Below are 57671 nucleotides of genomic sequence, written 5' to 3'. Positions count from 1 at the left end.
GGGGTGACGGCGGTGGAACCGGCGTCCGGGTCGCAGCCGGTCAGGGCGAAGGCGGCGGCCAGGACGAGGCCGGAGAGGGCGGCGAGGCGCCGGTGGCCCGCGCGGATGTCTGAGGGCATGGGTGTGGAAGGCTCCGTTCCGGCAGGGGTGGGCAGGCCGGTGAGTCAACCAGAGCCGCGCCGTCGTGTTCACGCTTCCGGCACGGAACTCCCATACGTTGGCAAACCGATACCGTTCCGTCACGGTCGGTAGGGGAGCTGCGGGACGTCGTAGCAGGCGCTCGCCAGGTCGGCGACCTGGGTGACCCAGCCGCCGCGGCCGTCGAAGGCGTCGTCCTGCCAGCGGGCGGCGTTCAGACAGGCGAGGGTCGGGCCGGTGGGCCGGGGCTGCGGGGTGAAGTCGGTGGGCACCAGCAGCCCGTGCGCGTCGTACGGTTCGGTGCGGTTCATGAACCGTCCGACGCAGGCCCGGGTCAGCGCGGTGCCGCAGGAGTCCATCGCGTCGGTCAGCCAGCGGGCGGCCGCCCAGCCCTCCAGCTCCCACGCGGAGAGCTGGTCCTCGCGCTCCGGGTAGTAGCGGGCCATCGCCGCGCGGAACTCGGCGACCGAGGGGTGCCCGGTGTCCTCGTAGTTGCGGGACTCCGAGGTGGCCCACAGGTTGTTGCGGCAGTTCGGGGAGTCCTTGTAGTCGGTGCGCACCGCCTCGGACCAGTTCTGCACGTTGGTGACCTTGGCCGTCAGCCGTACCCCGGCCGCGTCCAGGGCCTGGCAGAGCGCGGCGTTGCCCCGGCTGTCCATGGCATCGAAGACCAGCTGGGTGCCGTCGGCCTTCAGCGCCGCGGCGACCGTCTGGAAGCCCGGCAGCGCGAGGTCCACGCTCTGGCTCAGCACCCGGTACCCCTCGGCCCGCAGCCCCTCCTCCAACTGCCGGGCGTAGCGGGCGGAGTCGGCCTGGTTGTAGGAGACCACCGCGGCGCTGCGGGCGCCCAGCCGCTCCTTGAAGAAGCGGTAGATCTCGGTGGACTGGTACAGCACGCCGTCCCAGCCGACCGAGCGGCCGTCCCGCGGCGCCGCGGAGCCGTAGATGCTGTACAGGTGCGGCCAGCGGTCGTACGCCGTGCCGATGGGCTGGCCGCCCACGTCGGGCACCTGCCGCGCGTCGACGTAGGGGGCGCCCGCGTAGTCCAGCACGCTCCCGGCGACCAGGGCGAACACCTTCTCCTGGTCGACCAGCCGGTGGACGCAGTCCCGGTTGCCGAGGCCGCTCCCACCGTCGTCGCAGGTCAGCACCCGCACCGTGCGCCCGTGCAGGCCGCCCCGGTCGGCGAGGGCGCGGAAGAAGGCGAGGGCGCCGAAGCGCGGGCCGGCGAACGCCTCGCCGCCGACCGGACTGGTCAACGAGGTGATGATGCCGACCCGGACCTCCTGCGCCGTCACCCCGGTGTCGGTGGCGAGGTCCGGCCCGCGCCCCCCGGTGCCGAACGCGCTCTCCGGCAGCCGGCTGCCGCAGGCCGTCGCCAGGAGGAGCAGCAGCGCGAGGGCGGCGGCCGCCGGGCGCCGCCGCCCGACCGCCGCCGCCCGACCGGTACGGCTCAGCTGCACCCGGGCACCGGCGAGGTGTTCCCGGAGAGGGCGACCAGGCCGCACAGGGTGGAGGTGGAGACCTTCCAGGTGCCGTTCTCCAGGACGGCCTGGCCGGTGGCCTCGGGCTGGACGACCGCGCCGTCCAGGGACAGCGAGTACGTCACCGTGGCGTTGGTCGACGAGGTGAAGTCCACCTTGCTCACCTGGGCCTTCACCTGGCCGACCCGCGGGTCGGCGGCGAAGCCCTGGAGCACCGGGACGAGCTGTTCGCCGTTCTGCAGCAGCGCCGCCTTGTCGGCGAGCGCCGTTCCCGGGTCGAAGAACTTCTCCCAGGTGGCGGTCACCTGGGTGGTGGCCCCGGCCACGTCGGCGGGCAGGCTGCCGGAGGGGGACGGCGACACCTCGATGGACACCGAGGCGGAGGCGGGCGCCGAGATCGACACGGACACCTCGGGGCTGCCGCTGGAGCCGCCGCTCGAACTGCTGCTGCTGCAGCCCGCCGCCAGCAGGACGGCGAGTGCGGCGCCGGTCAGCCGGACGGCCGCACCCGTCCGTGGCGTCCGGGCGTTCGGCCCGCCGCCGTCCGGGTGGGGCCGCGGGCCGGGGGCGACTGCGGGCCGGTGGTCCGTGTGCCTGGTGCGCATTGCTCTCTCACCGCGTTCTTCCCGACCTGAGGGCCCGTCCACCCCGCAGGCCCCGGTCGCTCGGTTGGCTGTCCGGCCGATCGGTCCGGACTGCGGCGTGATGTGCCGCACGGGACACTATGAGGGACGATCTCCGGACAAAACGCAATATGACGGTCGTACGACGCACATCGGATGCTCCAGTACCGCCCCGGGAAAGGTCCCATGACGCACTCGTACCTGCGGACCGCCGCCCGAACGCTGCGCGACCGCCCCGGCTGGCCGGTCCTCGTCGCCGGACTCCTGCTCTGCCTGCTCGGCTGGTACGGCGTGTCCGGCGAGAACCTCGCCGCCCGCCAACTGCCCTACCTCGCCTCCGGCACCGCACCCGGCGCCGCCCTCCTCACGGCCGGCGCCGTCCTGCTCGGCCGCCGCCGCTCCGGACAGCCGTCCGACGGCCCCACCGACCGCCGGGTGGACCAGCTCTACGCCCTGCTCACCGCCGAGGCCGCCGAGGCCGCGGCACCGGCCGACGGACCCCCGCTCGCCGTCCCGCAGGGCACGCTGTACCACCGCCCCGGCTGCCCGCTGGTGGCCGGCAAACCGCAGGCCGCCCGGGTCGGGCCGGCGGTCGTCCGCGAGCGCGGCCTCACCCCCTGCCCGGTCTGCGACCCCGAGCCGCCCGCCACGGACGGCTGACCGGTGGCCGACACCCTCGGACTCACCCTCGACCTCCTGCTCGCCGGGCTCGCCGTCGGCAGCGCCGCCGCGCTCAGCGGCGTCGGACTGATCGTCACCTACCGGGCCACCGGCGTCCTCAACCTCGCCCAGGGCGCCCAGGCCATGCTCATCGCCTACCTGCTGCGCGAACTCGTCGTGGTCCGGCACTGGCCGCTCGGCCTCGCCGCCGTCTGCTGCCTGCTGGTGGTCGCGCCCGCCCTCGGCGTCCTGCTGGAACTGGCGGTCTTCCGCCCCCTGCAACGGCGCGGCGCCGGCCCCGCCGAGACCCTGGTCGCCGCCGTCGGCGTGTTCGTCCTGCTGATCGGCGCCGCCGTCCTGATCTGGGGCACCACCCCGTTCGGCGACGCGCCCGCCCTCGCCCCCGCCACCGTGCTCGCCCGCCCCGGCGGGCATCCGCTGCGCCTGGACACCCTCGCCCAGCTCGCCGGCGTCCTGCTGCTCACCGGCACCGTCGCCCTGGTCACCCGGCACACCGGCCTCGGCGTCCGGCTGCGCGCCGTCGTCGACAACCGGCGGCTGGCCGCTCTCGCCGGCATCGACGCCGACCGGGTGTCGGCCGGCGGCTGGGCCTTCGGCTCCTTCACCGCCGGGCTGGTCGGCGTGCTGCTCGCCCCGTACCTGCTGCTCGACCCGTACGGGCTGCCGCTGCTCGTCCTGGAGACCATGGCGGTGGCCGTCGCCGCCCGGCTGCGCAGCCTGCCCGTCGCGGTCGCCACCGGTCTCGTCCTCGGCGTCCTGCAGAGCGAGTTCACCCGCTGGCGCCCGCCCGGCCAACTCCTCCCGCTGGCCCAGGCGATGCAGGCCAACCTGTTCGTGGTGGCGCTGCTGGCCGCCGCCCTGCTGCCGTGGCGCGGCGCGCTCGGCGCCGACCGCGGCATCCCCGTCCCGCGCCGCGGCAGCGCGCCCGCGGGCGCCAAGGCCGCCTGCCTGCTCCTGCTGCTGCTGCCCCTCTGGTTCCGCGCCGACGACCTGCGGCACGCCCTCGCCGTGCCCGCGCTCGCCCTGGTGCTGCTCTCCACCGTCGTGGTCACCGGCTACGGCGGGCAGGTCTCGCTCGGCCAGGCCGGGTACGCGGGCATCGGCGGCCTCGGCACCGCCCTGCTGCTCTCCGGCCGGGTGCCCGGCCTGCCGGCCCTGCCCGCGGTGCCCGCGCTGCTGCTCGCGGTCGCCGCCGCCGTCCCGTTCGGCCTGCTCACCGGCTGGCCCGCGATCCGCCGCCGCGGCCTCGCGCTCGCCCTGACCACCCTCGCCGTCGGCACCGCGCTCAGCCGCCTGGTCTTCGAGCAGCCGTACGCCACCAGCGGCCTGGACCTCGCGGGCGGGGCCGTGCTGCCCGGCGGCGACCGGGCCCTGTACGTGCTGGAACTGGTCCTGCTCGGCGCCGCCCTGCTGCTCGTGCGCAACCTGCACCGGGGCCGCCTCGGCCGCGCCCTGACCGCGCTCGCCGACCACCAGGCCGCCGCCTCCGCCGCCGGGGTCGACGTGCCCCGGCTCAAGCTGCTGCTCTTCATGGCCGGCGCCGGTGTCGCCGCCCTCGGCGGCGCCCTGACCACCCTGGCCGGCCAGTCCTTCGACCCGAACGCCTACGACCCCGTCCGCGGGCTGCTCTGGTTCGCCGCCGCCGTGGTCGCCGGGGTGGACAGCGCGGCCGGCGCGGTCGCCGCGGCCGCCGCGCTCACCGCCCTCGACACGCTGGCCGGCGTCGGCGTCTCCGCCGTCGTGGTCGGCGCCGGGGCGGTCGCGATCGGCCGCCTGCCCGGCGGCCTGGCCGGGCTCGCCCGCGCCCGCCGCGCCGCACCCGCGCGCACGCTCACCCCGCTCGGCCGGCGGATCCGGGCCCGGCTGCCGGACGGCGGCCCCCGGTGACCGCCGGACTGACCGCCGCCGGCCTGGTGCGGCGGTTCGGCGGGGCGACCGCCGTCGACGGCGTCGGCCTCGCCGTGCCGCCCGGCCGGATCACCGCCGTCGTCGGCCCCAACGGCGCCGGCAAGAGCACCCTGTTCGACTGCCTCGGCGGCGCCGCCCGGGCCGACGAGGGCCGGGTCCTGCTGGACGGCCGCGACATCACCCGCCTGCCCGACCACGCCCGGGCCCGGCTCGGCCTCGCCCGCACCTTCCAGCAGCCCGCCGTCTTCCCCGGCCTGACCGTCGCCGAGAACGTCCGGGTCGGCGCCGAACAGCGCACCGGAGGCGGCGTCCGCGGTCTCCTCGGCCTCCCCGCGCCCGGCCGGAACGCCGCCCGCGGCGCCACCCGCGGAGCCCTGCGCCTCCTGGGCCTGGACGCCGTCGCCGACCGGCCCGCCGCCGACCTCCCCGCCGGCGCGCTGCGCCTGCTCGAACTCGCCCGGGCCCTGGCCGCCGACCCCCGGGTCCTGCTCCTCGACGAACCCACCGCCGGCCTCGACACCGACCAGACCGGCCACCTCGCCACCGTCCTGCGCGCCCTCGCGGCCGACGGCCTGGCCGTCCTGCTGGTCGAGCACGACGCCGAACTCGTCGCCGAACTCGCCGACACCGTCTACGTCCTGGCCGCCGGACGGATCGTGACCTCCGGCCCCGCCCGGGCCGTGCTCGCCGACCCCCGGGTCACCTGCCTGTGGGGCACCGCGTGAACGCCGGGGCCGAACTGCGCGGCGTCCGGGTCCGCTACGGCCTGCTGGAGGCCCTGCACGGCATCGACCTGGCCTGCCCGGCCGGCCGGGTCACCGTGCTGCTCGGCCGCAACGGTTCGGGCCGCAGCACCGTGCTGCACACCCTGGCCGGCTCGGTCCGCCCGGCGGCCGGCCGGGTGTACTGCCAGGGCCGGGACGTCACCGGCCTGGACCCGCACCGCAGGGCGCGGCTGGGCACCGCCCTGGTCCCGTCCGACCAGGCCGTTTTCGAGTCCCTCACGGTCGCCGAACAGCTCGCCCTCGGCGGACCCGGTCCCGCCGACGCGGGCTTCCCCGAACTGGCCCCGCTGCTCCACCGGCGCGCCGGCACCCTCTCCGGCGGCCAGCAGCAACTGGTCGCCCTCGGCCGCGCCCTGCTCGCCCGCCCCCGCCTCCTGCTGCTGGACGAACCCGGCCGCGGCCTGGCCCCCGCCGTCCTGCTGCGCCTGCACCACACCGTCCTCGACCTCGCCGCCGAGGGCCGCACCGTCGTCCTCGCCGAACAGACCCTCCCCCGGGTGCTCGACCACCCGGGCGTCGTGGTGCACCTCCTGCGCCGCGGCCGCGTCGCCTTCACCGGCGAGCCCGCCGAACTCCCACGGTGACGGTCCGGCCCGAGAGCCACCGGAGGCACCGGAGAGCCTCAACCGCCGTGCCGCTACCGCGCGGAGCCGAGCCGGCGGTGACGGCGGGCGCGGGCCGCGAGGAGCTCGGCGGCCGGGACGGCGGTCAGGTCGGTGAGGGCGGCGGCCACGGCGTGGCCGACGCGGGCGCAGAAGGCGGCGGGTTCCTCGGCGGCGTCCGGGAGTTCGGCGACCACCTCGTCGACCAGGCCGACGGCGGCCAGGTCGGTGGCGCCGATGCCCTGGGAGCGGGCCAGGTCGGCGGCGTGGTCCCCGTCGCGGTGGACGATCGCCGAGGCGCCCTCCGGCGGCAGCGGGGCGAGCCACGCGTGCTCGGCCGCCAGCACCCGGTCGGCGGGCAGCAGCGCGAGCGCGCCGCCGCCGGAGCCCTGACCCAGCAGGACGGCGAGGACGGGCGTGCGCAGCGCCACCAGGGTGGTCAGGCAGCGGGCGATCTCGATCGCGATGCCGTCCAGCTCGGCGGCGGCGGAGAGTTCGGCGCCCGCGGTGTCCACCAGCGTCACCAGCGGCAGCCCGAGTTGCTCCGCCGTCCGCGCGGAGCGCCGTACCAGCCGGAGGTCGGCCGCCGTGAACGGCCTTGCGGCGGCGCCGTCCTGGCGCTGCTGACCGACCACCACGGCGGGCCGGCCGTCGAACCTGACCAGGGCCCGGACCAGCGCGCCCGCGCCGTCCGGCGACAGCAGGCCCTCGGCGGCGCCGTCCAGGAGCTGCCGGGCGCCGGGGCGGTCCGGGCGGCGGGTGCGGCGGACGGCGTCCCACGGGTCCGGGGCCTCGGCCCGGGGCGTGGGCACCGGCGGTACGGGCCCGGTGCCCGGCGGCCGGGCCAGGACGTCCAGGGCCTGCCGGAGCACGTCCCGCAGCCGCTCCAGCGGCACCACGGCGTCCAGCAGCCCGCGGGCGGCCAGCGTCTCGGCGAGCTGGACGTCCGCCGGGAGCGGTTCGCCGCGCAACTGTTCGTAGACCCGGGGGCCGAGGAAGCCGAGCCGGGCGCCCGGTTCGGCGAGCACCAGGTGACCGAGCGTGCCCCAGGAGGCGAAGACCCCGCCCATCGTGGGGTTGCGCAGGTAGGTGAGGTACGGCAGGCCGGCGGCCTGGTGGGCCTGGACGGCGGCGGTGACCCGCACCATGCACAGGAACGCCGCGGCGCCCTCCTGCATCCGCGTGCCGCCGGAGACCGGCAGGGCGATCAGCGGCAGGCGTTCGGCGGTGGCCCGTTCGACGGCCCGGGTGATCCGTTCCGCCGTGGCGACGCCGATCGAGCCGCCGAGGAACGCGAACTCCGAGGCCACCAGGGCCACCGGACGTCCCGCCAGCAGGGCCCGGCCGGTGGTGACGGCCTCGTCCAGGCCGCCGGCCCGTTCGCGGGCCCGGGCGAGCGCGGCCCGGTAGGCGGGGTCGTCCGGGGGTGCGTCGAGCGGCTCGTCCCAGCAGACGAAGCTGCCCGCGTCCACGATCAGCCCGATCAGCTCTCGCGCTCCCACCGTGCCTCCTTCACCGAACCCGAACCCGCAACCCGCGCCTGAACCCGCGCCTGAACCCGCGCCCGTACCCGCAACCCGAACCCGGGCTCGTACCCGCACCCGCACCCGCACCTCGGGCTCCCGCCCGGGCCCGGAGGCCGTCCGCCGCGCCAACCCTAGGGGCGCGGCGGCCCCCCGGGCTGTGACGCCGGTCGCAGCGCGCTGGGGCCGGGGTGGACCTGCCGCCGCGCACCCACCGTCCCGTGGCGCACCGTCATGCGGCTTGGGTGGCACAAAGGTTGGGCACGGGGCGGGAGTTCGGTGGTACGCGGGGCGCGCTGCGCGGCGCCCGCCGGGCCGTGCCGCACCGGGCCACGAATTGGTAAAAACCCCGGCCGATGGCCGGGGGCGGTGTGGACGGCGCGTTGAGCTGCTTCTAAGGTATGCCTCAGCTAACTGGACGACCGGGGGGTCGAGCACCGGGCCCGGTCGTCCTTTTTGCTGCCCTGTGCATGTCAAGCCTGTCGACCCTCGCCAGTGGAGTTCTCATGTCAGCCCGTCGTTCCGCCGCCGTCACGCTGCTCTCGATCGCCGTGGTCGGCGCAGCCCTGGCCGGCTGCTCGAAGAAGGATGACGCGGCCTCCTCGGACGCGATCCAGGTGAACGCCTCCGACACGGCCTGCGAGCTGTCGAAGACCACCTTCCCGAGCGGTCAGGTCAAGCTGTCCGTGCACAACAAGGGTTCCAAGTCGACCGAGGTCTACGTCTACGCCGCCGGCGACAAGATCGTGACCGAGCGCGAGAACATCGGCCCGGGCACCCACGTCGACATCTCGGCGGAGATCAAGGCGGGCAGCTACGAGGTGGCCTGCAAGCCGGGCATGACCGGCGACGGCATCCGCCAGAAGATCACCGTGACCGGTGACGGCGGCGCCACGGCCAAGGCCGACAGCCGTCTCCAGGACGCCGTCGCGGCGTACCACAAGTACGCGCAGGAGCAGGCCGACGCGACGATCCCGGTGGTGGAGCAGTTCGCCGCCGCGGTCAACGCCGGTGACATCGAGAAGGCCAAGGGCCTGTTCGCCGCCTCGCGCGTCGGCTGGGAGCGCACCGAGCCGGTCGCCGAGAGCTTCGGCGACGTCGACCCGAAGACCGACACCCGCGAGGACGGCCTGGAGCCCGGCCAGGAGTGGACCGGCTGGCACAAGCTGGAGAAGTCCCTCTGGGCGGACAACACCATCACCGACGCCGACAAGAAGCTCGCCGACCAGCTGGTCGCCGACCTGAAGGACTGGCAGAAGAAGATCCCGGAGGCGGAGATCACCGCCACCAGCATGGCGAACGGCGCCAAGGAGCTGCTGGACGAGGTCGCCACCGGCAAGGTCACCGGCGAGGAGGACCGCTACAGCCACACCGACCTCTCCGACTTCGCCGCCAACGTCGAGGGCGCGAAGAAGGCGTACGACCTGCTGAAGCCGGTCGCGGCCGAGAAGGACGCCGAGCTGGCGAAGACCCTGGACGGCGAGTTCGCCGCGATCCAGACCCTGCTGGCCAAGTACAAGCAGGGCGAGACCTACACCTCGTACGACAAGGTCACCGCGGCCGAGCGCAAGACCTTCGCGGACGCGGTGAACGCGCTGGCCGAGCCGCTGTCCAAGCTCGCCGCGTCGGTCGTCGTCAACTGATCCCTCCCCGCCAGCTACCCTGCCGTGGCGGCCTCCGGGCCGTCACGGCAGCCGTGCCCCCACCCCCTCTGCGCGAAGGACCCCGTCATGAACACCGAAGCCACCGGAGACCGTGAGCCCGGGCAGGCCGCCGCGCCGAGCGGTGAGCCGCAGGGATCGGTGAGCCGGCGTGCCGTCATCGGCTGGGCCGGCGCCGGGGTGGCGCTGGGCGCCGTCGCCGCCGGTTCGGTGGCCGTCGCCGCGAACACGGGCGGTGACCCGGCCCCGGCCCCGGCGCAGGCCGCCGACATCCCGTTCTACGGCGAGCACCAGGCCGGCATCGCGACGGCGGTCCAGGACCGCCTGCACTTCGCGGCGTTCGACGTGGTCACGACCAACCGTGACGCGCTGGTGAAGATGCTCAAGGAGTGGACCAAGGCCGCCGCGGCGATGACCGGCGGCCGCGAGGTCGGCACCGGGGCGACCGGGCTGGCCGAGGCGCCGCCGGACGACACCGGCGAGGCGCTCGGCCTGCCGTCCTCGCGGCTGACGCTGACCGTCGGGTTCGGCCCGGGCCTGTTCCAGAAGGACGGCGTGGACCGCTTCGGCCTGGGGGCCCGGCGCCCCGAGGCCCTGATCGACCTGCCCAAGTTCCCGCACGACAACCTGGACCCGAACCGCAGCGGCGGCGACATCTGCGTGCAGGCGTGCGCCGACGACCCGCAGGTGGCGGTGCACGCGATCCGCAACCTGGCCCGGATCGGCATGGGCGTGGTCAACGTCCGCTGGTCCCAGCTCGGCTTCGGCAAGACCTCCTCGACCACCCCGGACGCGCAGACCCCGCGCAACCTGATGGGGTTCAAGGACGGCACCCACAACATCTCCGGCACGGACGCCGACGCGCTCGGCCAGCACGTCTGGGTGGCCGGCGGCGAGGGCCCGGAGTGGATGACCGGCGGCTCGTACCTGGTGGCGCGCCGGATCCGGATGCACATCGAGACCTGGGACCGCACCCCGCTCAAGGAGCAGGAGGACATCTTCGGGCGCACCAAGCGCGAGGGTGCCCCGTTCGGCAGGCAGAAGGAGCGGGACACCCCGGACCTGAAGGCGATGCCCGCCGACTCCCACGTGCGCCTGGCGCACCCGGACAGCAACGACGGCCTGATGATCCTGCGCCGCGGCTTCTCCTTCACGGACGGCACGGACGGTCTGGGCCGGCTGGAGGCGGGGCTGTTCTTCCTCGCGTACCAGCGCGACACCCGCAAGGCGTTCGTACCGCTCCAGCAGCGGCTGGCGGGGTCCGACGCGCTGAACGAGTACATCCAGCACGTCGGTTCGGCGCACTTCGCCTGCCCGCCCGGAATCCGCAAGCCCGGCGAGTGGTGGGGCCAGGCCCTGTTCGGCTGAGCCCCGCCCCGTACAACCCCCCGAGGAGAGCGCCGTGTTCGGCAACTACCTGATCGGCCTGCGCGAGGGCCTCGAAGCCAGCCTCGTCGTGTGCATCCTGATCGCCTACCTGGTCAAGACCGGCCGCCGGGACCGGCTGGTCCCGGTCTGGACCGGCATCGCCGCGGCGGTGCTGCTCAGCATGGCCTTCGGCGCGGTGCTGCAGTACGGCTCGACCCAGATGACCTTCGAGGCGCAGGAGGCCCTGGGCGGCTCGCTGTCGATCATCGCGGTCGGCCTGGTCACCTGGATGGTCTTCTGGATGCGCCGCACCGCCCGGCACCTGAAGAGCGAGCTGCACGGCAAGCTGGACGCGGCCCTCGCCATGGGCACCTTCGCGCTGGTGAGCACCGCCTTCCTGGCGGTGGGCCGGGAGGGTCTGGAGACCGCGCTGTTCATCTGGACGGCCGTCCAGGCCACCAGTGACGGCGTCCGCCCGTTGGTCGGCGCGCTGCTGGGCCTGCTCACCTCGGTGGTGCTGGGCTGGCTGTTCTACCGCGGTGCGGTGCGGATCAACCTGGCGAAGTTCTTCACCTGGACCGGCGCGATGCTGGTGGTCGTCGCGGCCGGCGTGCTGGCGTACGGCGTGCACGACCTCCAGGAGGCCGGCTGGCTGCCGGGCCTGCACTCGCTGGCCTTCGACATCAGCTCCACCATCCCCAAGGACAGCTGGTACGGCACCCTGCTCAAGGGCGTGCTGAACTTCCAGCCCGACCCTTCGGTGCTCCAGGTGGCGGTCTGGGTGGCGTATCTGGCACCCACCCTGTTCCTCTTCCTGCGGGCCGCCGGCAGCCCCGGGCCGCGCCCGGCCGCCCCGGTCGGGTCGGCCGCCGCCTGACCCCACCGCCCGTCCGAGCGCCCCGTCCCCGGTTCCGGGGGCGGGGCGCTCCGCTGTGCGGAACCGTCACGGTGGCACGGCGGATTGCCGGGTGTACCCGCTGTATCCGCTGTATCCGCTGTATCCGGAAACGCCGTATTCACCCGGGACTTTGCCTCCGCCGCCCCGGACGCGGCACCGGACCTGCGGAGGTGACGTAGTGTCAGAGAGCGGCGCCGGACCGTTCTCGAATTCGCCCACCACCCTTGCGCCGCAGGTGAATTCAGGCGTGGATTGGCAACTTGCAACCCGTTGTGGACGCCCCATCCCGCCGGTACAGTCCATGAATTGCCGGGCGCATTGGCGCCTTGTGCGGAGGCTGGGGGAGCGGTCATTTTAGGGACTCGTGGTGTCGGTCCGGTTGCCCTGGACCTTATTGACGCGTTCACGCAAATTGTCGAGAGCCATTCCGGGCGGACGGCGGTGGTCCACAATGGGCGCCCGCTGAGCTATCGGCGGCTCAACGAGCTGGTCCAGGAGTCGGCCCTGCGGCTGGGGCGCCGGCCCGGGGTGGTCGGTGTCCGAACTTCCCGCTGTCCCGGTGTGGTGGCGCAGCTGCTCGGGGTGCTGGCGGCGGACGGCACGTACTGCCCGATCGACCCGGCCTTTCCGGCCGACCGGCAACGGGCGATGGTCGCCGCGGCGGGCTGCCGGAGCGTGGTCGATGCAGAATCGATCCTGCCCGGAAAACCAGGGGTCGAGCCGGTGGACTTCTCCGACCTGCTCGCGCCGGCCGATCCGGGCGCCCCAAGCACCCCGGATGCCCCGGACGTCCCGGACGTCCTGGAAAGGCCGGCTTACCTGCTCTTCACCTCCGGCTCCACCGGCAACCCGAAACCCGTCGCCACCCCGCGCGCGGCGATCGCCACCGTCGTCCACGCCCTCCGCGAGCTGTTCGACCTGCGCCCGACCGACCGGGTGCTGCAGTTCTCCTCGCTCAACTGGGACACCTGCTTCGAGGAGATCCTCCCCGCCCTCACCGCCGGCGCCTCGCTGGTCTTCGACGACGACGCCCACACCGGCTCCTTCCCGCGCTTCCTGCGGATGGTCGAGCGCGAGCGGATCACCGTGCTGGACCTGCCGACCGCGTACTGGCACGAACTGGTCCGCCACCTGACCGAGGACGGGCTCGCACTGCCGCCCTCCGTCCGGCTGGTGGTGATCGGCGGCGAGGCCGCGAGCCCGGCCCGGCTGGCCGACTGGTGCGAGCTGGCCACCTCCGGCATCCGGCTGGTGAACACGTACGGCAGCACCGAGACCACCCTCATCACGCACGCCGTCGACCTGCACGGCCCGCGGGCCGCCCGCTTCGAGCGGCCCTGGCGCGACAGCGTCCGGGTGCCGATCGGCCTGCCGCTGCCGCACGTGCTCGAACGCATCGGCCCGGACGGCGAGTTGATGATCGGCGGTCCCGCCCTCGCGCGGGGCTACCACGGCCTCCCGGAGGCTACCGCGGCCAGGTTCGGCACCGGCGAGGAGCGCTGGTTCCGGACCGGCGACCGGGTCGAGCGCGCACCCGACGGGATGCTGCTGCACCACGGCCGGCTCGACAACGAGCTGAAGGTGCGCGGCATCCGGGTCGATCCGGCCGAGGTCGAGGCCCATCTGCTCGCACACCCCGGGGTCGAGGCGGCGGCGGTCGCCGGTGTCACCCTGGCCGGCCGCACCGTGCTGGTCGCCTACGTCGTCCCGGACCGGCGCACCGACCCCGGCGCCCTGGACACCGCCCTGCGCGGCCACCTGACGGCCCGGCTGCCGGGCCACCTGGTGCCCGGACGGATCAGGGTCGTGCCCCGGCTCGTCCACACCGCCAGCGGCAAGATCGACCGGGCGGGCTCGCACCGCCACTACGAGCAGCAACAACAACGGCAACAGCCGCTGCCCCCGCAGCACGCCACCCGGAACGCACCCCTGGTCGAGGAGGCCATCGATGGGCGTTGACACGGTAATCGCGATCTTCTCCCGGGTCCTGGAGACCGACGGGATCGCCGCGGACTCGGACTTCTTCGCGCTCGGCGGCGACTCGCTGATCGCCACCCGGGTGCTCAGCGCGGTCGCCCGGGAGTCCGGCGCCGAGCTGACCTTCGAGGACTTCCTGGCCGCCCCGACCCCCGCCGCGCTCGTCACGAGGGTCGCAGGTGCGCTCTGATGCGGGTGGTCGTGGTCGGAGCCGGCCTGGCCGGGCTCACCGCCGCCGCGGCCTTGGCGTCCGGCGGCGCCGACGTCACCGTCCTGGAGGCCCGTGACCGGGTCGGCGGCCGGATCCGCGGGGTCGAGGTCGCGCCCGGCAGCTGGGTGGACGCCGGCGCCGCCTACCTGGGCGAACGGCACACCGGGCTGCTCGCGCTGATCGAGGAGTACGGGCTGAAGACCGCCCCGACCGAGCTGGTCGGGGACAGCCGCTTCGCGCTCGGCGCCGCCGCCGACGGCACCCGGCCCGGGCGCTTCCCCCCGCTGAACGCCGTCGCCCTCGGCGGGATGTTCGACCTGCTCGACGAACTCACCGCCGCCGTACGCGTGGACGCGCCCTGGCTCACCCCGGACGCCGCCCGGCTGGACACCCTCACCGCGGCCGACTGGGCCGAGCGGCACCTCACCCACCCGGACGCCCGGCTGTTCTTCCCGCTGTTCCTCGGCGAGATGATGGCGGCCGACCCGGCCGAGGTGTCCGTGCTGCACATGGCCTTCTACCTCCGCTCCGGCGGCGGCGTCCGCTACCTCAACGCCTTCGAGGGCGGCGCCCAGCAGGACCGGGTGGCCGGCGGCGCGCACCTGCTCTGCGAGCGGATCGCCGAGCGGCTGGGCGACCGGGTGCGGCTCTCGGCCCCCGTCCGGGCGGTCCACCAGGATCCGGCGGGCGTCACCGTGCACTCCGCGGGCGGGTCCGTCCGCGCCGACGCGGCCGTCCTCGCACTGCCGCCGCTGATCGCCGACGCGATCGAGCACCGCCCGGCGCTCGCCGCGCCCCGCAGCAGCACGCGGACGGCCCGCGGCTGCGCCGTCAAGGTGCAGCTGGTGTACCCGGAGCCGTACTGGCGCGCGCACGGCCTGTCCGGCTGGTCGGTGAACGCCGAGGGCCCGCTGCTGTCGACCGTCGACGACTCGCCGCCGGACGGCGGGGCGGGCGTGCTCACCGGTTTCGTCACCGGCGCCGAGGCACACCGCTTCGCCGCGCTCACGCCCGAGCGGCAGCGCGCGGAGGCCGTCGCCCAGGCCGGCCGGCTGTTCCCGCAGCTGCCGCCGCCGCTCGCCTGCCACGTCACCGACTGGGTCAACGAGGAGTACAGCCGGGGCTGTTACGCGGCACTGCTCGGACCGGGCGACTGGACCGAGCTCGGCCCGCGGCTGGCCGTCCCGCACGGCCGGGTGCACTGGGCCGGCACCGAGACCGGTACCGAGTTCTTCGGCCTGATGGAGGGCGCCGTCCGCTCCGGCCGCCGGGTGGCGGCCGAGCTCCTGGCGCCGTCGAGCGCCCGTCCCTGAATCCGTACCTGCACCGAACTCCGGCAAGCCCCCGTACTGTTGGGAGATCACGATGCACGAAACCAGCTCGATAGCCCCGCTCGCCGCCCGGCAGCAGCTGATGGACGACCCCGACCTGGGTGCCGGCAACTTCCTGGACCGCGCCCTCGCGGTCAACCCGAACCGGGCCGTCCCGTTCGCCTTCAGCCACCACACCGACCACCGCGGCCAGGTGGTGCTGCGCGGCCACAGCCTGCTCGACCTGGCCGCGCTGCGGGACCGGTACGCCAAGTGGTACCGGGCGAACGGCGTGCGGCCCGGCGAACCGGTGGGCATCGTGGTCGCCGAGGGCCTCGAACCGCTGCTGCACTTCCTGGCGCTCACCGCGCTCGGCGCGGTGCCCGCCCTGATCAACGACGCGATGCGGCCGGACGTCATGGTCCGCTACCTCGACCACGTCGGCGTGGTCGGCATCGTCGCCGACGACCCGACCCGGCTGGCCGCCGCCTACCGGGCCGACCCGCAGCGCCGCCCCCGGTTCATCGCGCTGGCCGCCGAGGTCCAGGCGTTCGACGCGGAGGCCGCCGCCCTGCCGGAGGAGTACCCGTACCGGCACGCCGCTGACGACGTGGTGGCGCTGATCCACTCCTCCGGCACCACCGGCACCCCGAAGTCGACGATGCTCGCGCACCGCCAGTTCTGGGACGGCAAGCAGCCCCGGATGGTGCGCTTCCCCGCGGAGCCGTACGACCGGCTGATGTCGCTGATGCCGCACACCCACGCGGGCGGCCTGAGCTACTTCCTCACCGCGACCCTGCTGGGCCTGCCGACCGTGGTGATGGGCGACTGGCGGCGGGCCGTCGTGGAGCCGGTGATGGCGGCGTTCCGGCCGACCATGGTGGCCTCCTTCCCGCGCACCTTCGTCGAGCTGGCCACCGGGGAGCTCCCGGTCGCCGCGGCGGCCACGGTGCACTCCTGGTTCAACACCGGGGACTCCGCGCACTACGGGCACATCCGGCGGCTCGTGCAGCTCGGCGAGCGGCCGGCCGGGCTGATCAGGCCCTGGCTGCTGCCGCAGGAGCGGGCCGAGCAACCGGCCCTGCCCGGCTCGCAGTTCGTCGACGGGCTCGGCTCCTCCGAGATGGGCATGGCGCTGTTCGGCCAGGTCACCACGCCGGAGAGCGAGCGCGACGACCGCTGCGTCGGCAAGCCGCTGGAGGTGGTGTTGAAGGCCGCCGTGCTGGCGGAGGACGGCACCGAACTGCCGGACGGCGAGGTCGGCCTGCTCGGTGTCGTCACCCCCTCCCGCACCCCCGGCTACTGGAACAACCCCCGGCTGACCAGCAGCTTCGAGCTGGCGGGCTACTGGCTCACCGGGGACGTGGCCCGCCGGGACGCCGAGGGCCGGTTCTACCACCTGGACCGGACCGTCGACGTGATCGACACCGTGGACGGCCCGCTGTACAGCCTGCCGGTCGAGGAGGTGCTGCTCGCCGACTGCGCCGACCTGGTGCGGGACTGCTCGGTGGTCGGCGTCCCCGGCCCGGACGGATCGGGTCAACTGCCCATCGCGGTGGTGCAGTTGCAGGCCGAGGCGGAGGGTGTCGACGCGGCGGCCGTCCGGGCGGCGGCCGGCAAGGCGCTCGCCGCGGCCGGCCTGCCCGCCCTCGCCGCGGTGCGCATCGCCCGCGAGGGCGTCGACTTCCCGCTCGGCCCCACCGGCAAGGTCCTCAAGCGCGAGCTGCGGACCAGGTTCGCCACCCTGTTCGCCGGCGCTCCGGACAGCCCGGACCGATGAACGACCACACCGCCCGGCAGCCGTACCAGTACGTCCGGACGCCGCTGGCCGAGCCGGACTGGCGCCGGCTGCCGGGCTGGCGCGACGTCACCGACGCCCAGTGGCGCGACGCCCAGTGGCAGCGGGCGCACTGCGTCAAGAACCCCGCGCAGCTGCGGGCCGTCGTCGGCGACCTGCTGACCGACCCGTTCTACGAGGAACTGGCCGTCGACCGCCGCCGGTTCGCCACCATGTCGATGCTGGTCCCGCCGCAGATGCTGAACACCGTGGCGCCCACCGCCCGGACCGAACCGCGGGCCTTCACCGAGGCGTTTTTGGCCGACCCGCTCCGGCGGTACCTGCTGCCGGTGCGGTCCGACCGCGACCCGCACTGGCCCAGCCACCCGCTGGCCGAGCGGGACTCGCTGCACGAGGCCGAGATGTGGGTGGTGGAGGGGCTCACCCACCGCTACCCCACCAAGGTGCTGGCGGAACTGGTGTCCACCTGCCCGCAGTACTGCGGCCACTGCACCCGGATGGACCTGGTCGGCAACTCGACCCCGCAGGTCACCAAGGCCCGGCTGGTCCTGCGGCCGGCCGACCGCCAGGAGCAGATGCTCGACTACCTCAAGCGGATGCCGCACGTCCGGGACGTGGTGGTCTCCGGCGGCGATGTCGCCAACGTGCCCTGGCGGCAGCTGGAGGGCTTCCTGATGCGGCTGCTGGAGCTCTCCTCGGTCCGCGACGTCCGGCTCGCCACGAAGGCGCTGGTCGGCCTGCCGCAGCACTGGCTGCAGCCCGAGGTCGTCGCGGGGATGGCCCGGGTGGCCTCGGTCGCGGCCCGTCGGGGCGTCAACCTGGCCGTGCACACCCACGCCAACCACGTCGGCTCGGTGACCCCGCTGGTGGCCGAGGCGGCCCGGGCGCTGCTGGACGCCGGGGTGCGCGACGTCCGCAACCAGGGCGTGCTGATGCGCGGGGTGAACGCCACGGTGCGGGACCTGCTCGACCTCTGCTTCGCGCTCCAGGGCGAGGCCGGCATCCTGCCGTACTACTTCTACCTCTGCGACATGATCCCCAACGCCGAGCACTGGCGGGTCGCCGTCCACGAGGCGCAGCGGCTCCAGGAGGGGATCATGGGCTACCTGCCCGGCTACGCCACCCCCCGGATCGTCAACGACGTGCCCGACGTGGGCAAGCGCTGGGTGCACCAGGTGGTGGACTACGACCGCGAGCGGGGCATCTCGTACTGGACGAAGAACTACCGCACCGAGCCCGAGGCCCGGGCCGCCACCGGCGCGGACGACGCGCTGGAGCGCCGGTACCCGAGCTACGACCCGATCTCCACCCTCCCCGAGTCCGGCCGCCGCTGGTGGGCGCAGCGGTACGGCAGAAAGGCCTGAGCGATGCTCGAACTCCACCGGCTGGCGCTGGGGCACAGCGTCCGCGCCGTCGACGCCGTCCGTGACGACCAGTGGGAGCTGCCGACCCCCTGCGCCCAGTGGGACCTGCGGCAGCTGGTGGAGCACATGACCGCCGAGAACCTCGGGTTCGCGGCGGCGGCCGCGGGGGAGCGGGCGGACCGGAGCCCGTGGGAGTTCCACGCCTCCGGGGCCGGCCTGGCGGCCGACTACCGGGCGTCGGCGGCCCGGGTGGTCGCCGCCTTCGGCGAACCCGGTGTGCTGGAGCGGGAGTTCTGGCTGCCCCGGATCAAGGACACGGTGACGTTCCCGGCCCGGCAGGCGGTCTCCTTCCATCTGCTGGACTACCTGGTGCACAGCTGGGACGTCGCGGCGGCGCTCGGGCGGCCGGTCGACTTCGAGCCCGAACTGGTGCGGGCGGTCGCCGTGATCGCGCAGCGGGAGGTGCCGGACGGGCCGCGCCGGTTGCGGCCGGGCGCCGGGTTCCGTCCGCCGGCCGCGGTGCCGGTGGACGCGACCGAGCTGGACCGGCTGCTGGCGGCGCTCGGGCGCGCGCCCCGCTGGCCGCGGCGGTCCGACTGAGCGGGGTGCGGGCGGGCCTGCGGGCAGGTGGGTGCGGTCCGGTTCCGGTTCCGGTCAGCCGGGGCGCAACTCCCCGGAGAGCATCACGCTCTGGCCGCGGAACTCCGCGACCACCGTGCCGTCGGCCTGCCGGACGGTGACGTCGTAGACCCCGTGCCGCCCGGCGCGGGTGCGCTCCACGGCCTCGGCGGTCAGCTCGTCCCCGACGGCGGCCGGCCGCAGGAAGCTGACCTGCGCGCCCTGGGCGACGGTGACCGGTCCGTGGGTGTTGCAGGCGAACGAGAACGCGGCGTCGGCCAGCAGGAAGACGAAGCCGCCGTGTGCGATGCCGTGCCCGTTGGCCATGGTGTCGGTCAGCCGGAGCCGGACGACGGCCCGGCCCGGTCCGACGTCGCCGAGCGAGATGCCCAGGGCGCGGCAGGTCGGGTCCCGGTCGTACAGGGCCTTGGCCCGCGAGACGCTCAGGGCGAGCGGGTCGCCGTCCGTGCTCATGGTCACCTGCGCTCTCGCTCGGTCCGTCCCGGGCGGGAGCCCGACCGCATTAGATCGGCATCGGCCGGGGCTGTCAACGACCGCGGGCCGTGAACTCCGTTGGTATTCGGTGGATTGGACGGTGCGTCACCGCCCGGAGGATTTGTTGTTGAGGTCATGCCATTAAGTGGAACGCATTCGTTTATCGGGCGTTGAGGGCGCCGTCCTAGTCTCCCCGTCATGCCTCTTTCCCACCCCGCGCCCGAACAGCTCACCGACTACGACGCGGTCAACTTCCAGACCCTGATCACCCGGCTCACCGCTTCGTTGGCGGCCGATCGGGCGGCGGCCACGGAAGGCGCCCAGGAATCGACGAAAATAGCCGTGGACACGTCACAATGACCCGCTCAGGCGAGTGACCTTTCCGGCATATCGAACGTGTGTCGGCAATGTACTGGTCATCTCCATGACTTTCCCCCACCATCTCCCATGGCGCACCGCCCGATTCGTCGGCCACAAGCCGGAACAGGGCCACACCTCAGGAGAGTTGATGAGTTCCATCGGACTTCCTCCGCTCGACCCGGCCGCCTCCCTGGCCGACCTCGTCGAGACGCAGGTCCGTCGCACACCCGACCGCACCGCACTGGTCGACGGTACGGACCGGCTGACCTACCGTGAGCTCTGGTCCTCGGTCGAGCAGTTGGCGTCCGGACTCGCCGGCGCCGGTGTGCGGGCCGGAACCCTGGTGGGAGTCTGTCTGCCCCGGACGCCCGACCTGGTGATCGCCGTCCTGGCGGTGCTCCGGGCCGGCGGCGCGTACGTACCGCTGGACCCGGCCTACCCGCGGGACCGGCTGGAACTGGTGATCGGCGACGCCCGGGCACCGGTGGTGATCACGGACGGCGCCCACGAACACCTGCTCGCCACGGCCGGCGCCGCACTGCTCCACCTCGACGCCGCCCGGCCGGCCCCGGCCGTCACCGCGTTCCCGGACCCGGGCCCCGACGCGCTGGCCAACGTGCTGTACACCTCCGGTTCCACCGGCCGCCCCAAGGGCGTCGAGGTCACCCAGCGCGGCGTCAACGCACTGCTGCGCTGGGCCGCCGGGCTGCTCGGCCCGCAGGACGTCGCCGGGGTGCTCTTCGGCACCTCGGTCTGCTTCGACCTCTCGGTCTACGAGATCTTCCTGCCGCTCTCCACCGGCGGCACCGTGGTGCTGGCCCAGAACGTCCTGGCCCTGCCCGACCTGCCCGCCCGGGACGAGGTCACCCTGGTCAACACCGTGCCCAGCGCGATGGGCGCCCTGCTGCGCGGCGGCCGCGGCCTGCCCCCCGGCGTCCGGGTGGTGAACACCGCCGGCGAGCCGATGTCCCGCCGCCTCGCCGACCAGGTCTACGCCCAGCCGCAGGTCGAGCGCCTCTACAACCTGTACGGGCCGACCGAGGACACCGTCTACTCCACCTGGTGGCCGGTCGGCCGCGACGAGACCTTCGAACCGCTCATCGGCCGCTTCCTGCCCGGCACCACCGGCACCGTCCTGGACGAGCACCGCAGACCCGTGGCACCCGGCGGCATCGGCGAGCTCTACCTGGCCGGCGACGGCCTGGCCCGCGGCTACCACGGCCGCCCCGACCTCACGGAGCAGAGCTTCGTGACGATCGACGGCCGGCGCTGCTACCGCACCGGCGACCTGGTCCGGCTGCGCCCCGACGGCAACCTGGAGACCCACGGCCGCACCGACCACCAGGTCAAGGTCCGCGGCTTCCGGGTCGAACTCGCCGAGATCGAGGCGGTGCTGTCCGCCCACCCCGGCGTCCAGACGGCCGTGGCCGTCGTCCAGCGCGACGACTCCGGCGACTACCTCGCCGCCTTCGTCCAACCCGACCAGGGCGCCGAACCCACCGTCGCCGACCTGCGCGAGCGCTGCGCCGCCGCGCTGCCCGGCTACATGGTGCCCGCCGCCGTCGAGCTGCTCGCCCGCCTCCCGCTCACCCCCAACGGCAAGACCGACCGCCGGGCCCTGCCGGTCGCCGCCCGCACCCGCACGGCCCAGGAGCACTACGTCGCCCCCCGCACGCCGGCCGAGGACCGGATCGCCGAGCTGTGGCGGTCCGTGCTCGGCGTCCCCCAGGTCGGCGTGCACGACGTCTTCCTGGACCTGGGCGGCCACTCGCTGCTCGCGCTGTCCGTGCTGGGCCGGATCGAGCGCGAGTTCCAGGTCCGCGTCCCGCTCGGCGAGTTCTTCGCCGCCCCCACCGTCGCCGCCCTCGCCGTCCGGGTCGCCGACGGCGCGGACGCCCGCCCGAGGGTCTCCCCGCCGCACCGCGACGGCGACCGGCCCGCCCGCGCGACCTCCTTCCAGCGCGAGCTCTGGCTGCACGAGTCGGTGATGGGCGGCACCGCCCTGTACAACGTGCCGCTGCGGATCCGCGCCACCGGCCGGCTCGACCCGCAGCGGCTCGCGGCCGCGCTCACCGAGCTGGTGAGCCGGCACGAGGTGCTGCGCACCGCCCTGGTCGGCCGCGACGGCGAGCTGACCGTCGAGATCCGCCCGGCCTACCCGGTCGACGTCCCGGTGCTCGACCTGCCCGGCGCGGACGAGGCCCGGATCGAGACCGCGCTGCGCGCCGAGGCCGCCCGCCCGATCGACCTGGCCGGCGGCCGGATGCTGCGCGCCCTCGCCCTGCGGATCGGCGAGCACCACCACGAGCTGCTGATCACCGTGCACCACGCGGCCGTCGACGGCTGGTCCAACGGCGTCCTGCTGGCCGAACTCGGCCGCGCCTACCGGGGCGTGGCCCGCGACCCGGAACTCCAGTTCTCCGACGTCGCCCACTGGGAGGAGCAGGTCATCGCCGCCGGCCGCCCGGAGGCCCGGCGCTGGGCCGGCCGCCTCGCCGGCCTCGACGCCGACCAGCACCTGCCCGGCGACCGCCCGCACCCCGACCCGCACGACGCGACCGGTGTCCGCACGGCCCGCCGGCTCGACCCGGACCTGCTGAAGACGGTCGAACGCTGGGCCGCCGAGGAGGGCGCGAGCCTCTACATGACGCTGCTGGCGGCGCTCGGAGCCGTCGTGCACCGCTACACCGGGCGCACCGACGTCGCCGTGCTGACCCCCTTCGCGGTCCGGCCGCTGCCCGAGCTGGAACAGGTCCTCGGGCCGCTCACCAACACCGTGGCGATGCGCTTCGACGTCCGCGGCACCGAGTCGTTCCGTGAACTCGTCCGCCGGGTGCGCCCGGTGGTACTGGACGCCGCCGACCACTGCGGGCACCCCGCCGGTGAGCAGGTCCAGTACGCCGGCGGCGCGGCCGGGCTGACCGCCACCCCGTTCGCCCAGATCATGCTGGCGGTCCAGAACCACCCCGCGGCGGCCGCCGAACTCGGCGACCTGAAGCTGGACTTCGTCGCGGAGGTCTGCAACGGCACGGCCAAGACCGACCTCTCGCTTTTCCTGGAGTTCCCGGCCGACGGGCCGCTGCTGTCCGCCGAGTACCGCACCGGCCGGTACGACGAGCCCTCCGTCCGGGCGGCCGTCGACCACCTGCTGACCCTGGTCGCGCACGCGGTGGCCGAGCCCGACCTCCCGATCGCCGAACTGGCGATGCTCTCCGAGGCCGAACTGCGGGCCGCCGTCCCCGGCCCCGGCGAGCCCCCGGCCCCGGCGCCGACCCTGCCCGAACTGGTCGCCGCCCAGATCGCCCGGACCCCGGACGCGATCGCCGTCTCCGCCGCCGACGGCACCCTCAGCTACGCCGAACTCGACGCCGCCGCCGACCGGTTGGCCCGCCGGCTGCGAGCCGGCGGAGCCGCCCCCGGCACCCTGGTCGCGGTCGCCGTCCGGCGCGGGCGCCTGCTGCCGGCCGCCCTGCTCGGCGTCCTGCGCAGCGGCGCCGCCTACCTCCCGCTCGACCCCGACCAGCCGACCGCCCGCAACCGGGCGGTGCTCGCCGACTCCGGCGCCGCCCTGCTGGTCGGTGAGAGGGCGACCGCCGCGGACGAACTGTTCCAGGGCCGCTCCGCCGTCCTGGTGGACGACCCGGACAGCGCCCCGCCGGTCGCCGCAACCGGGACCGTGGCCGGCCCGGAGGACCCCGCCTACCTGCTCTACACCTCGGGCTCCACCGGACGGCCCAAGGGCGTGTCCGTCCCGCACCGCGCGATCGTCAACTTCCTGCGGTCGATGGCCCGCGAACCCGGCATCACCGAACGGGACGTGGTCGCCGCCGTCACCACCGTCACCTTCGACATCGCCGGACTGGAGCTCTGGCTGCCGCTGGTGCTGGGCGCCCGGACCGAGATCGCCGACCGGGCCACCGCCACCGACGGCCGCGCCCTCGCCGACTGGCTGGACCGGCGCGCCGTGACCGTGCTCCAGGCCACCCCGGCCACCTGGCGGCTCCTGCTGGAGGCCGACTGGCCCGGCCGCGCCGGCCTGCTGGCCCTGTGCGGCGGCGAGGCCCTCACCGGCGACCTCGCCCGCGACCTGCTCCGCCGCTGCCGCGAGCTGTGGAACCTGTACGGCCCGACCGAGACCACCGTCTGGTCCACCGCCCAGCGGGTGGACGCCCGGCTGGCCGCCCACGACGCCGTGGTCCCGCTCGGCGGCCCGATCGCGCACACCCGCCTGCACCTGCTGGACGCGGCCGGCCGGCCCGTGCCGCCGAACGGCGTCGGCGAGCTGTGCATCGCCGGCGCCGGCGTGGCCCTCGGCTACCACGGCCGCCCGGAGCTGACCGCCGAACGGTTCGTCCCCGAGCCCGGCGCCCCGGACGGCGCGCCGATGTACCGCACCGGCGACCTCGCCACCCGGCGGCGCGACGGCCGCCTGGAGTACCACGGCCGCGCCGACCGGCAGATCAAGCTGCGCGGCTTCCGGATCGAACCGGGCGAGGTCGAGGCCGCGCTGACCGGGCTCCCCGGCGTCACCGCCGCGGCCATCAGCCTGCGCACCGGCCCCGCCGGCCCGGTGCTGGCCGCCCACGTGGTCACCGACGGCCGCACCGGCGAGGAACTGCGCACCGCCCTCGCCGCCCGGCTGCCCGACCACCTGGTCCCCGCCGTGGTCGTGCCGCTGCCCGCCCTGCCGCTCACGCCCGCCGGCAAGGTGGACCACGCGGCCCTGCCCGAGCCGCGGTTCGGCGGCACCGGCGCACCGCCCGAGGGCGACTGCGAGGAACTCCTCGCCGAGCTCTGGCAGGAGGTCCTCGGCCTGCCCGGGATCGCCCGGACCGACGACTTCTTCGCGCTGGGCGGCCACTCGCTGCCCGCCATCCGCCTGGTCGCCCGGGTCCGCGACACCTTCGAGACCGAGCTGCCGCTGCGCGCGGTCTTCGAGACCCGGACGCTGGCCGCGATGGCCCGCCGGATCGAGGACCTCCTGCTCGGCGAGCTCGACGCCGACCTGCACCTCGCGGGGGAGACCCGATGACCGTCGACGAGAGCACCGCCGCCCCCGCCGCCGGCCGGCAGGAACTGCTCCGGCAGCGCCTGGCCAGGGCCCGGGCCGCCAAGGCCGCGCACCGCGGCATCACCCCCCGCCCGGAGGGCGCCGCCGCCCCGCTGTCCTTCGCCCAGCGGCGGATGTGGTTCCTCGCGCAGTACGAGCCGGACAGCGGCGCGTACAACATCCCGCTCGCGCTGCGGATCACCGGCGAGCCCGACACCGCCGCACTCGCCGCCGCACTGACCGACCTGGTCGAGCGGCACGAGGTGCTGCGCACCGTCTACCCGTCCGCGGACGGCCTCGTCCGTCCCGAACTCCACGACGCCGAGCGGTTCGCACTCGCCACCCTCGACCTGCCCGCCACCGAGGCCGACGCCTGGCTCGCGGACGAGGCCCGCCGGCCCTTCGACCTCGCCGCCGACCTCCCGGTCCGGGCCGCGCTGCTGCGCACCGGCGACGGCCGCAGCGTCCTGAGCCTGGTGCTGCACCACATCGCCGCCGACGGCTGGTCGATCGGCGTGCTCTGGCGCGACCTCGCCGAGGCCTACGCCGCCCGACGCGCCGGCCGGGCCCCCGCGGCCGCGCCGCTGCCCGTCCAGTACGCCGACGTCGCGCACTGGCAGCAGACCACCCTCGCCGAGGAACTGACCCGCCAGCAGGCCTGGTGGCAGGAGCGGCTGCGCGGCGCCACCGCCACCGTCACCGTGCCCGCCGACCGGCCCCGGCCGGCCGTGGCGGGCAGCCGCGGCGAGCGGATTCCCGTCGCGTTGGGCGCCGAGCGCTCCCGCCGGATCCGGGCCCTCGCCGAGGAGACCGGCTCGACCGTCTACATGGTGCTGCTCGCCGCCCTGCAGACCGTGCTGTCCCGCTACACCGGCGCCGAGGACGTGGTGGTCGGCAGCCCGGTCGCCGGCCGCACCCGCAGCGAGACCGAACCGCTGGTCGGCTGCTTCGTCAACACCCTGGCGATGCGCACCGACCTCTCCGGCGACCCCACCGTCCGAGGCCTGCTGGAACGCGTCCGCGAGGGCACCCTCGGCGCCTTCGCCCACCAGGACCTGCCCTTCGAGCGCCTCATCGACGCCCTCGGCCTGGAACGCGAACTCGCCCACACCCCGCTCTTCCAGGTGATGCTCAACGTCCAGGGCGACGCGGCCGAGCGGCCCGCACTGCCCGGCGTCGAGGTCGAGTGGCTGGACAGCGGCACCGGCACCGCCAAGTTCGACCTGTCGATCGCCGTGGTGGACGGCGGCGGCGAGCTCACCGGCGACCTGATCTGGCGCACCGAGCTCTACGACGAGCCGACCGTGCGCCGCACCCTCGGACACCTCACCACCGTGCTGGACGCCATGGCGGCCGACCCCGACCGCCCGCTGGCCGACCTGCCGCTGCTCACCACCGCCGAGGAACGGCAGCTCGCCGCCTGGGGCGACACCGCCCGCGCCTGGGACCTGACCGGCACCCTGCACGGACTGATCGAGGAGCAGGCCCGCCGCACCCCGCACGCCCCCGCCGTGCTCGGCGCCGACGGACGGCTCAGCTACGCCGAACTCGACCACCGGGCCGACGAACTGGCGCACCGCCTGGTCGCCCTCGGGGTCGGCCCCGACCGCCCGGTCGGCCTGTTCGTCGAGCGCTCCGCCGCCCTGGTGGTCGGCATGCTCGGCATCCTCAAGGCCGGTGGCGCCTACCTCCCGCTCGACCCGCTCTACCCGGACGAGCGGATCCGTGCCCTGCTCACCCAGGCCTCGGCCGCCGCCGTGGTGACCACCGCCGACCTCGCCCCGCGGACCGCCGGCGCCGTGCCCACCGCCCTGCTGCCCGGCCTCGACGTGCCGACCGGCCCCCCGCTCGGCCCACCCGCGGTCGAGGTGCGCCCCGAGCACCTCTGCTACCTGCTCTTCACCTCGGGCTCCACCGGCGCGCCCAAGGCGGTCGCCGTCGAGCACCGCAACTACCGCAACTACCTGCACGGCCTGCGCGAGCGGACCACCCCCGCCGGCGCCGAACCGTGGAACTGGGCGCTGGTCTCCACCTTCGCCGCCGACCTCGGCACCACCAACGTCTTCGGCGCCCTCACCGGCGGCGGCTGCCTGCACCTGCTGACCCGCGACCAGGCCACCGACCCGGACGCCTTCGCCGACTACCTGGCCGAGCACCGGATCGACGCGATGAAGCTCGTCCCCAGCCACCTGGAGGGACTGGCCGCGCACGGCGACCGGCTCGCCGGGGTGCTGCCCGGCCGGCTGCTGATCTGCGCCGGCGAACCGCTGCGCCCCGACCTGGTGGCCCGGATCCGTGCCGCCGCGCCCAGGCTGACCCTGCACAACCACTACGGCCCGACCGAGACCACCGTCTCGATGCTCGGCGACCCCGTCCCCGCCGAACTCGGCGACGCCGCCACCGCGCCGCTCGGCCGTCCCTTCGGCAACGTCGGCGCCCACGTGCTGGACGGCCGCCGCCGGCCCGTCCCGGTCGGGGTGCCGGGCGAGCTGTACGTCTCCGGCGGCGGCGTGGCCCGCGGCTACCTCGGCCGTGACGACCTCACCGCCGAACGGTTCCTGGACCTGCCGCAGGGCCGCGCCTACCGCACCGGCGACCTGGTCCGCCGCCGCCCGGACGGCGCGGTCGAGTTCCTCGGCCGGGTCGACCACCAGGTCAAGATCCGCGGCTTCCGGGTCGAGATCGGCGAGGTCGAGGCGGAACTGACGGCCCGCCCGGAGATTCGCGAGGCCGTGGTCGTCACCCGCGGCGAGGGCGCCGCCCGTGCGCTCGTCGGGTACGTCGTCCCGGCCGCCGGCCCCGTGGACCCCGCCGCCCTGCGCACCGCGCTGCGCACCCGGCTGCCCGACTACATGGTGCCGGCCGCGCTGGTGGTGCTGGACGGGCTCCCGCTCACCGGCAACGGCAAGGTCGACCGCGCCGCCCTGCCCGAACCGGCCGCCCCGCAGCGGCCCCCGGGCGCCGGCGCGGCGCCGGCGACCCCCACCGAGCACCGGGTCGCGGACGCCTTCCGGCAGGTCCTGAAGACCGGGGAGATCGGCGCCGAGGACGACTTCTTCGCCCTCGGCGGCGACTCCTTCACCGCCGTGCACACCGTCCGCCTGCTCTCCCGGGACCTGTCGGTGATCGACCTGTTCCAGCAGCCCACCGTGCGCGGGCTCGCCGCCCTGCTGGACGCCCGCGCCACCGGCACCGGCCGGGAGGGACCGCGCCGGCTCCTGCACCGCCTCACCCGCTCCACCGCGCCCGCCGCACTCAGCGTGGTCTGCGTCCCGTACGGCGGCGGCAGCCCGGTCACCTTCCAACCGCTGGCCGACGCGCTGCCGGCCGGCCACCGGCTCTACGCCGTCGAACTGCCCGGCCACGACCCGAGCCGTCCCGACGACGAACTCGCGGGCCTCGACGGCCTCGCCGACCTGCTGGTCGAGCAGATCACCGAGCAGGTCGACGGCCCGGTGGTGCTCTACGGCCACTGCCTGGGCGGCGCCCTCGCCACCGCCCTGGCCTCCCGGCTGGAGGCCGCCGGCGCCGACCTGCGCGGCCTGGTGCTCGGCGGCACCTTCCCGGCCGCCCGCTTGCCCGGCCGGTTCGCCGAGTGGATGGCCAGGCGACTGCCCGGCGACCGGATGCTCTCCAACCGCTCCTACCTCGACTACCTGCGGGCGATGGGCGGCTTCACCGACGTCTACGACACGGCCGAGCAGGACTTCCTGGTCCGCGCGCTGCGCCACGACGTCCGGCAGGCCGAGGACTTCTACACCCGCGCCTACGGGGACGGCCGCCCCGCGCCGATCTCGGCCCCGATCCTGTGCGTGGTGGGCGAGAAGGACCGCGCGACCCTGCTGTACGAGGAGCGCTACGCCGAGTGGGAGCACTTCGGCGAGCGCGTCTCGCTCGCGGTGATACCGCGGGCCGGGCACTACTTCCTCAAGCACCAGGCGGACGAGCTGGCCCGGGTGCTGACCGGCTGGACGGCCGCGCCGCCGCCCCCGCAGGAGACCCCCGCCGCCCGGGCGGCCCGTCCCGACCTCGGCACCTTCGCCAAGGTCGCGATCGGCCAGTTCGTCTCGATGATCGGCACCGGCCTGTCCACCTTCGCGCTCGGCGTGTGGGTCTACCTGCGGACCGGCTCGGCCTTCGACTTCGCGATGATCTCGGTGGTGGCAGTGCTGCCCGCCGTGCTGCTGCTGCCGGTCGCCGGCGCCGTGGCGGACCGGACCGACCGCCGCAGGATCATGATCGTCACAGACACCGTCGCCGCCCTCGGCATGCTCTCGCTGGGCCTGCTGCTGTGGACCGACCTGCTCCAGCTCTGGCACGTCTACCTGGTCGCCTGCATCGGCTCGACCTGCACCGCCTTCCAGCGCCCCGCCTACCTGGCGGCCATCACCCAGCTCGTCCCCAAGCGCTACCTCGGCCAGGCCAACGGACTGGCCCAACTGGGTGCCGGCGCGGGCGACATGATGGCGGTGCTGGCCGGCGGCGTGCTGGTCTCGCTGATCGGGCTGCACGGGGTGGTGCTGTTCGACATGGTCACCTTCCTGATCGGCGTCAGCGCCCTGCTGATGGTCCGCTTCCCCGACACCATGTTCGAGAAGCAGGAGGAACCCCTGCTGCGCGAGGTGGTCACCGGCTGGCGGTACATCGTGCGCCGGCACAGCCTGGTCGCGATGGTGGTCTTCTTCGTGGTGTTCAACTACCTCTTCGCGGTGGTCACCGTGCTGGTCACCCCGATGGTGCTGGCCGCCGGCTCCGCGGTCGAACTCGGCGTCGTCACCGCCGTCGGCGGCGTCGGCGCGATGACCGGCGCCCTGGTGATGGCCCTGTGGGGCGGCACCAGGCGCCGCTCGGTCGGCATGATCGGCTTCACCTCCGTGGTCGGTGCCGCCGCCGTACTGGCCGGCATCCGGCCGCAGCCGGTCTTCGTCGCCTGCGGACTGTTCGTCCTGTGGGGATCGCTGATGATCCTCAACTCGCACTGGATGGCGCTGATCCAGACCAAGGTCGGCATGGAGCTCCAGGGCCGGGTCCTGGCGACCAACCAGATGCTCGCGATGTCGATGATGCCGCTCGGCTTCCTCACCGCGGGCCCGCTCTCGGACCACGTCTTCGAGCCCCTCATGCGGCCCGGCGGCGCCCTCGCGGACTCCCTCGGCCTCCTGCTCGGCGCCGGTCCCGGCCGGGGCGCCGGCCTGCTGCTCGTCCTGGTCGGCCTGGTGCTGGGCGGCTGGGGCCTGCTCGGCCTCGCCTACCGCCCGCTGCGCCTGATCGAGGACCTGCTGCCGGACGCCGTCCCCGACCCCGAGATCGGCGACAAGGACACCATCCAGGCCGAGGCGGACCGGCTGCTCGCCGGCGCCCGCCCCGCCGCCGAGCCCGCCCCGCCCCGGGTCCCCGCCGGCACCCGCTCCTGACGCGACGCCGCCTCCCGCGGGTCGGACGGACCGGCGGGAGGCGGCGGCGGGGTGCTTCGGACGACGGCGTGCCTCACGAGACGGCGCCCGCCGTCCCGCCCCCGCCGGTGGCGACGCCGCCGTGCGGCTTGGCCGGGGCGAAGGGCGGCGTGTCCACCTCGCACACGGTGCCGGGCGCCGGCAGGGTGCCGTCGACGAGGTACCGGCTCTCGTGCGCCTGGATGCAGCTGTTGGGGTTGAACAGCGCGGTGTGCCCGTACCCGTTGTTGGTGAGCAGGCGGGCCCTGGCCAGCTCCTTGGCCATGGCCTGCGCGTCCGCGTACGGGGTGGACGGGTCGTAGATCGTGCCGACCACCAGGACGGTCGCGGCCGTGGGGTTGTTCCACGGGCCGGTGTACCGGTCGGCCGCCTGGGCCGGCCAGGTGGCACACGGCTCCGCGGCCCAGGTCCAGAAGCGTCCGGCGTCGCCCGCCCGGGCGGCCGCGGCCTCCTCCAGCCCGTGGTACACGGCGGGGTCGCGCGGGTTGGGGCTGTCGCCGCAGAGCACGGCGCCGGCCTGCTCGTCACCCGTGTACGGGGCCGGGTTCCGGACCGGCGGCGCGGGCGGCAGGACGGACGGCTCCGGGACGCGGCCCTCCCACAGCTCCTGGAGCCGGCCGGCCAGGTCGGCCCAGCCGGGGTTCGCGATGTAGAGGCTGTTCACCGCGTCCGCCACCGTGGCGGCATACGTCCACGCGCCCACCGGCTGCTTGCGGAGCCGCGCCATCAGCTCGTCGAACCTGGCGCGGGTCGCCTCCGGGCTGCCGGCGGAGAAGGCGCAGGCCTCGGTGGTGGTGGACCCGCACAGGGTGAGGAACCGGTCCAGGGTCGCCGCGGCCGTCCCGTCCGAACCCATCCGCAGGAACGTCGGGAGCCGGGCGTCGTCCGAGCCGTGGTTCGTCCAGGCCTGCGGGTCGATGTTGCTGTCCAGGACCATGGCGCGGACGGTGCCGGGGTAGAGGTTCGCGTAGGTCGCCCCGAGGATCGTGCCGTAGGAGACCCCGAGGTAGTTGAGCTGCGGCTCGCCCACCGCCTGGCGGAGCAGGTCGAGGTCGTGCGCGGTGTCGGCGGTCGACACGTGGCGCAGGAGTTCGGGGTCACGCCGCTCGCAGCCCTGGCCCAGCTCCTTGAACGCGGTGATCCAGCTCTCCCGCTGCTGCTCGCCCACCGGGAACCCGACCGGCCTGGTCGCCGCCCAGGCGGCGGCCTCCTCGGGACTGCCGAAGCAGTTGACCGCGGTGCTGTTGCCCACTCCGCGCGGGTCCCAGCTGACGATGTCGAAGCGTTCCCGGACCTCCTTCGGGAAGTCCTCGTAGTTCTGCGGCACCTGCACCGTGCCGGGGCCGCCGGGGCCGCCTGGGTTGGTGAACAGGGTGCCGATCCGCCGCCCCGGGTCGGTCGCCACCCGCCGGACGACCGCCAGTTCGATGGTCCGGCCGCCGGGGTCGGCGTAGTCCAGCGGAACCTCGGCGGTGGCGCAGTCGAACGGACTGCCGGGTATGCAGGGACTCCAGTCCAGTCGGGGCACCGGAACCGATGGTGACGGCGACGGCATGCCGTCGGCCAGGGCGAGCTCCGGCGCCGTCACCACCGTGGCGCAGATCACCGCCGCGGCGATGGCCGCCGCCCGGTGCCGGCGGCCCGCTGTGCATCCGCGTATCGACATGCTCGGTCTTCTCCTCGCCGTTGAGGGTCGGGTGCGGCCGGTTCCGCGCGCACCGGTACGCATCCGTGTGCACCACGACACTGTGTTTCGGCGCCGGACGCGAGCCGATCGGGTCCGAACGGGGCGATCCGCCCTCTGGCTTGGAGAATCGTTCGGGCAGGAACCCCCGGACGTGTGGTTTGCCGCCGTTCCCCGTCCGAAGCCATTGCCAGGCCCCGTGGCCCGGGAGGAGCATGCCCGGGCAGGCCGAAGTCCCAGCGGGAGGTACCGACATGTCCGGTCCCCAGCAGCCGTCCACCACACGCGCCGTCCGACTGATCTTCGAGTACGAGGGCGACGCGGTGCGCCTCGTCTCCCAGCAACCCGTCGACACCGTCGTCAGCGGTTTCGACACCCCACCCGAACTCCGGCCCGGCCACTTCGTGGAGGCCCGGGACAGCCGCGGGCGGAGCCTCGTCCGGGTCCCCGCGCGGGGCGCCTTCCTGGAGAGCGCCGAGGTCTTCCCGGAGGACCACGCGGAGCCGATCACCCGGGTCGACGTCGAGGCCCGCGGTGCGTTCACCGTGGTCGTGCCGACGCCGGCCGCCGCCACCCAGGTCGCCGTCGTCCGGGTGGCGCCACCCGGCCCCGGAGCGGAGCCGACCCCCGGCGGCGGTGCCACCGGCCCGCTGCCGGGCGCCGCGCCGCGGGTCGACCTCGCCACCTTCCCCCTCGAAGCCCGGTAGGGGGCCCGGATGACCACCGCCGACGGCACCGTCCAGGGCCGCACCCAGATCTTCGGGTCCGCACCGCGCAACCGGGCCTTCACCGTCGTGCTGCTCGGCGACGGCTTCACCGCCGCGCAGCAGGCCGACTTCAACACCGCCTGCGCGGCCTTCGTGACCGCGCTGCGCGCCACCCCGCCGTACGACGAGCTCTCCCCCGCCATCAACGTCTGGCGGGTCAACGTCGCCTCCACCGACACGGGCGCCGACGACCCGGTCAGCGGCGGCGGCACGGGAGCGACGGCCCGCACCTACTTCGACTCGACCTTCGGCGCGAACGGCATCCGGCGGCTGCTGGTCTGCAACGCCACCACGGTGCTCAGCACGGCCGCGGCGCGGGTCCCGGAGTTCAGCGTCGCGATCGTCGTGGTCAACTCCACGGTCTACGGCGGCAGCGGCGGTTCGGTCGGCACCTACTCGCTCGCGGGCGGCGCGACCGAGATCGCCATCCACGAGATCGGGCACACCGCCTACGGGCTGGCGGACGAGTACCCGTACTACGCGGGCGGAAACGAGACCGGGCACGACCACCACCCGGCGGGCGAGCCGTCCGAGCCGAACGTCACGCTCAACACCGTCCGGTCCACCCTCAAGTGGGGCTGGGCGGTCGCCGCGGGCACCGCGCTGCCCACGATGAGCAACCCGAACTGCTCGACGGTGGACGGCCGGGCCAGCACCGTCCCGGCCGGCACGGTCGGCTGCTTCGAGGGCGCGCACTACTACCACTGCGGCGCGTTCCGGCCGGAGTACACCTGCAAGATGCGTGAACTCGGCGTCCCCTTCTGCCGGGTGTGCCGGCAGGTGATCTGGAACCGGATCGGTCCGCTGGCCACCCTGCCCGCCCGGGAGCGCACCGCGATCAGCGTGGTCGCCCGCTACCCCGAGCACCTGGACGTCTTCGCGGTCGCGGCGGACGGCCGGACGATGTCGGACTGGTGGGACCAGTCCAGCGGCTGGGCCGGCTGGTTCCAGGTCTCCGGCGGCGTCGCCTCGCCCGGCGGCCCCGGATCGCCGGTCACCTCGGTCGCCCGGTACGCCGGACACCTCGACCTGTTCACGGTGGGTACCGACGGCCGGGTCTACAGCACCTGGTGGGACCAGTCGAGCGGCTGGGCCGGCTGGTTCCGGGTGGGCAGCCTGGTGGCCCGCCCCGGATCCACCGTCAACGTCGTCAGCCGCTACACCGACCACCTGGACCTCTTCACCACCGCCTCCGACGGGCGGACGATGTCGACCTGGTGGGACGCCCGCACCGGCTGGGCGGCGGACTGGTTCCACCTCGGCGGCGGGGTCGCCGCCGCGGGCGCCACCGTCACCGCCGTCGCCCGCTACCCGTTCCACCTCGACGTGTTCACCGTGGGGACGGACAACCGGGTCTACAGCTGCTGGTGGGACGAGCGCAGCGGCTGGGCCGGCTGGTTCCCGCTGCCGGGCGTCACCTGCCGGCCGGACTCCACGGTGACCGCGGTGGCCCGCCACCGGGACCACCTCGACCTGTTCACCACCGCCTCCGACGGGCGGACGATGTCGACCTGGTGGGACGCCCGCACCGGCTGGGCGGGCTGGTTCCAGGTCTCCGGCGGCACGGCCTCGCCCGGCTCGGCGATCACCGCCGTGGCGCGCTACACCAACCACCTGGACTTGTTCGTCGTCGGCGCGGACAACCGCATCCAGTCGACCTGGTGGCACGACACCACCGGGTGGGCGGCCTGGTTCAACGTCTCGGGCGGGGTGGCCAGGCCCGGCAGCCAGATCGCCGCCCTGAGCCGGGTCACCGAGCACCTGGACGTGTTCGCGGTCGGCGCGGACGGGCTGGTCACCAGCGCCTGGTGGGACGTCTCCGGCGGCTGGTCGGGCTGGTTCCCGCTCGGTATCACCTGAGCCGGCCGCCGTGCGGGGCGTCCCGCCGCCCGGCGCTCAGTGCGCCCCGCCCTCCGCACGCCGCAGCAGGTAACTGTCCATGATCCAGCCCTTCCGCTCCCGCGCCTGCTCGCGCAGCTCGCGGATCCGGGGGGCGGTCTCCGCCAGCGGCCCGGCCGCCAGGATCTCGTCCGGCGTGCCGAGGTACGCCCCGTAGAAGATCTCCAGTCCCTCGGGATCGATCTCGGTGAAGGCGGCGCGCCCGTCCAGCATCACCACCACGTCGTCCACGTCCTCGGGAAAGCCCCGGGCGAGTCGGCGGCCGGTGGTGACCTGGACGGCGCGCCCGACCCGGGTCAGCGTGGTGCGGTGCCGGGCCGCCAGCGCCGAGATGCTGCTGATGCCCGGGATCACCTCGTACTCGAAGGCGGCGGTGCCGCGCGCCAGCACCTCGTCCACCACGGCGATCACGCTGTCGTACAGGCTCGGGTCGCCCCAGACCAGGAAGGCGCCGGTCTCGTCCGGGCCGAGGTGCTCGGCGATCAACCGCTCGACCAGGTCGGCCCGGCGGCTGCGCCAGTCGTCGACGGCCGCCGTGTACGCAGGGGTGGTGCGGTCCCGCTCGGCGTCCGGGACGCCGACCACGCGGTGGCCGGGCCGCCCGTGCTCGGTGAGGATCTGCCGGCGCAGCCGGATCATGTCCTGCCGTTCCTCGTTCTTGTCGAGGATGAAGAACACGTCGGTGCGGGCGAGGGCCTTGGCCGCCTGAAGGGTCAGGTGGTCGGGGTCGCCCGCCCCGATGCCGATGACGAGGATGTGCTGCATGGCAGCGATTGTGCCGTGCCGCCCGCCGGCCCGGACGGCCGGGGCGCCGGCGGACCCTTCCCTCCGGGACGCCTGCGGGCGGTGCCGGGGGCGGGCCGCCGGGCCGGGTGCCGGCCCGGCGGCCCGCCCCGGGCGCCCGGCTCAGCGGCCCGAAGGACGGTGCTCGTGCACGGAGTTGCTCTCCTGGAGCTTCTTCCAGGAGAGCGGCTCCCGGAGCTCCCCGGCCGGGGCGGAGGCGGAGGGCCGCGGTCCGGCGGCCGACACCGGATGGGTGGGAGCGGCCGGCTTGGCAGGGGTGAACAGCCAGGTGTCCAGCAGGGCGCCGAGCGGTTTGCCGGAGATCCGCTCGGCGTACGCCCGGAACTGCTCGATGGTGGCGTTGCCGTACCGGTGCTCGGCGGGCCAGCCCTTGAGGATCCGGAAGAAGGCCTCGTCTCCGACGGCGTTGCGCAGCGCCTGGACGGTGAGCGCGCCGCGCTCGTACACGGCGGTGTCGAACTGCCGGTCCGGGCCCGGGTCGCCGGGCAGGACCGTCCAGAACGGGTCGTCCGCGGAGTAGGCGGCGTAGGTGTAGTCGGCCAGTTCCTGCGCGGTGCCCTCGCCCTCGTGCTCGGACCAGAGCCACTGCGTGTAGCGGGCGAAGCCCTCGTTGAGCCAGATGTCGCTCCAGCGGCTGAGCGAGACGCTGTCGCCGTACCACTGGTGGGCGAGTTCGTGGACGACGACGCCGGTGTTGGCGCCGCGGGCGAACTGCCGGGGGCTGTAGAAGACCTGGCTCTGGGTCTCCAGCGCGTAGCCGGTGGTCACGTTGGGCACGTAGCCGCCGACCGAGCTGAACGGGTAGGGCCCGAGGTAGCCGCTCAGCCAGTCGACGAGCTCGCCGGTGCGCTCGACGCTGGCGCGGGCGGCGCCGGCGTTGTCGCCGAGGTCCTTGCTGTACGCCGTGAGGACGGGCAGGCCGCCGGCGGTGGTGTCGGAGACCACGTCGAAGCGGCCGACGGCGAGCGTGGCCAGGTAGGTGGCCTGGGGCTTGTTCTCCCGGTAGCTGTACCTGGTCCAGCCGAGCCGGGACACCTGCGAGGTGAGCACGCCGTTGCTGATCGCCTGGGTCCCGTCGGGTACCAGGACGGAGACGTCGAAGGTGGCCTTGTCCGAGGGGTGGTCGTTGCTCGGGAACCACCACCAGGCCGACTCCGGCTCGTTGGCGGCGATGCCGCCGTCCGGGGTGCGCAGCCAGCCGGTGAAGCCGTACCGGGAGACCTTGGACGGGGTGCCCGAGTACCGCACCACCACCGTGGCGGTGGCGCCCTTGGCGAGCGGCCTGGCCGGGGTGATCTCCAGCTCCTGCTCTCCGGTGGCGGCGAACGCGGCCGGCCGGCCGTTGACCAGCACCTCGCGGACGTCGAGGGCGAAGTCGAGGTCGAACCGGGAGAGGTCCTGGGTGGCGGCGGCGAGCAGGGTCGTGGTGCCCTCCAGGTGGTCGGTGGCCGGGTCGTAGGTGAGTCGGATGTCGTAGTGCGAGACGTCGTAGCCGCCGTTCCCGTAGGTCGGGTAGTAGCGGTCTCCGATGCCGGGCGCACCGGCCTGCCCGATCGGGGCGGCGGAGGCGGGGACGGCGAGGAAGAGGGCGGCGGCAGCGGCGGTGGCAGAGACGGTCAGCCTCGTGCGCAAGGGGTCCTCCGGGGTCGCTGTGACGGGTGCCTGTCTGACGACAGGTCTGATCCCTGTCCCGGCGAGGGGTGTCCCATCCCTCTGTTTCGCAATGTTCATGCCACGAAATCGGGCGTCACCCGGCCGACCTGCCCCGGCGCCCCCCCGGGGGCGCTCAGTGCAGGTGCTGCCGCCAGTCCGCGGGCACCTTCCCCTGCGGGCCGGGGGTCGGCTGGGCGGTCGGGTGGCAGGCCGGACCTGCCAGCTCGGGCCCCTCGTAGTACTGCTCGGTCTCGATGTTCCACAGCCAGCTCTCGCCCGGCTCGAAGCTGGCCAGGAACGGGTGACCGGCCTCCCTGGCGTGCCGGGTGCCGTGCTGCGAGGGGGAGGAGTCGCAGCAGCCGACGTGCCCGCAGGCCGCGCAGCGGCGCAGGTGCAGCCACCAGCCGGGCCCCTCGCCCGCCAGGCACTCCACGCAGCCCTCGCCGCTCGGTACCACCGTCGGATCGATCCCCGGGATCTGCTCGTCGGCCATGCGGAGTACTCCCTGTCGGTACGGACGTCTGAGCGCAGCGTACGACCGCGACCACGGGGGCCCCGGCCGCCGCGCCGGGCTGCCGCGCCGGGCCGACGTGCCTGGCCGACGTGCTGCCCGAGCCGCTCCGCCCGAGCCGCGCGCCACCGAGCCGCGCGCTACCGGGCCTGCCGCCGCCGGTCGGCGAGCAGCACGACGCCGGCCGTGGCCGCCGCGACCGCCGCGCCGGCCGTCAGGAGGCCGCGGTCCGAGCGCCAGGACAGCACCGACCAGCGCGACTGTGCCGACAGCACCGAGCCGGTGCTCAGCCAGGACCCGGCCGAGATCAGCGACAGCGCGGAGCCGATCGAGCCGAGCGACAGGGCGCTGCCCACCGAGCCGATCGACAGCACCGACCCGACGGACCCGACGGACAGCACCGAGCCGACCGAGCCGATCGACAGCACGGAGTCCTTGGACCAGAGGGACAGCGGCGAGTCACCGGGGTTCATCCGAAGCACTCCTGACCGATCGACAGCGGGCCGCCCGTCGGTCGGCCGCCCGTCGACCGATGGTAGAACGCCCGCACGACCGCCCGCACCGCGCCGGCCGTTCCGGCAGCCGTCAGGCCGGTCGACGGGCCTCGATCAGGTACCGGGTCGAGTGCGCGACGAACGGCCCCTCGCGCTCGATCCGCCGGTGCAGCTCCGCCAGCCGGTCCCGGTGGGCGTCGACGGTGAAACCCGGCACCATCCAGATGACCTTGCGCAGGAAGTAGACCACCGCGCCGATGTCCAGGAACTCGGTGCGCAGCGACTCGAACCGCAGGTCGACCACCTCCAGGCCGGCGGCCTCGGCGCCCCGGCGGGCGTCGTCGGGGTGGCGGCCGCGGCGGACTTCCTCGGGCTGCGGGCCGAGGAAGTACTCGACCAGCTCGAAGACGCTGGCGGGGCCGACGTGCTGGGCCAGGTAGGTGCCTCCGGGGCGCAGCACCCGGGCGATCTCCTCCCACCAGACGGTCACCGGGTGGCGGCTGGTCACCAGGTCGAAGGCCCGGTCGGCGAAAGGCAGCGGCGGCTCGTCCGGGTCGGCGACCACCACGGCCCCGAGCGGGTGCAGCAGCGCGGTGGCCCTGGCGACGTTCGGCGGCCAGGACTCGGTGGCCACCATCACCTTCGGCAGCGTCGCCCCGGTGCCGGCCAGTACCTCCCCGCCGCCGGTCTGCACGTCCAGCGCGGCCGACGCCCGGGTCAGCCGCTCGCCGATCATGCGCTGGTATCCCCAGGACGGCCGCTGCTCGGTGGCCCGTCCCGCCAGCCAGGAGAAGTCCCAGCCCGCCACCGACACGGAGTCGGCCTCCGCCACCAGGTCCTCGAACGTCCGCGTCATGCCCCGATCATCCCGGTGCGGACGACGGCCGCGCCACCCGGTTCCGGCGCGGCTCAGCCCTCCCCGGCGAGGCCGGTGCCGCGCTCGGGCAGCTGCCGCATCTCCACCACCTGGAGGCCCACGGACTGGAAGCGCATCAGCAGCCCGTACAGGTGGGCCTCGTCGGTGACCGGCCCGAGAAAGAGGGTCTGGTCGGGCACGGGGGCGTGCTCCAGTTCGGGGAAGGCCTCGGCCAGGGCCGGGGAGACGATGCCGGCGACGCGGAATTCGTAGCGCATGCGGGCCTTCCCTCGAAGCCTGGGGCCGGTGGTGGTGCCCGGGGCCGGTCGTTCCCCCCCCACCGTGGGTTCCCCACCATGCTGGGCGCCCGCGAGGCCGCGGGCATCGCCCGAACCGGGCGATCCGGGGTGATCCAGGCCGTCCGGGAGGTCCAGGAGGTCCGGGGGGCCGGGGAGGTCAGGTCCGGGCGGTCCGGACCGGCCGGGTCACAGCAGCCCGAGCTCCCGGGCCCGGTGCACGGCCTCGCTGCGGCGGGCGGCGCCGAGCTTGCGGTAGATGCTCTTCAGGTGCGTCTTGACGGTGTTGGCGGACACGTACAGCTCGGCCGCGATCTCCTCGGTGGAGAGCAACTGCGCCGCCTGGCCCAGCACCTCCAGCTCCCGGGGGCTGAGCGGTTCGACCACCGCGGGCAGGGGCCCGGCCGCCTGGGTCGGCGCGGGCCGGAGCAGACGGCCGGGCAGCCAGCCGTGCTCCCGGGCCAGTTGCGGATGGCGGCCGAGCACCCGTCCCACCCAGGGCCCGGCCTCGACGAAGCGGCGCCGCAGTTCCTCGGGCCGGGCCAGGCCGAGGGCCAGCGCGAGCTGGCGGCGGGCGCCGGCCGGGTCGCCGAGCCGCTCGGCGGCCTCGGCCCGGGCCAGCCACACCGCCACCTGGTCCGGTACCGGCACCTGGTCCGCCGGGAGACCGGGCCCGGCGACCGCGCCCACCGCGCCCAGTGTCGCCAGCGCCGCGTCGGGCCGCCCCGCGGCCAGCAGTGCGCGGGCCAGGGCCGCCGCCACCGCGGGCCGGGCCGGGTCGGCGCCGTCCAGCACGGCCAGCGCGGCGGCCGGGTCGTGCCGGGCCAGGTGCACGGCCGACTCGGCGACGGCCAGCCCGTCCGCCGTCCAGGCGGGCAGAGCCCGGGCCCGCGGGTCCTCCGCGGCCGCCCGCAGCGCGGCGAGCGCGCCCGCGGGGTCACCGGCAGCCGTCGCCAGCCTGGCGGCGGTCACGGCGGCCCGCACCGCGGCGACGGGATCCGCGGGCGGGCCCGCGACCAGGTCGAGCAGGTTCCGTGCGGTGGCGAGGTCGTCGTGCTCGGTCGCGACGCCCGCGAGCACCAGGTGGCCGACCCCGGCCAGGCCTCGCGGCGGCAGCACCGAGCGCTCGGCGACGGCGAGCGCGCCCCGGGCGTGCGTCTCGGCCCGCCGCAGCCGTCCGCGCTCCAACTCGACCAGGGCCAGCGCGCCGAGGCTCTCGCCGTGCGGCGCCGGTGTCCCGGCCGGTCCGCAGGCCGCCACGGCGGCGGTGAGCCGGGCGGCGGCGGCCGCCAGGTGGCCGGCGTCGAGTTCGGCCGCGCCGTGGGCGGCCAGCACGGTGGCCGGCACCTCCGGGTGGCGCGCCAGGAGCTCCGGCGGCACCTCGCGCAGCAGGCGGTCGGCGTCCGCCGCCGCACGGGCCGCGGCCCGCGGGTCACCGGCGGCCCGGCCGCCGAGGACGGCGAGCACGGCCGCGCCGAGCCGGGCGGCGGGGTCCGCCGCGGTGAGCTGTCCCTCGGCGTGCCGCAGGTGTGCGGCGAAGCCGTCGAGGTCGTGCGCGGCGAGCCGGCGGGCGGCCTCGACCAGCGCCGGGGCCGGGCCGTCCAGTCCGGCCGGCATGGCGGCGAGCAGCCGGCCCAGGGGTTCCGCGTCGGGGCCGGTGACCAGCCGTCCGACGGCCAGAGCGGCCACCAGCTGCTCCGCCGCGAACCGCCAGTCGCCGGCGTCCGCGGCCTGGGCCACGGCTTCGGTGATCCTGCCGTCGGCGGCCAGCCAGCGGGCCGCGCGATGGTGCAGCCGGGGCTCCAACCCCGGGTGCCGGTGCCGTAGATGGGCCCGCAGCACCTCGGCGAACAGCGGGTGCATGCGGTACCAGGCGGAGCCGTCCACCGGCTCCACGAAGGCGTTGCTGCGGGCGAGCCGGGCGAGCGTCCACTCGCCGTCCCGGCGGCCGGTCAGGGCGTCCGCCAGGTCGGGGTGGACCAGCCCGGCGACGCTGACCCGCAGCAGCAGGTCCTGGGTGGCGGGCGGCTGCGCCTCCAGGACCTCGGCGAGCAGGTAGTCGGCGACCGCGGCCCGGTCGGCGGCGAACTCGCGGACGAAGGACTCCGGGTCGCCGGCCCGCTGCATGGCCAGGGCGCACAGCCGGATGCCGGCGGCCCAGCCGTCGGTGCGTTCGGTCAGGGTCTGGACGGCGGCCCGGGACACGGTCAGGCCGTGGTCGCGCAGCAGGGTCTCGGCGTCGGCGGGGGAGAAGCGCAGGTCGGCGTTGCGGATCTCGGTGACCTCGCCGGCCGCCCGGTAGCGGTGCAGGGGGAGCAGTGGTTCGCTGCGGCCGAGCAGCACCAGCCGCAGGCCCCCGGCGGAGTGCCGCAGGACGAAGGCCAGCCCGTCCGCCACCGCCCGCGAGGGGATCGCGTCGAACTGGTCCAGCACCAGCACCACCGGCTCGGGCGACCGGGCGAGCCCCTCGGCCAGCCGGGACAGCAGCAGCCGGTCCGGGCCGACGCCCGCTCCCGTCGCCCCGGCCGGGTGGCCGCTCGGGCCGCCGTTCGGGCCGCTGCCGTTCGGGGCGCCGTCAAGGTCGCCGTCGCCGTCCGGGCCGTCCGGCAGCCGGACGCCGTGCCGGTGCAGCGCCGCCAGCAGGTGCGCCCAGAAGGTGCCGGGTGCGTCGCCGGGTTCGACGGTCAGCCAGGCGGTGGCCGCCGGCCGCCGGCCCTCGGCCAGCCAGTGCGCGGCGAGCAGGGTCTTGCCGGCCCCGGCCGGGCCGTTGACGAAGGTCAGCGGGCCCTGGACGCCCTCCGTCAGCCGGGCCAGCAGCGCCGGCCTGCGCACCAGGCTGCCCGGCAGCGCGGGGACGGCGAACCGCGCCGCGAGGATCGGGTCGCCGGAGGGCGCCCGGGCGGGGGCGGAGCCGGCTGCCCGGGTGGGGCCGGGGGCGGACGAGCCGGTGCGGGCGGGGTTCTGCATGAGGTCACCGGGGTCGACGGGGTGCGGCGGACGGCCGGGCGCCGGCCACCGCCGACGCCACCTCCCACTGAACCGCCGCGGGGGTGCCCCCGCCAGTCGCGGTCACCCGCCACGGGTGACGCGGCGGCGGTGGCGGGTGCCGCACGGTGGAGCCAGGGTGGTGGGACGTGCCCGCCGGCCCGCCCCGCGCACCGCCGCCCGAAGGAGGAGAAGCCATGCTCGCTACGTCACTGGCAGGCGACTACCCGCTGCTCAACCTGTTCTGGACCATCGCGGAGATCTTCCTCTGGGTCCTGTGGATCTTCCTGCTGGTCCGCGTCCTCGACGATGTCTTCCGGGACGACTCGCTGGGCGGCGGCGCCAAGGCCGCCTGGGCCATCGGGGTGGTCCTGATCCCGTTCCTGGGCGTCCTGATCTACCTGATCGCCCGCGGCAAGGGTATGGGCGAGCGCAGCCTCAAGGCGGCCCAGCAACGCGAGCAGGACTTCCAGGAGTACGTCCGGGACGCCGCCGGTTCCGGTTCCGGGGACCAGGGCGGGCACGCCGACCAGCTCGCCAAGCTCGCCGAGCTGAGGAGGAACGGCGACATCTCCGAGGAGGAGTACCAGCGGGCCAAGGCCAAGGTCCTGGCCTGAGCGACCGGCCCGGGCCGGCGCCCGGCCGCGCTTTCGGGCCGGTCGGGTTTCGGCCAGATCCGCCGGTTGGCGGCGGTCCGGGAGCCCCTTGGGGCAACCCGTTGGCAACCCCGCCCCGGCAGCGTCGGCGGACCGATGGAATCCGGACAGGCGTGCGATCAGGCGTTCATGACGATCTGTCAGCAGGTGAAAGCTTCGTGCTATAACTGCGGCGATCATGTGACCGCATGATCGGATCCCGGCGATCGCCACCACACCGATCGCGTCCTCTGGGGGGACACCCATGTCTGCCACGCACCCGCTCCGCCGGCTCGGCCGCCTCGCCGCGCGCGTCACCTTCGCGCTCGCGGCCGCCGCCGCGCTGCTGTTCGCCGACCTCGCCGTCGTCCCCGCCGCGCAGGCCGGCGCGGCCGGTCTCGACGGGACCTGGGCGTGCAGCGTCCCGTCCGGCTACACCTACGACCAGGTCCAGCAGAACCGCACCTGCAGCGGCGGGTCGAGCTGGAACTCCACCGTCTTCCACCTGCGGACGCCCGCCGACGGCGTGATGGCCTGCACGCCGGTCGACGGCTTCGTCTACGACTACGTCCAACTCGGCAGCGCCTGCGCCCAGATCGCCCCGCAGGCCGCGAGCTACCGGCTGCGCACCGCGGTCGACGGCATGACCGCCTGCACGGTGAAGCCGGGCTGGACCTACGACCTGATCACCTACTCCAGCGCCTGTAGCCAGAACCCCGGCGTCCCGGCCACCAGCTACCGCAACCGCCAGCCGGTGAACGGGCTGTGGGCCTGCTGGGCACCGTCCGGCTGGAGCTACACCGCGACGACCAGCACCTTCGACTGCAGCTACCAGTCCGGCGTGCCGTCCACCAAGTACCGCCTCGCCGGCTGACTCAGCCGGTGCGCCGCCCCCGCGCCGTCGGTGCGGGGGCGGTCCGGCGCCGCACCTCGGCCGACCGTCGCCAGATCCGCTCGCGGACGGCCTGCGGCAGGTCCGCCGCAGTGTCCTCGGCCAGCACCTCGCGGCGGGCGACGACCGCGCTGGACACCATCGCCCGGTAGCGCCCGAAGGTCTGCACCTCGCCGGGCGCGAAACACCCGTCCCCGAGGAACGTGTGGTCCGAGTCGTACGGGCCGCGCTCGCCGAGCCGGGCCGTGTCCACCGCCCACGAACGCAGCTCCCAGGGTGGCGAAGCCGGCCGCCGTCCCGGGCCGCAGCCCCAGCACGGTGTACGGGCGCCCGTCGAGCCGCATCACCCGGCGGTGCAGTTTGAGCCCGTCCGCGGCACTGCGCGCGTGCCCGGGGCGTTGCCGGGTGGTTGCGATGGCGGGGTACCTCCGGGGTCGTGGTGGCGGCGCGAACGCGCCAGGAGGCATGGTGGCCGACCGGCCGCCGCGGGGCACCCGGTTTTCCGGCGGTGGCCGGTCCGCCCCGGCCCGCACACCCGCCCGCGCGCCCCGTCCGGGCCCCCAGCGGTGGCCGCGGCGGAGCCCGGACCCGATCCTGGACCGGGGATCCGCCCAGTCCCCGTGGAGTGGCCGTGACCATCCGCCGGGGCGCCGGAGAGCCGAGAGGGCGGTGCCGCGCATGTCGCAGGCGGAGGACCGGGCCCGCACCGGCGGGGTCGCCCGGACCGCGGCGCGCTTCGTGGTCTGGTACCTGAGGATCGTCGCCCTGCTCATCCTGCTGGCCGTGGTGCTGGCGCCCCTGCGCGCCCAGTTCGACCGGGTCAACACCGGCAACCTCTACGCGCCGTTCCCGCTGACCACCGGCTTCACCTCGCTCGCCCTGGCGACCTTCCTCGCGGTCATGCTCGGCCGCGGCAAACGGGCCGCCTGGTGGTTCGCCGTCATCCTGTTCGTGCTGGTCTCGATCGTGTTCGTCGCCGCGCTGACCGACCCGGACTTCCGCTCGCGGGCCGTCAACTGGTTCTCCACCGTGGTCACCTGCGCGGTGACGGCGGCGCTGTTCCTGGGCCGCTCCGAGTTCCAGGGGCGCGGTGAGCGGGGCAACGCCCGGCTGGCCGCCGCCACCGCGGTGGTCGGCCTGCTGGTCGTGGTCGCGGGCGGCACCCTCCTGGTCGAGGCGACCGACGAGGACCCCGACGCCGGCTGGGGCGAGAACACGGTCTACGCGCTCGCCCGGGTGCTCACCCTGTCCGGCGACGTCGACGTCACGGGCGTCTCCGTGCCCCGCTGGGTGGACGTGGTCGTCAACGTGGCCGGCGTGCTGCTGTTCCTGCTCGTCCTGTACGTGCTCTTCCGGGCGCCCCGCAACCGCGAACGGCTGACCGCCGAGGACGAGGGCCGGCTGCGCGAGCTGCTCGACCGCTGGGGGGAGCGCGACTCGCTGGGCTACTTCGCGCTGCGCCGGGACAAGTCGGTGGCGTGGTCCCCGTCCGGCAAGGCGGCCATCGCCTACCGGGTGGTCGGCGGCGTCTCGCTGGCCTCCGGCGACCCGATCGGCGACCCCGAGGCGTGGCCCGGCGCGATCGAACCCTGGCTGGAGCAGGCCCGCGCCAACGCCTGGGTGCCCGCCGTCATCGGCGCCAGCCAGGAGGCCGGCACGGTCTACGCCCGGCACGGGCTGGACGCCCTGGAGCTGGGCGACGAGGCGATCGTCGAGGTGGCGGAGTTCAGCCTGGAGGGCCGCGCGATGCGCGGGCTGCGCCAGGCGTACAACCGGGTCAAGCGGGCCGGGTACGCGACCCGGATCCGGCGCCACGGGGACATCCCCGACGAGGAGATGGTCGCCCTGGTGCGGCTGGCCGACCACTGGCGCGACGGGGCGACCGAACGCGGCTTCTCGATGGCGCTCGGGCGGCTCGGGGACCCGGACGACGGCCAGTGCCTCATGATCGAGTGCACCGACGGCGAGGGCACCCTGCGGGCGCTGCTCAGCTTCGCCCCGTGGGGCCGGGACGGGCTCTCGCTGGACCTGATGCGGCGTGACCGCGACGCCGACAACGGCCTGCTGGAGTTCATGGTGCTCGACCTGATCGAGGGGGCGCAGGACCTGGGCGTCGTCCGGATCTCGCTCAACTTCGCGATGTTCCGCGCGGTGTTCGAGCGCGGGTCCAGACTGGGCGCGGGGCCGGTGCTGCGGCTGTGGAAGGCGGTGCTGTCGTTCTTCTCCCGCTGGTGGCAGATCGAGTCGCTGTACCGGGCCAACGCCAAGTACCGCCCGATCTGGGAGCCGCGCTACCTGTGCTTCCGCAAGGGCAGCGAGCTGCCGCGGATCGGCCTGGCCTCGGCCCGCGCCGAGGGCTTTCTGGAGACCCCGAGCCTGCCCGCCCTCCTCAACCGGCGCCACCTGCCCGGCCAGGGCGCCCCGGCGGCGTCCGATGGCTGACCGCTCGGACGGCTGGGCCCGGCTGGCCGACGTCACCGTCGGCACCGTCAACACCCCGCTGCGCAACGGCATCGGCTGGATGGTCGGCGCCTTCGTGCTGACCTTCCTGGCCACCCGCATGGTCACCAGGATGATCCGGGCCGGCAAGGGCCCCTTCCGGGACGTCTCGGTCGGCGGCCTGCACATCCACCACCAGGTCTACGGCATCTTCCTGATGCTGCTCGCGGGCGCCGCCGAGTTCGCCTACCAGCCCGGCTCGGTCTGGCGGGCCGTCCTGGCGGCGCTGTTCGGCGCCGGCGCGGCCCTCACCCTGGACGAGTTCGCCCTCTGGTTCCACCTGGACGACGTGTACTGGGCCGCCGAGGGCCGCAAGTCGGTGGACGCCGTGCTGATCGCCGCCACCATGGGACTGCTCGTCCTGCTCGGTGCGAACCCGTTCGACACCGGCGGCGAGGACAGCGCACCGGGGATCGCCGCCCTGCTGGTGGTCAACCTCGGCTTCTCGGTCTGGGCGCTGCTCAAGGGCAAGATCGCCACCGGGCTGTTCGGCGTGCTGGTCCCGCTGATCGCCCTGATCGCCGCCTGCCGGATCGCCAAACCCGACTCGCCCTGGGCCCGCTGGCGCTACCCGGAGGGCTCGGCCAAACGCGCCAAGGCGCTGCGCCGCTTCCCCCCGGACCGGCGCACGGTGTGGGACCGCTTCAAGGACGCCCTCGGCGGCGTCCCCAGCCGGTGACGCCGACCGGCCCGTGCCACGGCCCGCCGGCTGGGGACGGCCGGCGGGCCGTGGCACGGATCGTTCGGGAGCCGGTCAGGAGCTGAGCAGTCGGGCCTTCTGGGCCTCGAACTCGGCATCGCTGAGCACTCCCTGGGCCTTCAGCTCGCCGAGCTCCTTGAGCTGGGCGATCCGGTTGCTCATGTCGTCCGCCGGTGGCGCGGCGGGGGCGGGCGGCGGCGCCGCGGGCTCCGCGTAGGCGGGCTGCTGCTGGGTGTCCTGCTGGGCCCAGCGCCCGGCCTGGCGGCGGGAGACCCGGTTGGAGACGGCGGTCGCCGTCCCGGCGACGACGGCGGTGCGGGCGACCCCGCGAAGTAGGCCTGGCATGGGCTCTCTCCTTGCTGGTACGACCGGTGCTGCGCTGGTACGACCGGTGCTGCGGGAACTGCGGTCCTGCGGGTACTCCGGACGGGGGACGGGCGGGCGGCCCGGCCGTCAGGCCCCGGCCTCGGTGGCGTCCAGCGAGTCCAGCAGCGCCTGGACGGGGATCCGTCCGCCCGCCACCAGTCGGCCCCCGCTGCGGCGCATCGCCGCCGCGAACGGCCCGGCCCAGGCGTTCTCGTAGACCAGGATGCCCGCGGAGCTGCCGGGTTCGAGCACGGCGCTCACCTCGTCGACGTCGTCCTGGCCGAGCAGCCCGGAGGAGACGCCCTCGAAGACGGCCAGGTCGAGCTTGCCGTCGCCGTCCAGGTCGGTGAGTTCGACGCCCGTGATCGAGCCGTCGTCCTCCTTCTTGACGAACACCAGGTCCAGGATCCGGATGATGCCCCGGTCGACCAGGTCGACGAGCAGGGGCAGCCCTTCACCGGTCATCCGGCTGCCGGGGAACTCGACCACCAGGTAGTCGATCGGCCCCATCTCGTTGAAATCGTCGCTCACGTCAGAACCTCGTCCGATCGGGCCGGTGGGTCCGGTCGGCCGTGCGCGCGACCGGGCCACGGCGGCGGAAGAGCCGCCCCAGCCATTCCAGCAGCGGGCGGATCGGGGCGCATCTCGGTCGCCCGGCCGCTCACACCCGCCGGGCGGCCTCGGAGCGGGCGATCGCCGCCTGCGCCGACGCGAGCAGGGTCGGCGGCTCGGCGCGGGCGTCGACGGTCAGCCCGGGCTCGTCCGGTTCCAGGGGCTCCAGCGTGTCGTACTGGGAGCCGAGCAGCGCGACCGGCATGAAGTGGCCGACCCGGTGCACCACCCGCTCGTGCGCGACCTCCCGGTCCAGCGCGAGGTACAGGAACCACACCCCCGGGCCGGCCGCCCGGAAGCGGTCCCGGTACTCGCGCTTCAGCGCCGAGCAGGAGACGACGGCGCCCGTGCCGGTCCGGGTGGCCGCCCGGATCAGGCCGGCCACGCCCCGCAGCCACGGCGCGCGGTCCTCGTCGTCGAGCGGCCGGCCCGAGGCCATCTTGGCGATGTTCGCGGGCGGGTGCAGGCCGTCGCCCTCCACGAACGGGACACCCCGGCGCCTGGCCAGCGCAGTCCCCACGGTGGTCTTGCCCGAGCCGGACACACCCATCACCAGTACGACCGTCGGTGCCGCGTCACTCGCCATGCCACTCCCGGGGTCTCGCACGGGTCGGCCCTGTCCGGCCGATCCTGACGCACGGGCGCCCGGTCCGGGATGCCGACCGGGCCGGGGGCTGCTGAGATCCCCCCATGAGCCCTACCGACGCCGTACCCGGCCGCCCGCCGGGCCGGATCCTGCTCCCGTACCCGGCCGAGCAGCTCGGCGGCCCGCCGCAGCCGGGCGCCGAGCTCTGGGACGGCAGCGGCGAGCCGCCGTCCCAGCGGGTGCTGGACGAGGTGGAGTTCTTCGTCCTCCCGTACCGGCACACCGCCCCGGCGCTGCCGCTGCTCGCCCGGATGGCGCGGCTTCGGGTGGTGCAGAGCCTGTCGGCGGGCGTCGAGAACGTGCTGCCGTTCCTGCCGCCCGGGGTGACCCTGTGCAACGCCCGGGGCGTGCACGACGCGAGCACCGCCGAGCTGGCGGTCGCCCTGGTCCTCGCCTCGCTGCGCGGCCTGCCCGACTTCGTCCGGGCGCAGGACGCCGGGCGGTGGCAGGGACGGCAGCTGCACTCGCTCGCCGACCGCAGCGTCCTGGTGGTCGGCCACGGCTCGATCGGCCAGGCCGTCGAGGACCGCCTGACGCCCTTCGAGTGCACCGTCCGACGGGTGGCCCGCACCGCCAGGACCGGGCCGGGCGGGCCCGTGCACGCCATGGCGGACCTGCCGGGACTGCTGCCCGGCGCCGACGTGGTGGTGCTGACCGTGCCGCTCACCGAGGCGACCCGCGGCCTCGTCGACGAGGCCTTCCTAGCCGCCATGAAGGACGGCGCGCTGCTGGTCAACGTGGCCCGCGGCGCCGTCGTCGACACCGCGGCCCTGCTGGTCGAGCTGAACCGCGGCCGGCTGGCCGCCGCCCTCGACGTCACCGACCCGGAGCCGCTGCCGGTCGGCCACCCGCTCTGGCACGCCCCGAACACGCTGATCACCCCGCACACGGGCGGCGACAGCTCGGCCTTCCTGCCCCGCGCCCACCGCCTGATCCGCACCCAGCTGGCCCACTGGCTGGCCGGTGAGCGGCTGGAGAACGTGATCCTCGCGCCCGGCGCCTGAGAGCCGCCCCGGCCCGTTGCTCCGTCGGGGCGACATCGCTGCGCCCAACGGGCGAGCGGCGCGAGCCGCCCCGGCTCCGGGGAGCGCCGCCGGGAATGGTGGTGCATCGGTGACGACGTACGGCCGACGACGGGAGAACAGCGGTGACCTCACCAGGGGACGAGAAGCGGAAGCCGGCGGCGCTGCCGCTGCTGCGCGGGCAGAAGGCGCTGGTGACGGGGGCGAACTCCGGCATCGGCCGGGCGACCGCGATCGGCCTGGGCCGGGCCGGTGCCGACGTGGTGGTCAACTACGTCTTCGGCAAGGACGCGGCCGACGAGGTGGTCCGGGAGATCGAGTCCTTCGGCGTGCGGGCGTACGCGTACGAGGCGGACGTCTCCCAGGAGGACCAGGTGGTCGCGATGTTCGCCGACATGGTCGGCCGGTTCGGCACGGTCGACGTGCTGGTCGCCAACGCAGGCCTGCAGCGGGACGCCGCCAGCGTCGAGATGACGCTGGCGCAGTGGCAGAAGGTGCTGGACGTCAACCTCACCGGCCAGTTCCTGTGCGCCCGGGAGGCCGCCAAGGAGTTCGTCCGCCGGGGCGTGGTCCCGGAGGTGTCCCGCTCGGCGGGGAAGATCGTCTGCATGAGCTCGGTCCACCAGATCATCCCCTGGGCGGGCCACGTGAACTACGCCGCGTCCAAGGGCGGCGTGCTGATGATGATGCAGACCCTCGCCCAGGAGCTCGCCCCCCAGAAGATCCGGGTGAACGCGGTCGCCCCCGGCGCCATCCGCACCCCCATCAACCACGACGCCTGGGCCACCCCCCAGGCCGAGGCCGACCTGCTCACGCTGATCCCGTACCGCCGGGTGGGCGACCCGGACGACATCGCCGACGCCGTCACCGTCCTCGCCTCCGACCTGATGGACTACGTGGTCGGCACCACGGTCTACGTCGACGGCGGGATGACGCTCTTCCCCGGCTTCGCCACCGGAGGCTGATCCGCCGGTGACCACCGCGACCGACCTGCTGGCCGGCACTCCCGCCCAACTGCTGCCCGCCCGCGAGATGATGGCGTTCACCCTGGCCTCCCACATCATCCTGGTGCCGCTGGGAGTGGCGCTGCCGTTCATCACCCTGCTGATGCACTACCGGGGCCTGCGCGGGGCGGACCCGGTCGCCCTGCTGCTGGCCCGGCGCTGGTCCGCCGTGATGGCCGTCCAGTTCGCCATCGGCATCGTGACGGGGACGGTCCTGTCCTTCGAGTTCGGCCTGCTGTGGCCCGGCATGATGGGCCGCTGGGGCGACGTCTTCGGCCTCGGCTTCGGGGTGGAGGCCTGGGCGTTCTTCCTGGAGGCCGTCCTGATCGCGATCTACCTGTACGGCTGGCGGCGGCTGAAGCCGTGGACGCACTTCTGGCTCGGCGTGCCGCTGCCGCTGGCCGCGCTGATGGGCGCGTTCGGCATCATCGCGGCGAACTCGTGGATGAACACCCCGCAGGGCTTCACCCTCGACTCCGCCGGCAACCCCGTCGACGTCAACGTCCGGCAGGCCGTCTTCACACCGATGTTCGGCCCGCAGTACTGGCACTTCGCGGTCGCCATGTTCCTCACGGCCGGCTACGTGGTGGCCGGGGTCTACGCGGTGGGCTGGCTGCGCGGACGCCGGGACCGCTACCACCGGCTCGGCTTCACCGTGCCGTTCACCGTCGCGGCCGTCCTCACCCCCGTCCAGTTCTTCCTCGGCGACAACATCGCGCGGCAGATCTTCCACAAGCAGCCGATCAAGTTCGCCGCCGCCGAACTGGTCTGGGACACCGGCAGCCACGTCCCCGAGTACCTGTTCGGCCGGCTCCAGGAGGACGGCAGCATCAAGGGCGGCCTGAAGATCCCCCAGCTGGACTCCATCCTGGCCGGGTTCACCCCCGACACCCAGGTGACCGGGCTGAGCTCGGTGCCGGCCTCCGACCGCCCCACCGCGACCCAGGCGACCATCGTGCACTGGGCGTTCGACATCATGGCGACCATCGGCAGCGTGCTGATCCTGCTCGCGCTCTGGTACGCCTGGTGCTGGTGGCGCCGCCGCGACCTGCCGCGCTCGAAGTGGTTCTTCCGGTGCGCCGCCGTCGCCGGGGTCGCCAGCGTGGTGACCGTGGAGTGCGGCTGGATCACCACCGAGGTCGGCCGCCAGCCCTGGATCGTCTACCAGAACATGCGGGTCTCGGACGCCGTCACCCCGACCGGCGCCGCCTCGCTGTGGACCATGCTCGGCGTCGTCGCCACGGTCTACGTGCTGCTCTTCGGGGCCTTCCTGGTGGTCCTGCTGAAGATGCGCGACCGCTGGCGGCTCACCGGCACCGGCCCCGGCGCCGAGGACCCCGAGACCGACAGCCCCTACGGACCGCGCCCCGAACCGGCCCCCACCGGGCCGGGCACCGGACGATCGCCCGGGAGCGCCGGATGACCGCGGACGTCGTCGCCTGGATCCTGCTGGCCGCCGTGGCCGCCTACGCCTGCGGCGGAGGCGTCGACTACGGCGCCGGGTTCTGGGACCTGCTGGCCGGCGGCGCGGACCGCGGCAGGCGGCCGCGCTGGCTGATCGACCACGCCATGGCACCGGTCTGGGAGGTCAACAACGTCTGGCTGATCTTCATCCTGATCATCATGTGGACGGGCTTCCCGGTCTTCTTCCAGACCGTCTTCAGCGCCATGTGGCTGCCCCTGGCCCTGGCCGCCGTCGGGATGGTGCTGCGCGGCGCCGGATTCGCGCTGCGCAAGCCCACCCGACGGCTGGCCGCACGCCGCGTCTACGGCGCCCTGTTCGCCGTCTCCTCGGTGCTCACCCCGTTCTTCCTGGGCGCCGCCGTCGGCGGCATCGCCTCCGGCCGGGTCGCCCCCGGGACCACCTCCTCGGCCGACGCCTGGGCCAACACCACCTCCGTCATGGCCGGGCTGCTCTCGGTCGCCGCGACCGCCTTCCTGGGCGCGGTCTTCCTCACCGCGGACGCCCGCCGGTTCGACGCCCCCGACCTGGTCCGGTACTTCCGGCTGCGGGTCTGGATCAGCATCGGCGTGCTCGCCGTGCTGGCCCTGATCGGCCTCGCCGTCACCCACCAGCACACCTCGTACGTCTACCAGGGCCTCACCCACGGCATCGGGCTCCTGCTGGTGGTCCTGGCCGCGGCCGCCGCCGCGGTCACCGCCTGGCTGGTCGCCCGGCCGGTGCCGGGCTGGGCCCGCTACACCTCCGTCGGCTGCGTGGCCCTGGTGGTCGCCGCCTGGGGCCTGGCCCAGCGGCCCTACCTGATCCCCACCTCGCTCACCGTGCAGCAGGCGGCCGGCGCGAGCGCGCCGCTGCGGTGGCTGATGTTCGTCACCCTGATCGCGCTGGTCCTGGTCGGACCGGCCCTGGTCGTGCTCTACCGCCTCGACACCCACGGCGTCCTGGAGCCCCTGACCGACGAGGACCTGGCGGGGGACGGGCCCCCGGACGGTGCCTGACCCCCGCACGGTGCCCGACCGGTGGAGGCCGGGCGGCGCGGCCGCCGACGGAGCCCCGGAGGTACGCCATGACGTCGAGTGAGATCACCGTCGGGCTCGGCCTGATCATGGTGCTCGCCGTCGGCTCCCAGCTGCTGGCGAGCCAGCTGAGGATCCCCGCGCTGCTCGTCCTGCTGCCGGTCGGCTTCACCGCCGGCGCCCTGACCGACGTCGTCAACCCCGAACGGCTGCTGGGCGACGCCTTCTCCCCGCTGGTGTCGCTGGCGGTCGCGGTGATCCTCTACGACTCCGGCCTCGGCCTCGACCTGCACCGGCTCCGCAGCCACACCCGGCGGGTCGTGGTCCGGCTGCTGTGGCTCGGCGCGATCATCACCTGGGTGTCCGCGGCCCTGCTCGCCGTTCCGGTGGTCGGCATGTCGCTGGCCGCCGCGGTGATGCTGGGGGCGATCCTCGTGGTCAGCGGACCGACCGTGGTCGGCCCGCTGCTCGCCTACGTCCGGCCGACCGAGCGGCTGCAGCGGATCCTGGTCTGGGAGGGCTCCCTGATCGACCCGATCGGCGGCATCCTGGGGGCGCTGGTCTTCCACGGCGTCCTCGCCAGCGGGGAGGACGGCCGCGCCGAACAGCTGGTCAGGTTCTTCGGCAGCGCGGTGGTCGGACTCGGGGCCGGGGCGGCCGGCGCCGCGGTGCTGGTGCTGCTCCTGCGGCGCCTCGCGCTCGGCGAGGTCCTCGGCACCACCGTGCAACTGGCCGCCGTGGTCGGCGTGTCCGCGGCCTGCGACGCGTTCCGGGACGACACCGGGCTGATCTCCGCCGTCGTGATGGGGATGGCGGTGGCCAACCTGCCGGGCCTGGACCTCCCCGTCCGCCGCCCCTTCCTGGAGACCCTGGTCTCGCTGACCATCGGCCTGCTCTTCGTCTCCATCTCGGCCACCGTCACCCCGCACTCGCTGGTGCACGTGGCGCTGCCCACCCTCGGCCTGGTCGCCCTGCTGGTCCTCGTGGTGCGGCCGCTGGTCGCGCTGCTCGCCACCGCCGGCACCGACCTGCCGCGCGGCCAGCGGTGGTTCATCGGCTGGATGGCACCGCGGGGCATCGTCGCCGCGGCCACCGCCTCCACCTTCTCGGCCTCGCTGGTCCAGGCGGGGGTCGGCGGGGCGCAGAAGATCCTCCCGGCCACCTTCGTGGTGATCGTGGCCACCGTCACCGTCTACGGCCTGACCGCCCTGCCGGTGGCCCGCCGCCTGGGCGCGCTGCGCTCCGCCCGCTCGCGGCCGCTGCTGGTCGGCGGCGCCCCCTGGGTGATCGACCTCGGCCGGGCGCTGCGCGCGGCCGGCCTGGACGTGCTGATGTGGGCCGGCCTGGACCTCGAACGCCGCTCGATCCGGGCGGCCGGCCTGGAGCTGGCCCCCGGCGAGCTGCTCGCGGCGGCCACCGGCGCCGGTGCCGAGCTGGAGGGCATCACCGGAGTGCTGCTGCTCACCGACGAGGACGACTTCAACGCGCTCGCCTCGATGACCCTGCAGGAGGTCGTCGAGGGCCGCGTGCACCGCCTCGGGCCGCCCACCGACAGCCACGGCGTGGTCGCCCCGTACGCCGGCGGCGAGGCGCTCTTCCCGGCCGGGCTCAACCGGCCGGAGCTGACCCGGCGCTACCGGGACGGCGCCCGGATCGTGGTGCACCGGGTCGACGGCGCGCTCCCGGACGGGCACCTGATGCTGTTCCTGGTGCGTGCGGACGGGCGGCTGGTGGCCGTCACCGAGGCCTACGCCCCCGAACCGCGCCCCGGTGACGTCGCCGTGCTGCTCGGCCCCGAGGCGCCGGGGGACGTCAGCCGAGCCGCTCCGTGAGGTGGTCGCCCACCCGCAGGGCGTTGGCGATCGCCGTCAGCGACGGGTTCACCGCGCCGATGCTCGGGAAGAAGCTGGTGTCCACCACGTAGAGGTTGTCGAGGTCGTGCGCCTTGCACAGGGGGTCGAGGGCGGAGCTCGCCGGGTCGGTGCCGAAGCGGACGGTGCCCGCCTGGTGCGCGGTGGCCCCGATCGGCATCCCCTTGTGCAGGTAGAGGCTGTGCGGGAGCAGGTGGTGCGGGTGCATGCCCAGCTTCTCCAGCATGCCGTGCAGCTTGCGTTGCAGGCGCTTCAGCCCCTCGATGTTGTTCTTCTCGTCGAGGGCCAGGTGGATCGCCCCGTCGGCGTCCAGGGTGACCCGGTTGTCCGGGTGCGGGAGGTCCTCGCCGCACAGCCAGAAGTCCACCGCGTGGTGGGCCAGCACCTCGAACGGCATGTCCGGCGACACCGCCCCCGCCCAGCGGGGGGCCTCGCCGCGGATCTGGTCCGCGTCCGACTTGCCGAGCATCTGGATGCCGCCCAGCGGGTGGTCCCAGTCGTCCGCGCCGAGGTACCAGTCGTTCATCGCCAGGGTCTTCTGGAACCGGGTGTCGTTCGGCTCCCTGGAGACCGCCATCAGGGCCAGGTTGTTGTGCCGCATGTAGTGGCGGCCAACCGTGCCGGAGCTGTTCGCCAGACCGTCCGGGTGCCGTGCGTTCGCCGAACGCAGCAGCAGGGCGGCGGAGTTGACCGCACCGCAGGCGACCACCACGATGTGGCCGTGGAACCGGACCTCGCCGTCCGCCGTCTGGGCGACCACCGTGGTCACGGTGCGCCCGCCGTCGTCCGTCTCCAGCCGGCGGACGTCGGCGCCGGTGACCAGCGTGACGTTGTCGTGCCGCAGCGCCGGCTCGACGCAGATCACCTCGGCGTCGGCCTTGCCGCGGACCAGGCAGGGGAAGCCGTCGACCCGGTTGCAGCGGATGCACACGCTGTCGTGCGTCGCGCCGCCCGTGGCGTCCTGGGTGAGGTTGACGCCGATCGGCAGGTGGAACGGGTGCAGGCCCTGCTTCTCCAGGTCGTCGCTGAGCTGCTGGATCCGCGGCTCGTGCTGCACCGGCGGGTGGGCGTACTGGGCGCTGACCGGGCCCTCGCCCGGGTCCTCGCCGTGCCGGCCGTGCACCAGGTACAGGTGCTCGGCCTGGGTGTAGTACGGCTCCAGGTCCTCGTAGCGGATCGGCCAGGCGGGCGAGAGACCGCCGTGGTGGCGCAGTTCGCCGAAGTCCTCCGGGCGCAGCCGGAACAGCGCCGCGCCGTAGAACTTGGTGTTCCCGCCGACGTAGTAGTTGACCTCGGGCGGGAACGCGTCGCCGTGGCGGTCGTACCAGAACTCCGGCGCGCGGTACTTGCCCTTGACGAAGACCGCGGTCGACTCCCAGTTGTCGCGCTCGCGGGGCAGGTAGCCGCCGCGCTCCAGGATCAGCACGCGCCGGCCCGAGGGGGCGAGGCGGTGGGCGAGGGTGCCGCCGCCCGCGCCGGTGCCGATCACGATGACGTCGTAGTGCGGGCTGTCGTTCATGCGGACCACCGTCCTTCGGGCCGCCGACCGGGGTCGGGCGGCGGGCGTGTCGGTGCCGTGATCACAGGATCGCGATCGGGTTGACGGGGGAGCCGGTGGCCCGGGGCAGCCGCAGCGGGGCGACCACGCACAGGAAGGACCAGCGGCCGTGCTGTTCGCAGACCGGTACCAGGTCCTCGAACTGGAGGTAGTCGAGCAGGTGCAGCCCGAGGGCGTGCACGGCGAGCACGTGGACCGGGAAGGCGACGCCCTCGGTGGGGCTGGGCGCGGTGTCGTTGTTGCCGTCGCCGCCGAGTGCCGCGATCCGCCGCTCGGCGGCGAACCGCACGGCGTCGGGGTGCAGTCCGGCCCTGGTACGGGCGGCGTCCCACGGGCCGCTCTCGGTGCGCCGGCGCCGGTGGCCGACCCGGACGAACAGCAGGTCGCCCTCGCCGACCCGGACCCGTTGGGCCCGCTCCGCGGCGCGCAGGTCCTCGGCGGTGACGTGGTCGCCCGGTTCGAGCCAGGGCACGCCCCGCAGCCGGGGGATGTCGAGCAGGACGCCGCGCCCGACGATGCCGTCGCGGGCCAGCTCGACGCCGAGCGCGGTGGCCCCGGTGGGGGTCACGGTGGCGGCGGGGACGCCGCCGTGCAGGGTGCCGTCGTAGACCACGTGGCACAGCGCGTCCAGGTGGCTGTCCGCGTCGCCGTGCACGTTCATCCCGAAGTGGTCGGTGGCGAAGTGCAGTCCGTGCGCGTGGGCCCCGTCCTCGGGCGGGCCGGTGAGCCGGTGCGCGGCGGGCTGCGGGTTGTCGGGGCCGGGCCGGGTCTCGATCGGCGCGGCCATGGTCACCGTCCGGCCGATCCTGACCTCGGCGGCCGCCGCCAGGACCGTCCGCGGGGTGAGGGTCTCCAGCGCGCCCCGGCCGTCGCCGCGGCCGGCGGCCGAATCCCGCAGGCTCCGGTACAGGGCGCGGAACTCCTCGGGGCTCTGGCGCGGCGCGCGGCCGGCCGGGGTCTGTGCGGTCATGGTGGCAGTCCTCACGGAGGGTCAGTCGCGCTGCTGCTCCAGCGCCTCGTCCAGCGTGCTGGCCGCCATGATCAGGGACAGGTGGGTGAACGCCTGCGGGAAGTTGCCCAGTTGCTCGCCGCTCGGGCCGATCTCCTCGGCGAACAGGCCGACGTGGTTGGC

The 57671-nt window shown here is 74.8% G+C and carries 47 protein-coding genes (2 of these 47 cut by a window edge); 27 read left to right on the top strand and 20 right to left on the bottom strand.

Going from position 1 to position 57671, the window contains the following annotated elements; all coding sequences use genetic code 11:
- From ACIOFR_RS04180 to ACIOFR_RS04170, 3 genes are all read right to left on the bottom strand, one after another.
- Positions 1-119, bottom strand: partial view of a hypothetical protein gene (locus tag ACIOFR_RS04180; RefSeq protein WP_400992270.1) — the beginning only. It extends 397 nt beyond the left edge of the window; 119 of the gene's 516 nt are visible here — the first part of the coding sequence; its start codon is at positions 117-119; its stop codon lies off the left edge, out of view.
- Between the two features lie 120 nt (positions 120-239).
- Positions 240-1595, bottom strand: coding sequence for an ABC transporter substrate-binding protein (locus ACIOFR_RS04175; protein ID WP_400992811.1), 1356 nt, complete (start codon positions 1593-1595; stop codon positions 240-242).
- The gene (locus ACIOFR_RS04170; protein WP_400992269.1) at positions 1592-2227 is read right to left on the bottom strand and encodes a hypothetical protein; all 636 of its coding nucleotides are present in this window, start codon (positions 2225-2227) and stop codon (positions 1592-1594) included. The genes ACIOFR_RS04175 and ACIOFR_RS04170 overlap by 4 nt, the downstream gene beginning before the upstream one ends.
- A gap of 204 nt (positions 2228-2431) precedes the next feature.
- On the opposite strand from ACIOFR_RS04170, the gene ACIOFR_RS04165 reads away from it, so the two are divergent.
- From ACIOFR_RS04165 to ACIOFR_RS04150, 4 genes are read left to right on the top strand one after another with little or no spacing between them, the layout of a single operon-like run.
- The gene (locus ACIOFR_RS04165) at positions 2432-2905 is read left to right on the top strand and encodes a hypothetical protein (protein ID WP_400992267.1); all 474 of its coding nucleotides are present in this window, start codon (positions 2432-2434) and stop codon (positions 2903-2905) included.
- Positions 2906-2908: 3 nt separating this feature from the next.
- On the top strand, positions 2909-4813 hold the full coding sequence (locus ACIOFR_RS04160) for an ABC transporter permease (protein ID WP_400992266.1): 1905 nt from the start codon (positions 2909-2911) through the stop codon (positions 4811-4813).
- On the top strand, positions 4810-5559 hold the full coding sequence (locus tag ACIOFR_RS04155; protein WP_400992265.1) for an ABC transporter ATP-binding protein: 750 nt from the start codon (positions 4810-4812) through the stop codon (positions 5557-5559). The genes ACIOFR_RS04160 and ACIOFR_RS04155 overlap by 4 nt, the downstream gene beginning before the upstream one ends.
- On the top strand, positions 5556-6203 hold the full coding sequence (locus ACIOFR_RS04150) for an ATP-binding cassette domain-containing protein (protein WP_400992264.1): 648 nt from the start codon (positions 5556-5558) through the stop codon (positions 6201-6203). The genes ACIOFR_RS04155 and ACIOFR_RS04150 overlap by 4 nt, the downstream gene beginning before the upstream one ends.
- Positions 6204-6256: 53 nt before the next feature.
- Here the strand turns inward: ACIOFR_RS04150 and ACIOFR_RS04145 are convergent, their stop codons facing one another.
- Complete coding sequence (locus ACIOFR_RS04145; protein WP_400992262.1) at positions 6257-7723, bottom strand: carboxyl transferase domain-containing protein; 1467 nt, start codon at positions 7721-7723, stop codon at positions 6257-6259.
- A 527-nt stretch (positions 7724-8250) separates the two neighbouring features.
- Here ACIOFR_RS04145 and efeO point away from each other — a divergent pair.
- The 9 genes from efeO (at position 8251) to ACIOFR_RS04100 (ending at position 18931) form a co-directional block, all read left to right on the top strand.
- Positions 8251-9387, top strand: a complete 1137-nt coding sequence (gene efeO / locus ACIOFR_RS04140) for an iron uptake system protein EfeO (RefSeq protein WP_400992260.1) — start codon at positions 8251-8253, stop codon at positions 9385-9387.
- Between the two features lie 87 nt (positions 9388-9474).
- Positions 9475-10773 (top strand): iron uptake transporter deferrochelatase/peroxidase subunit, encoded by a 1299-nt coding sequence (gene efeB / locus ACIOFR_RS04135; RefSeq protein ID WP_400992259.1) that lies wholly within the window; start codon positions 9475-9477, stop codon positions 10771-10773.
- A gap of 34 nt (positions 10774-10807) precedes the next feature.
- On the top strand, positions 10808-11650 hold the full coding sequence (gene efeU / locus ACIOFR_RS04130) for an iron uptake transporter permease EfeU (protein WP_400992257.1): 843 nt from the start codon (positions 10808-10810) through the stop codon (positions 11648-11650).
- Positions 11651-11923: 273 nt separating this feature from the next.
- A complete protein-coding gene (locus tag ACIOFR_RS04125) occupies positions 11924-13630 on the top strand; it encodes an amino acid adenylation domain-containing protein (protein WP_400992256.1) in 1707 nt (568 codons plus the stop codon).
- Positions 13620-13838 carry a phosphopantetheine-binding protein gene (locus ACIOFR_RS04120; RefSeq protein WP_400992254.1) on the top strand — a complete coding sequence of 73 codons (219 nt, stop codon included), beginning with the start codon at positions 13620-13622 and terminating at the stop codon, positions 13836-13838. Before ACIOFR_RS04125 ends, ACIOFR_RS04120 begins: the two co-directional genes overlap by 11 nt.
- Positions 13838-15172 (top strand): flavin monoamine oxidase family protein, encoded by a 1335-nt coding sequence (locus tag ACIOFR_RS04115; RefSeq protein WP_400992252.1) that lies wholly within the window; start codon positions 13838-13840, stop codon positions 15170-15172. The genes ACIOFR_RS04120 and ACIOFR_RS04115 overlap by 1 nt, the downstream gene beginning before the upstream one ends.
- A gap of 52 nt (positions 15173-15224) precedes the next feature.
- Complete coding sequence (locus ACIOFR_RS04110) at positions 15225-16949, top strand: class I adenylate-forming enzyme family protein (protein ID WP_400992250.1); 1725 nt, start codon at positions 15225-15227, stop codon at positions 16947-16949.
- Positions 16946-18331, top strand: coding sequence for a KamA family radical SAM protein (locus ACIOFR_RS04105; protein WP_400992249.1), 1386 nt, complete (start codon positions 16946-16948; stop codon positions 18329-18331). The genes ACIOFR_RS04110 and ACIOFR_RS04105 overlap by 4 nt, the downstream gene beginning before the upstream one ends.
- 3 nt (positions 18332-18334) lie before the next feature.
- Entirely contained in the window at positions 18335-18931 is a 597-nt protein-coding gene (locus tag ACIOFR_RS04100; RefSeq protein WP_400992248.1) for a TIGR03086 family metal-binding protein, read from the top strand.
- A gap of 54 nt (positions 18932-18985) precedes the next feature.
- Here the strand turns inward: ACIOFR_RS04100 and paaI are convergent, their stop codons facing one another.
- The gene (gene paaI / locus ACIOFR_RS04095) at positions 18986-19423 is read right to left on the bottom strand and encodes a hydroxyphenylacetyl-CoA thioesterase PaaI (protein WP_400992810.1); all 438 of its coding nucleotides are present in this window, start codon (positions 19421-19423) and stop codon (positions 18986-18988) included.
- Positions 19424-19642: 219 nt separating this feature from the next.
- On the opposite strand from paaI, the gene ACIOFR_RS04090 reads away from it, so the two are divergent.
- From ACIOFR_RS04090 to ACIOFR_RS04080, 3 genes are all read left to right on the top strand, one after another.
- Positions 19643-19804, top strand: coding sequence for a hypothetical protein (locus ACIOFR_RS04090; RefSeq protein ID WP_400992246.1), 162 nt, complete (start codon positions 19643-19645; stop codon positions 19802-19804).
- Positions 19805-19952: 148 nt separating this feature from the next.
- Positions 19953-24836 carry an amino acid adenylation domain-containing protein gene (locus tag ACIOFR_RS04085; protein ID WP_400992245.1) on the top strand — a complete coding sequence of 1628 codons (4884 nt, stop codon included), beginning with the start codon at positions 19953-19955 and terminating at the stop codon, positions 24834-24836.
- Positions 24833-30268: an amino acid adenylation domain-containing protein gene (locus ACIOFR_RS04080; RefSeq protein ID WP_400992243.1), complete on the top strand. Its 5436-nt coding sequence runs from the start codon at positions 24833-24835 to the stop codon at positions 30266-30268. The genes ACIOFR_RS04085 and ACIOFR_RS04080 overlap by 4 nt, the downstream gene beginning before the upstream one ends.
- Before the next feature lie 73 nt (positions 30269-30341).
- On the opposite strand, the gene ACIOFR_RS04075 is transcribed toward ACIOFR_RS04080, so the two are convergent.
- Positions 30342-31973 (bottom strand): alpha/beta hydrolase, encoded by a 1632-nt coding sequence (locus ACIOFR_RS04075; protein ID WP_400992242.1) that lies wholly within the window; start codon positions 31971-31973, stop codon positions 30342-30344.
- A gap of 272 nt (positions 31974-32245) precedes the next feature.
- Between ACIOFR_RS04075 and ACIOFR_RS04070 the strand changes: the two genes are divergently transcribed.
- Both ACIOFR_RS04070 and ACIOFR_RS04065 read left to right on the top strand, forming a co-directional pair.
- Entirely contained in the window at positions 32246-32698 is a 453-nt protein-coding gene (locus ACIOFR_RS04070; protein ID WP_400992240.1) for a hypothetical protein, read from the top strand.
- Between the two features lie 9 nt (positions 32699-32707).
- Positions 32708-34618, top strand: a complete 1911-nt coding sequence (locus tag ACIOFR_RS04065; protein ID WP_400992239.1) for a M64 family metallopeptidase — start codon at positions 32708-32710, stop codon at positions 34616-34618.
- A gap of 36 nt (positions 34619-34654) precedes the next feature.
- On the opposite strand, the gene cobF is transcribed toward ACIOFR_RS04065, so the two are convergent.
- From cobF to ACIOFR_RS04030, 7 genes are all read right to left on the bottom strand, one after another.
- Positions 34655-35422 (bottom strand): precorrin-6A synthase (deacetylating), encoded by a 768-nt coding sequence (gene cobF, locus ACIOFR_RS04060; protein ID WP_400992237.1) that lies wholly within the window; start codon positions 35420-35422, stop codon positions 34655-34657.
- 141 nt (positions 35423-35563) lie between these two features.
- Positions 35564-37093: a M1 family metallopeptidase gene (locus ACIOFR_RS04055; protein WP_400992236.1), complete on the bottom strand. Its 1530-nt coding sequence runs from the start codon at positions 37091-37093 to the stop codon at positions 35564-35566.
- Positions 37094-37247: 154 nt separating this feature from the next.
- Positions 37248-37607, bottom strand: a complete 360-nt coding sequence (locus ACIOFR_RS04050) for a UBP-type zinc finger domain-containing protein (RefSeq protein WP_400992234.1) — start codon at positions 37605-37607, stop codon at positions 37248-37250.
- A 158-nt stretch (positions 37608-37765) separates the two neighbouring features.
- Positions 37766-38098, bottom strand: a complete 333-nt coding sequence (locus tag ACIOFR_RS04045; RefSeq protein WP_400992233.1) for a hypothetical protein — start codon at positions 38096-38098, stop codon at positions 37766-37768.
- A 112-nt stretch (positions 38099-38210) separates the two neighbouring features.
- Entirely contained in the window at positions 38211-38975 is a 765-nt protein-coding gene (locus ACIOFR_RS04040; RefSeq protein WP_400992231.1) for a class I SAM-dependent methyltransferase, read from the bottom strand.
- A 53-nt stretch (positions 38976-39028) separates the two neighbouring features.
- Entirely contained in the window at positions 39029-39253 is a 225-nt protein-coding gene (locus ACIOFR_RS04035; protein WP_400992229.1) for a hypothetical protein, read from the bottom strand.
- A 207-nt stretch (positions 39254-39460) separates the two neighbouring features.
- Positions 39461-42238 (bottom strand): LuxR C-terminal-related transcriptional regulator, encoded by a 2778-nt coding sequence (locus ACIOFR_RS04030; RefSeq protein WP_400992227.1) that lies wholly within the window; start codon positions 42236-42238, stop codon positions 39461-39463.
- Positions 42239-42453: 215 nt separating this feature from the next.
- On the opposite strand from ACIOFR_RS04030, the gene ACIOFR_RS04025 reads away from it, so the two are divergent.
- A complete protein-coding gene (locus ACIOFR_RS04025) occupies positions 42454-42873 on the top strand; it encodes an SHOCT domain-containing protein (RefSeq protein ID WP_400992225.1) in 420 nt (139 codons plus the stop codon).
- 283 nt (positions 42874-43156) lie between these two features.
- Positions 43157-43765, top strand: a complete 609-nt coding sequence (locus tag ACIOFR_RS04020; RefSeq protein WP_400992224.1) for a hypothetical protein — start codon at positions 43157-43159, stop codon at positions 43763-43765.
- Between the two features lies 1 nt (position 43766).
- Here the strand turns inward: ACIOFR_RS04020 and ACIOFR_RS04015 are convergent, their stop codons facing one another.
- Positions 43767-44036 carry a hypothetical protein gene (locus tag ACIOFR_RS04015; protein ID WP_400992223.1) on the bottom strand — a complete coding sequence of 90 codons (270 nt, stop codon included), beginning with the start codon at positions 44034-44036 and terminating at the stop codon, positions 43767-43769.
- 425 nt (positions 44037-44461) lie between these two features.
- Between ACIOFR_RS04015 and ACIOFR_RS04010 the strand changes: the two genes are divergently transcribed.
- A complete protein-coding gene (locus ACIOFR_RS04010; protein ID WP_400992222.1) occupies positions 44462-46225 on the top strand; it encodes a phosphatidylglycerol lysyltransferase domain-containing protein in 1764 nt (587 codons plus the stop codon).
- On the top strand, positions 46218-46961 hold the full coding sequence (locus tag ACIOFR_RS04005) for a hypothetical protein (protein WP_400992221.1): 744 nt from the start codon (positions 46218-46220) through the stop codon (positions 46959-46961). Before ACIOFR_RS04010 ends, ACIOFR_RS04005 begins: the two co-directional genes overlap by 8 nt.
- 75 nt (positions 46962-47036) lie before the next feature.
- On the opposite strand, the gene ACIOFR_RS04000 is transcribed toward ACIOFR_RS04005, so the two are convergent.
- From ACIOFR_RS04000 to ACIOFR_RS03990, 3 genes are all read right to left on the bottom strand, one after another.
- Positions 47037-47327 carry an SHOCT domain-containing protein gene (locus tag ACIOFR_RS04000; RefSeq protein ID WP_400992220.1) on the bottom strand — a complete coding sequence of 97 codons (291 nt, stop codon included), beginning with the start codon at positions 47325-47327 and terminating at the stop codon, positions 47037-47039.
- A gap of 108 nt (positions 47328-47435) precedes the next feature.
- Entirely contained in the window at positions 47436-47879 is a 444-nt protein-coding gene (locus ACIOFR_RS03995) for a DUF6325 family protein (RefSeq protein ID WP_400992218.1), read from the bottom strand.
- A gap of 130 nt (positions 47880-48009) precedes the next feature.
- Positions 48010-48546, bottom strand: coding sequence for a gluconokinase (locus ACIOFR_RS03990; RefSeq protein ID WP_400992217.1), 537 nt, complete (start codon positions 48544-48546; stop codon positions 48010-48012).
- A 104-nt stretch (positions 48547-48650) separates the two neighbouring features.
- Between ACIOFR_RS03990 and ACIOFR_RS03985 the strand changes: the two genes are divergently transcribed.
- The 5 genes from ACIOFR_RS03985 (at position 48651) to ACIOFR_RS03965 (ending at position 54942) form a co-directional block, all read left to right on the top strand.
- The gene (locus ACIOFR_RS03985; RefSeq protein ID WP_400992215.1) at positions 48651-49610 is read left to right on the top strand and encodes a 2-hydroxyacid dehydrogenase; all 960 of its coding nucleotides are present in this window, start codon (positions 48651-48653) and stop codon (positions 49608-49610) included.
- 188 nt (positions 49611-49798) lie between these two features.
- Positions 49799-50593: an SDR family oxidoreductase gene (locus ACIOFR_RS03980; protein WP_400992809.1), complete on the top strand. Its 795-nt coding sequence runs from the start codon at positions 49799-49801 to the stop codon at positions 50591-50593.
- Between the two features lie 67 nt (positions 50594-50660).
- Positions 50661-52055, top strand: coding sequence for a cytochrome ubiquinol oxidase subunit I (locus tag ACIOFR_RS03975; RefSeq protein WP_400992807.1), 1395 nt, complete (start codon positions 50661-50663; stop codon positions 52053-52055).
- Entirely contained in the window at positions 52052-53092 is a 1041-nt protein-coding gene (locus ACIOFR_RS03970) for a cytochrome d ubiquinol oxidase subunit II (protein ID WP_400992213.1), read from the top strand. Before ACIOFR_RS03975 ends, ACIOFR_RS03970 begins: the two co-directional genes overlap by 4 nt.
- 68 nt (positions 53093-53160) lie before the next feature.
- A complete protein-coding gene (locus ACIOFR_RS03965; RefSeq protein WP_400992211.1) occupies positions 53161-54942 on the top strand; it encodes a cation:proton antiporter in 1782 nt (593 codons plus the stop codon).
- On the opposite strand, the gene ACIOFR_RS03960 is transcribed toward ACIOFR_RS03965, so the two are convergent.
- The 3 genes from ACIOFR_RS03960 to ACIOFR_RS03950 form a co-directional block, all read right to left on the bottom strand.
- Positions 54923-56500, bottom strand: coding sequence for a GMC oxidoreductase (locus ACIOFR_RS03960; RefSeq protein ID WP_400992210.1), 1578 nt, complete (start codon positions 56498-56500; stop codon positions 54923-54925). The genes ACIOFR_RS03965 and ACIOFR_RS03960 overlap by 20 nt on opposite strands.
- Before the next feature lie 61 nt (positions 56501-56561).
- Entirely contained in the window at positions 56562-57509 is a 948-nt protein-coding gene (locus tag ACIOFR_RS03955; protein WP_400992208.1) for a cyclase family protein, read from the bottom strand.
- Between the two features lie 21 nt (positions 57510-57530).
- Positions 57531-57671, bottom strand: the 3' end of a protein-coding gene (locus tag ACIOFR_RS03950) for a glycoside hydrolase family 15 protein (protein WP_400992207.1). It continues 1677 nt past the right edge of the window; only the last 141 of its 1818 coding nucleotides appear in the window; its start codon lies off the right edge, out of view — the gene reads right to left on this strand; the stop codon is at positions 57531-57533.

The sequence above is a fragment of the Kitasatospora sp. NPDC088346 genome, from assembly GCF_044740765.1.
Taxonomy (GTDB): domain Bacteria; phylum Actinomycetota; class Actinomycetes; order Streptomycetales; family Streptomycetaceae; genus Kitasatospora.
Note: the sequence above shows the minus strand (reverse complement) of the source record. Positions and strands in the feature narration are given on the sequence as shown.

Excerpts from the sequence above, each read along its gene's own strand:
- ACIOFR_RS04170 (WP_400992269.1), bottom strand. The coding sequence starts at position 2,227 with ATGCGCACCAGGCACACGGACCACCGGCCCGCAGTCGCCCCCGGCCCG.
- ACIOFR_RS04165 (WP_400992267.1), top strand. The coding sequence starts at position 2,432 with ATGACGCACTCGTACCTGCGGACCGCCGCCCGAACGCTGCGCGACCGC.
- efeO (WP_400992260.1), top strand. The coding sequence starts at position 8,251 with ATGTCAGCCCGTCGTTCCGCCGCCGTCACGCTGCTCTCGATCGCCGTG.
- efeB (WP_400992259.1), top strand. The coding sequence starts at position 9,475 with ATGAACACCGAAGCCACCGGAGACCGTGAGCCCGGGCAGGCCGCCGCG.
- ACIOFR_RS04120 (WP_400992254.1), top strand. The coding sequence starts at position 13,620 with ATGGGCGTTGACACGGTAATCGCGATCTTCTCCCGGGTCCTGGAGACC.
- ACIOFR_RS04115 (WP_400992252.1), top strand. The coding sequence starts at position 13,838 with ATGCGGGTGGTCGTGGTCGGAGCCGGCCTGGCCGGGCTCACCGCCGCC.
- ACIOFR_RS04110 (WP_400992250.1), top strand. The coding sequence starts at position 15,225 with ATGCACGAAACCAGCTCGATAGCCCCGCTCGCCGCCCGGCAGCAGCTG.
- ACIOFR_RS04105 (WP_400992249.1), top strand. The coding sequence starts at position 16,946 with ATGAACGACCACACCGCCCGGCAGCCGTACCAGTACGTCCGGACGCCG.
- ACIOFR_RS04100 (WP_400992248.1), top strand. The coding sequence starts at position 18,335 with ATGCTCGAACTCCACCGGCTGGCGCTGGGGCACAGCGTCCGCGCCGTC.
- paaI (WP_400992810.1), bottom strand. The coding sequence starts at position 19,423 with ATGAGCACGGACGGCGACCCGCTCGCCCTGAGCGTCTCGCGGGCCAAG.
- ACIOFR_RS04090 (WP_400992246.1), top strand. The coding sequence starts at position 19,643 with ATGCCTCTTTCCCACCCCGCGCCCGAACAGCTCACCGACTACGACGCG.
- ACIOFR_RS04085 (WP_400992245.1), top strand. The coding sequence starts at position 19,953 with ATGAGTTCCATCGGACTTCCTCCGCTCGACCCGGCCGCCTCCCTGGCC.
- ACIOFR_RS04080 (WP_400992243.1), top strand. The coding sequence starts at position 24,833 with ATGACCGTCGACGAGAGCACCGCCGCCCCCGCCGCCGGCCGGCAGGAA.
- ACIOFR_RS04075 (WP_400992242.1), bottom strand. The coding sequence starts at position 31,973 with ATGTCGATACGCGGATGCACAGCGGGCCGCCGGCACCGGGCGGCGGCC.
- ACIOFR_RS04070 (WP_400992240.1), top strand. The coding sequence starts at position 32,246 with ATGTCCGGTCCCCAGCAGCCGTCCACCACACGCGCCGTCCGACTGATC.
- ACIOFR_RS04065 (WP_400992239.1), top strand. The coding sequence starts at position 32,708 with ATGACCACCGCCGACGGCACCGTCCAGGGCCGCACCCAGATCTTCGGG.
- cobF (WP_400992237.1), bottom strand. The coding sequence starts at position 35,422 with ATGCAGCACATCCTCGTCATCGGCATCGGGGCGGGCGACCCCGACCAC.
- ACIOFR_RS04050 (WP_400992234.1), bottom strand. The coding sequence starts at position 37,607 with ATGGCCGACGAGCAGATCCCGGGGATCGATCCGACGGTGGTACCGAGC.
- ACIOFR_RS04045 (WP_400992233.1), bottom strand. The coding sequence starts at position 38,098 with ATGAACCCCGGTGACTCGCCGCTGTCCCTCTGGTCCAAGGACTCCGTG.
- ACIOFR_RS04040 (WP_400992231.1), bottom strand. The coding sequence starts at position 38,975 with ATGACGCGGACGTTCGAGGACCTGGTGGCGGAGGCCGACTCCGTGTCG.
- ACIOFR_RS04035 (WP_400992229.1), bottom strand. The coding sequence starts at position 39,253 with ATGCGCTACGAATTCCGCGTCGCCGGCATCGTCTCCCCGGCCCTGGCC.
- ACIOFR_RS04030 (WP_400992227.1), bottom strand. The coding sequence starts at position 42,238 with ATGCAGAACCCCGCCCGCACCGGCTCGTCCGCCCCCGGCCCCACCCGG.
- ACIOFR_RS04025 (WP_400992225.1), top strand. The coding sequence starts at position 42,454 with ATGCTCGCTACGTCACTGGCAGGCGACTACCCGCTGCTCAACCTGTTC.
- ACIOFR_RS04020 (WP_400992224.1), top strand. The coding sequence starts at position 43,157 with ATGTCTGCCACGCACCCGCTCCGCCGGCTCGGCCGCCTCGCCGCGCGC.
- ACIOFR_RS04010 (WP_400992222.1), top strand. The coding sequence starts at position 44,462 with ATGTCGCAGGCGGAGGACCGGGCCCGCACCGGCGGGGTCGCCCGGACC.
- ACIOFR_RS04005 (WP_400992221.1), top strand. The coding sequence starts at position 46,218 with ATGGCTGACCGCTCGGACGGCTGGGCCCGGCTGGCCGACGTCACCGTC.
- ACIOFR_RS04000 (WP_400992220.1), bottom strand. The coding sequence starts at position 47,327 with ATGCCAGGCCTACTTCGCGGGGTCGCCCGCACCGCCGTCGTCGCCGGG.
- ACIOFR_RS03990 (WP_400992217.1), bottom strand. The coding sequence starts at position 48,546 with ATGGCGAGTGACGCGGCACCGACGGTCGTACTGGTGATGGGTGTGTCC.
- ACIOFR_RS03985 (WP_400992215.1), top strand. The coding sequence starts at position 48,651 with ATGAGCCCTACCGACGCCGTACCCGGCCGCCCGCCGGGCCGGATCCTG.
- ACIOFR_RS03975 (WP_400992807.1), top strand. The coding sequence starts at position 50,661 with ATGATGGCGTTCACCCTGGCCTCCCACATCATCCTGGTGCCGCTGGGA.
- ACIOFR_RS03970 (WP_400992213.1), top strand. The coding sequence starts at position 52,052 with ATGACCGCGGACGTCGTCGCCTGGATCCTGCTGGCCGCCGTGGCCGCC.
- ACIOFR_RS03965 (WP_400992211.1), top strand. The coding sequence starts at position 53,161 with ATGACGTCGAGTGAGATCACCGTCGGGCTCGGCCTGATCATGGTGCTC.
- ACIOFR_RS03960 (WP_400992210.1), bottom strand. The coding sequence starts at position 56,500 with ATGAACGACAGCCCGCACTACGACGTCATCGTGATCGGCACCGGCGCG.
- ACIOFR_RS03955 (WP_400992208.1), bottom strand. The coding sequence starts at position 57,509 with ATGACCGCACAGACCCCGGCCGGCCGCGCGCCGCGCCAGAGCCCCGAG.